Origin of the sequence: Pseudomonas sp. HMWF021 (assembly GCF_003061005.1) — a bacterium.
Lineage (GTDB): Bacteria > Pseudomonadota > Gammaproteobacteria > Pseudomonadales > Pseudomonadaceae > Aquipseudomonas.
Window position 1 is genome coordinate 94714 of sequence record NZ_QAIK01000027.1, and the last position, 57671, is coordinate 152384.

Genomic DNA, 57671 nt, shown 5'->3' on the forward strand with positions numbered 1-57671 from the left:
CCTGCAACTTGCCGAACGCCGCCTCACGGGTCATGCCGCCACCGGACAACACACCCACGCCACGCAAGCGGCTGCCGGCCTCGTAAACATCCAGCTCGACCCCGCCTTCATGGCACTGCGTGACCGCGACCACGACAACACCGTTATCCCGGGCACGGCCGAGGCTCGCGAGGAACTCGGGATTGTCGCTTGGCCCGGTGCCGCTGCCGTAACACTCCAGCACCAGGCCCTGAATGCCACCGTCGAGCAGACCGTCGACAATTTCGGCGCTGATACCGGGGAACAGTGGCAACACCGCGACATTCGCCAGTTGCCTGGACTGTTTGTAGTTCAACGCTGCAGGAATCGACGTGGCTTTCACGCCGCCGCCCTGACGCGCCAGGCGCTTGAACGGATGACGGCCGAAGCTGCGCACTTTCGCGCAACGGGTCGGATCCAGCAGCTCGCCGTGGAAGTACAGGTGCACGCCCGGCGCCAGACCTTGGCCGAGGGCGACCAGCGCACCGCCGAGGTTTTCCCAGGCATCGCTGTCAGTCACGCCGGCCGGCAGCATTGAACCGGTGAAGCACACTCGCGCGCTCAGTCCGAGTAGCTGGAAGCTCATCGCCGCCGCACTGTAGGCCAAGGTGTCGGTGCCGTGCAGGATCAGCACGCTGTCGCAGCCTTGCACGTCCACGGCGTCGACCACTGCTTCACGCAATTGCTGCCAATAGGCCGGGGTCATGTTGGCGCTGTCGATCAGCGGCGCCATTTCCCGGAAGCGCCACTGCGGCACCACCAGCTCGGGCTGGCTGTGCAGGTAGTCGCGCATGCGGACTTCGAAACCGGACGCCGGGGCCAGGCCATTGGCGCTGGCCTGCATGCCGATGGTGCCACCGGTGTAGAGCACCATGACGTGTTGGGCGGCGGGGAAGGAATTGGCAATCATCTGAGGTCTCCACAAGAGATGACATTGTAGGAGTGAGCCTGCTCGCGATGGCGGTTCATCATTCAGCATTGATGTTGGCCGAAAGACAGCTATCGCGAGCAGGCTCGCTCCCACAGGTATTGCATCACAATAACTGACGGGCGCTGGGGATGCGCCCGTCATTCACCTGTCAGCGTTGCGCTGCAGGGACGCCTTGCGGCTCGACTTCAGCCTTGCCAGCGGCAGGCGCCTCGGTCGGCCAGGCCTTCAGGTCCAGATCCAGATCGGCAAATTTGCTGGAGTCGAACACTGGCTGCTTGATGCCGGCGCGGCGCTGCTCGTCGTAGTCGCGCAGCACGCGCATGCCGACCTTGAACAGCATGGCCAGGGCGATCAGGTTGACGAAGGCCAGGCAGGTCATGGTGATGTCGGCGAAGGCGAACACGGTCGAGAGGTCCTGCATCGAGCCCCACACCACTAGCGCCAGAACCAGACCGCGGAAAATCATCAGCACAGCGCGGTTGCGGCTGAGGAACTGCAGGCTGTTTTCGCCCAGGTAGTAGTTGTAGAGGATGCAAGTGAAGACGAACAGCGACAGCGCGACGCTGACGAAGATACGGCCCCAGTCACCGACCACGGCGGCGAGCGAGTTCTGGGTCAGGACGATGCCGTCACCTTCGAAGCCCGGGGTGTAGAAGCCCGACAACAGGATCAGCAGCGCGGTGCAGGTGCAGATCACGAAGGTGTCGAGGAACACGCTGAAGGCCTGAACCACGCCTTGCGCGCCCGGGTGCTTCACGGAAGCCACGGCGGCGACGTTCGGCGCACTGCCCAGGCCCGCTTCGTTGGCGAACACGCCACGCTTCACGCCCATGACGATGGCGCTGCCGAGCAGGCCGCCGAAGGCCGGGTCGAGGCCGAAGGCGCTCTTGAAGATGGTTTCCAGCATCGCTGGTACGTGTTCGATCTGGGTGCCGATCACGTACAGGGTCACGCCGATATAGGCCAGGGTCTTGACCGGAACCAGCAGGTCGGACACAGCCGCAATGCGCTTGATGCCGCCGATGAAGGTGATGGCCAGCAGCACCGCCAGGACGATCCCGGTGTTGCGCGGGTCGAAGGCAAAGGCGTTTTGCAGCGAGTGGGTCACGGTGTAGGACTGCAGGCCGATGAAGGCGAAGCCGTAGGTCACCAGCAGCAGGATCGAAAACACCACGGCCATGCCTTTGAGCTTCAGGCCGTGCTGGATGTAGTAGGCCGGGCCGCCACGGTACAGACCGTCACCGTCGGCGCGCTTGTAGACCTGAGCCAGGGTGCATTCGAAGAAGCTGCTGGACATGCCGACCAGTGCGGTCACCCACATCCAGAACACCGCACCCGGCCCACCGAGGGTCACGGCGATGCCGACACCGGCGATGTTGCCTGCGCCGACACGGCCGGCGAGGCTGAGCATCAGGGCCTGGAACGAGCTGAGTTGCCCGCCGCTGCTTTTCAGGCTGTCGCGGAACACCGCGAACATGTGGAAGAAGTGGCGCAATTGAACGAAACGCGAGCGAATCGTGAAGTAGCTACCGAGCCCGACAATGAGCACGATCAGTACTTTCCCTGAGAGGAAGTCGTTGATGACTTCGAGCATGGATTTTTCCTCGCTGTTTTTTGTGTAAGCAAATGCTGGATGTTCAGAAACATCGCGTTACACCGGTTTGCGCACGGCACAACAGGTGAGGCGAGGGTTTCGTCCCGGTCCATTTCGCGGGTTTGTTATTAGTTCGGGTTTCGCATGGGTTATGGCCTCGTTACCGACGACCGCTCACGCGAAGAGGGGCGGCACTATACCGATCAGTGCGGCGCCCGTCTGCACGCTCGTGGTGCAAGCGACGAAACGAGGGTGCTGCAAGATCAAAAGATCGCAGCCTTCGGCAGCTCCTACAGGTACACGTCGTTCATGCAGGAGCTGCCGAAGGCTGCGATCTTGGCGGTATCAAATACATAAAACATTTAACGTCCTGCCCGCAAAGAAGTTAAAAAAAAGGGCTTGGGGACTGATCCCCAAGCCCTCAAAAGGTGAGAGGTGTCTAGTCCCTCGACCTGGTGAGCGGTGCTGCAAGTAACGCGTCGGCTCAGGCTTTGAGCGGAACCAGACGCGGAGCGATCATGTTTTCCGGGCGCAGGATGTCGGCGAGCATGGCTTCGTCGAGCAGACCTTCTTCGCGCACCAGTTCCAGCACGCCGCGGCCGCTTTCAAGGGCGATACGGGCGATGCGGGTGGCGTTTTTGTAGCCGATGTACGGGTTCAGTGCGGTGACCAGGCCGATCGAGTGTTCGACCAGTTCGCGGCAGCGCGCTTCGTTGGCGGTGATGCCGACGATGCAGTGCTCGCGCAGCATGTCCATGGCGCGTTGCAGCAGACGGATCGAGTCGAGGATCTTGAACGCGATCAGCGGCTCCATCACGTTCAGCTGCAGTTGGCCGCCTTCGGCTGCCATGGTCAGCGCCAGGTCGTTACCGATGACCTGGAAAGCCACCTGGTTAACGGCTTCCGGGATTACCGGGTTGACCTTGCCGGGCATGATCGAGCTGCCTGGCTGACGCGCCGGCAGGTTGATCTCGTTGATGCCGGTGCGTGGGCCGCTGGACAGCAGGCGCAGGTCGTTGCAGATCTTCGACAGCTTGACCGCGGTGCGCTTGAGCATGCCGGAGAACAGCACGAAGGCGCCCATGTCGGAAGTGGCTTCGATCAGGTCGGCGGCTGGCACCAGCGGTTGACCGCTGATCAGCGCCAGACGCTGGACGGCCAGCGCCTGATAACGCGGGTCGGCGTTGATGCCGGTGCCGATCGCGGTGCCGCCCAGGTTCACTTCGGTCAGCAGTTCCGGGGCCAGCGTCTTCAGACGGGCCAGGTCTTCGCCCATGGTGGTGGCGAATGCGCGGAACTCTTGACCCAGGGTCATCGGCACGGCGTCCTGCAGCTGGGTACGACCCATCTTCAGCACGTGGTTGAATTCTTCACCCTTGGCGGCGAATGCCTGAATCAGGCTGTCGAGGCTGGCCAGCAGCGCGTCGTGACCCAGCAGCAGACCCAGGCGGATCGCGGTCGGGTAGGCGTCGTTGGTCGACTGCGCCATGTTGACGTCGTCGTTCGGGTGCAGGTACTGGTACTCGCCTTTCTGGTGACCCATTGCTTCGAGCGCAATGTTGGCGATCACTTCGTTGGCGTTCATGTTGGTGGAAGTACCGGCGCCACCTTGAATCATGTCGACCACGAACTCTTCGTGGAAATCACCGCGGATCAATCGGGCACAGGCTTCGCTGATGGCAGCGTGCTTGGCTTCGCTCAGATGACCCAACTCACGGTTGGCGTCAGCGGCGGCCTGTTTGACCATCGCCAGACCCACAACCAGTTTCGGGTAATGCGAAATCGGAACGCCGGAGAGACGGAAGTTGTTCACCGCTCGCAGGGTCTGGATGCCGTAATACGCTTGAGCCGGTACTTCGAGGGCGCCAAGCAGGTCGTTTTCTGTGCGGAATGATGCAGCGGAGGACATGATAGAAATCATCTCGATATGGACCCGGTCTGTGCCGGAACGCTGCGAATGCTAGGCTTCTGGGATTTTTTGGGCCAATGCTGTTAAACACTGGCCTATGCACATTCGGCATAATGCCCGTGTGACGCCGCGTGCGCGGCAGACGTGTGACCTGTTTTGGTGCGTGTCCGGGAGGACGTGATGAATCTGGAAAGCAAATGGCTCGAGGACTTCAGTGCCCTGGCCGCCACCCGCAGCTTCTCGCAGGCGGCCGAACGGCGCTTCGTGACCCAACCGGCCTTCAGTCGGCGAATCCGCAGCCTGGAAGCGGCGCTGGGCCTTACCTTGGTCAACCGTTCGCGCACGCCGATTGAACTGACGGCAGCCGGGCAACTGTTTCTGGTGACCGCGCGCACCGTGGTCGAACAGCTCGGCGAAGTGCTGCGGCATCTGCATCACCTGGAAGGCGGGCAGGGTGAAGTGATGCAAGTCGCCGCCGCGCACTCGCTGGCGCTGGGTTTCTTCCCGCGCTGGATCGCACAACTGCGCAATGAAGGGCTGAACATCGCCACGCGGCTGGTGGCGACCAACGTCGGCGACGCGGTGCACGCGCTGCGCGAAGGCGGCTGCGACCTGATGCTGGCGTTCTACGATCCGGACGCGGCGATGCAGATGGACCCGGAAATCTTCCCCTCGCTGCACCTGGGTCAGACCGAAATGCTTCCGGTGTGCGCGGCGGATGCCGATGGCAAGCCGTTGTTCGATCTGGAGGGCGAGGCCAGCGTGCCATTGCTGGCCTATAGCGCCGGTGCGTTTCTCGGGCGCTCGGTGAATGGTTTGTTGCGTCAGCGTCAGCTGCGCTTCACCACCATCTATGAAACTGCCATGGCCGACAGCCTTAAAAGCATGGCCCTGGAAGGCCTCGGCATCGCCTGGGTACCGCAACTGAGCGTGCGCGCCGAACTGGCCCGTGGCGAACTGGTGGTCTGCGGCGGCCCGCAATGGCACGTGCCGCTGGAGATTCGCCTGTACCGCTGCGCACTGGTGCGCAAGGCCAACGTGCGGTTGCTGTGGCGCAAGCTTGAAGGTGGCGCTGCACAGGCTTCCTGAGTGACGGGGTCTGTGGGAAAAGATCGCAGCCTTCGGCAGCTCCTACAGGTTGAAATGCGTTGCCCTGTAGGAGCTGCCGAAGGCTGCGATCTTTTGATCTTTTTCGCTGACCTTCAGGTCAATAAAACCGGGCCTTTCGCTGATTTGACAGATGGTCGTTTCGGGGGCTGTTTATTGGCTTCTTTGCGGTATACTGCGCGGCCTTCGGCCGGTACGTCCGGCCATTTTTCGTACAATCAAGCCACGCAATCCTGCGTGGCTTGTTGTTTTTGACGCGCCTGCGGGCGCCCAGAGAGAAGAGGCGCGACGATGAGTGCACTGGTTGGCGTGATCATGGGCTCCAAGTCCGATTGGTCCACCCTTAGCCACACCGCCGATATGCTGGAAAAGCTCGGCATCCCGTACGAGGTCAAGGTGGTTTCTGCCCACCGCACCCCGGATTTGCTGTTCCAGTACGCCGAAGAGGCTGAGGGCCGTGGCATCGAGGTGATCATCGCCGGTGCCGGTGGCGCAGCCCACCTGCCAGGCATGTGTGCGGCCAAGACCCACCTGCCGGTACTGGGCGTTCCGGTGCAGTCGTCGATGCTCTCGGGCGTCGATTCGCTGCTGTCGATCGTGCAGATGCCGGCGGGCATCCCGGTTGCCACCCTGGCCATCGGCAAGGCCGGCGCGATCAACGCCGCGCTGCTCTCGGCGAGCATCCTTGGCGCCAAGCATCCACAGTTCCACGCGGTACTGAAAACCTTCCGTGCCGAGCAGACAGACAGCGTCCTGGACAATCCAGACCCACGTATTGCCTGAGGTTGTTGAGATGAAGATCGGTGTAATCGGTGGCGGCCAGTTGGGCCGCATGTTGGCGCTGGCGGGCACTCCGCTGGGCATGAACTTCGCTTTCCTCGACCCTGCCCCGGACGCTTGCGCCGCTGCGCTGGGCGAACACCTGCGGGCCGATTACGGCGATCAGGATCACCTGCGGCAACTGGCCGATGAAGTCGATCTGGTGACCTTCGAGTTCGAAAGCGTCCCGGCCGAAACCGTGGCGTTTCTCTCGCAATTCGTCCCGGTGTATCCGAGCGCCGAAGCCCTGCGCATCGCTCGCGATCGCTGGTTCGAGAAGAGCATGTTCAAGGACCTGGGCATCCCGACCCCGGCCTTCGCCGACATTCAGTCGCAAGCCGACCTGGATGCCGCTGTGGCTGCCATCGGTCTGCCGGCCGTGCTGAAAACCCGCACCCTGGGTTACGACGGCAAGGGCCAGAAAGTCCTGCGCAAACCGGAAGACGTGGTCGGTACGTTCGCCGAGCTGGGCAGCGTTGCCTGCCTGCTGGAAGGCTTCGTGCCGTTCACCGGCGAAGTTTCGCTGATCGCCGTGCGTGCCCGCGATGGCGAAACGAAGTTCTATCCGCTGGTGCACAACACCCACGACAGCGGCATCCTCAAGCTGTCGGTTGCCAGCACTGATCACCCGCTGCAGGCGTTGGCTGAAGACTACTCCAGCCGCGTGCTCAAGCAGCTCGACTATGTCGGCGTGATGGCGTTCGAGTTCTTTGAAGTCGACGGTGGCCTCAAGGCCAACGAGATCGCCCCGCGCGTGCACAACTCCGGGCACTGGACCACCGAAGGCGCCGAGTGCAGCCAGTTCGAAAACCATCTGCGCGCCGTTGCCGGCCTGCCGCTGGGTTCGACCGCCAAGGTCGGCGAGAGCGCGATGCTCAACTTCATCGGCGCAGTTCCGCCGGTAGAGAAAGTCATCGCCATCGAAGATTGCCATCTGCACCACTACGGCAAAGCCTTCAAGGCCGGACGCAAGGTCGGTCACGCCAACCTGCGCTGCGCCGACATGGCTACGCTTCAGGCGCAGATCGTCAAGGTCGAAGCGCTGATCGCCGAGTAAACAGTTTCATCTGGCAACGGCGGAACCTTCGGGAGTCGTCGTTCTCTCATGGCAGGATGCCAAAGTCTGACTAGGCTTTGGCATATCTACTATTGAGCGTCAGAGGAAAATGCCATGGGAATTATCGGAACCATCTTTATCGGCTTGATCGTCGGCCTGCTGGCACGCTTCCTCAAACCGGGCGATGACAGCATGGGCTGGATCATGACCATCCTGCTCGGTATCGGCGGTTCGCTGGCGGCCACTTATGGCGGCCAGGCCCTGGGTATCTATCAGGCGGGTCAGGGTGCGGGCTTCATCGGTGCACTGGTCGGCGCGATCGTGCTGCTGGTGATCTACGGCCTGATCAAAAAGAACTGATCCAGGCGACCAGGCCCTCTCTGCCATTGCGGCGGGGAGGGCTAGAATGCTCGGCGATTCAAACTCCTTCCTTCATCCGAGCACCTTTTACCGAGCACCTTCATGCGCCGTCTTTTGTTGACTCTCCTTTTGCTGGGCAGCGGTCTGGCTCACGCCGGCGAACTGCCGGAAACCGACTGGCTCGAGCTGATGCCCAAGTCGGACCAGAAAGCCCTCGAGGCCATGCCCGAAATCGACCACAACTCCCCGGAAGCCACCGGCACTTTCACCGAGAAGGGCGGGATGAAACAGGCCAAGGGCCTGCCGGCGGTGATGTATTCGACCAAGACCGTGGCGTCGATGAACGACAAGCACATCCGCATCGGTGGCTATCCGGTGCCGCTGGAGTCCGATGCCAAGGGCCGCAGCACGCTGTTCTTCCTGGTGCCGTACCCTGGCGCGTGCATCCACGTACCGCCACCGCCACCGAACCAACTGGTGCTGGTGCGTTATCCAAAGGGCTTGAAGCTGGATGACATCTACACGCCGCTGTGGGTGACCGGCACGCTGAAGATCGAGAAGGTCAGCAATGACCTGGCCGATGCGGCGTATGCGCTGGACGCGGACATGGTGCGGGTGGTGCAGGAGTCCGATCTCTAAACACCTGGCGCAGAACCCAATGTGGGAGCGGGCTTGCTCGCGAATGCGGTGTATCAGACAGATTAATGTATCTGACACACCGCATTCGCGAGCAAGCCCGCTCCCACAGTTTGTTTTGCGCCAGGGTTTAAAGCGGTTTGCTGCCGACGCTGACACCCATCGTATGGCTCGCCCCCGAGGCCAGCGTGACCACATCACCCATCACATTCGCCGTCTCGATGCACAGCATGCGCTGCCAGCCATCGTTGTCCATGTCGCTGAACGCGGCGGCGCGGTCGATCCACGGGTTCCAGATCACGGCGGTGCGTGAACCGCTGGCGCTCAGCACGATACGCCGTTCCCAGGTCGGATCGACGATGCTCAGTTGCGGCGGAGCGTCAAGGTAGATACGGTCGGTTTCCCCCGCAAATCGCAGTTCACCTTGCTGGCGGTGGGTGTTCCAGTTGTCCAGGGTCTCGATGTAATCCAGCCCTTCAACACCCTCGACGTGCACGTTGCGCACATCGCTGACCGCGTAATAGGTGTGCAGCGCCTGACTGAGGCTGACGGTTTCGGCACCCCGGTTATGGCTGGTCAGGCTGATGTTCAGCTGATCATTCAGGTGCAGGGTCAGGGTCAGGTCGACCTGATGCGGCCAGCCCGGGAATCCGCCTTCGGGATACGGCAGCCTGAATTCCACCTTGACCCCATGGTCTTCGGCTTCGATACCGCCCAGCTCCCAATCCATCGCCCGGACAAAGCCGTGGGCCTGTGCCGGCTCATCGCTGACGCGCATCGCTTTGACGCTTTGCGGGTTGCGATCAAAGATGCCAAACCAGGGCCAGCACACCGGTACACCGGCGCGGATGCTCTTACCGGTCTTGAACACAGCCTTGTCGTTGAGCCAGATGATCGGCGGCTGACCGTCGATCTGATAACTGAGGATGTGCGCGCCTTGCTGGGCCACCAGCACTTCGGCCTGACCGTGGCGGATGCGCCAGCAGTTCAGTTCATCCAGTTTCACGGCTTCAACGTTGGGCGTGTTCATGGGACAGCTCTCGATCAGACACTTGGGACGACTATCGACCGCAAAACCGCGGCAATGTTTAACGCGCGCGTGGCGGCACCGAGCGAGTACGACCGCTGCCGTCGATGGCGACGAAGACGAATACCGCTTCGGTCACTTTACGCCACTCGCTGGACAGCGGGTCGTCGCTCCACACCTCGACCATCATCTGGATCGAGCTGCGGCCGATTTCCAGGGTCTGGGTATAGAAGGACAATTGCGCGCCGACCGCGACCGGCACCAGAAAGGCCATGCGGTCGATGGCGACAGTGGCTACGCGACCACCGGCCACGCGGCTGGCCATCGCGGTGCCCGCCAAGTCCATCTGCGCCACCAGCCAGCCGCCGAAAATATCGCCAAAGCCGTTGGTTTCGCGGGGGAGTGCGGTAATTTGCAGGGCCAGGTCGCCTTGCGGGATCGGATCTTCTTGTTCGAGCTCTATCATGCCGGGGGGGCCTCTGACCCGTGACTCTTCGTTTGGTATTGCTGGTGGTAGCCGTCTTCAGGAAAAACGATTCAGCACCGAACATACTACGTTCGTCACGTTTTCCATAAGGCGCCTGAAGGGAAACTCTGCGAAACCGGCTGATCCCGTTCAAAGGCCGGGCCAACGACGTTTTCGCACAGCAACCCCCTACAAACCGGAGCAAGGTTGCGAGTATATCGGTCGGTAGACTCCGCGACGACCATCGGGTTCTGATTTTGACCGTCAAATACGCGCCTCTATGTGCTTTTTCGAACAATTTGCTATGGTGCCGAACCTGTCCGAGCCACAGCCAGCGTTGTTGTGGCGGCAGATCCGACTATAAGAGAAGCCCTTGCCATGACCACAGCGCCTTCGAGCCTCGCGCAGCCCGAGCAACCTGCACGACCCCTGACCCGCAATGACTACAAGACTCTGTCGCTATCGGCCCTGGGCGGTGCGCTGGAGTTCTACGATTTCATCATCTTCGTGTTCTTCGCCACCGTGGTCGGCAAGCTGTTCTTCCCGGCCGACATGCCCGAGTGGCTGCGCCTGATGCAGACCTTCGGCATCTTCGCTGCCGGTTACCTGGCGCGGCCGCTGGGCGGCATTGTCATGGCGCACTTCGGCGACCTGCTGGGACGCAAGAAGATGTTCACCCTGAGCATTTTCATGATGGCCGTGCCGACCCTGATCATGGGCCTGCTGCCGACCTACGCGCAGATTGGCATGTGGGCGCCGATCCTGCTGTTGCTGATGCGGGTGATCCAGGGCGCGGCGATTGGTGGTGAGGTGCCGGGGGCGTGGGTCTTCGTTTCCGAACACGTGCCGCAAAAGCACATCGGCTATGCCTGCGGCACCCTGACCAGCGGCCTGACGGCGGGCATCCTGCTTGGCTCGCTGGTCGCCACGGCGATCAACAGCATTTATACGCCGGTGGAAGTCGCGGATTACGCCTGGCGGATCCCGTTCCTGCTCGGCGGCGTGTTCGGTCTGTTCTCGGTCTATCTGCGCCGCTGGCTGCACGAAACTCCGGTGTTCGCCGAACTGCAACTGCGCAAGGCGCTGGCCGAAGAAGTGCCGCTGCGCGCCGTACTGCGTGACCATCGCGGGGCGATCGCGATCTCGATGCTGCTGACCTGGCTGCTGTCCGCCGGGATCGTCGTGGTGATCCTGATGACCCCGACCGTGCTGCAGACGGTCTATCACTTCACGCCGACCGAGTCGCTGCAATCAAACAGCCTGGCGATCGTGTTTCTGAGCATCGGCTGCATTATCTCCGGTGCGCTGGCCGACCGTTTCGGCGCCGGCCGGGTATTTGTCTTCGGTTCGCTGGGTTTGCTGATCAGCTCCTGGGCCTTCTACCACAGCCTCGGCGATCACCCGAACTGGCTGTTCCCGCTATATGCGCTGACCGGTCTGCTGGTCGGCACCATCGGTGCGGTGCCGTACGTGATGGTCAAGGCGTTCCCGCCGGTGGTGCGCTTCAGCGGGTTGTCGTTCTCGTACAACGTGGCTTACGCGATCTTCGGTGGCCTGACGCCGATGGTGGTCAGCCTGCTGCTTAAAGAGAGTGCGATGGGCCCGGCCTACTATGTGGCGGTGCTGTGCACGATGGGGATTCTGGTCGGGGCGTGGCTGTGGAAGAAGGGGCGCTGATTCAGGTTCCGCATCGGCTGTTCTGACGCCATCGCGAGCAGGCTCACTCCTACAGTTGGAATGTATTTTCAATTGTAGGAGTGAGCCTGCTCGCGATTGGGGCGGCTCGAATTATCCAGTAAAAACTCCGATGCTGGCCTTTCATCCAATTGTCATATTTCAGCCATAGAGTGTTCACACGGCCTGCTGATACTTGGCCCCGAATTAACACACCCTATCTGCTAGGAGTAAGGCATGAAACTGAAGCGTTTGATGGCGGCAATGACTTTTGTCGCTGCTGGCGTTGCGACTGCCCACGCGGTAGCCGCTGGCGTTGACCCGGCAATTCCGGCTTACACCAAGGTCACCGGTGTATCGGGCAACTTGTCCAGCGTTGGTTCCGACACTCTGGCCAACCTCATGACCCTGTGGGCTGAGAACTACAAGAAAGAATACCCGAACGTAAACATCCAGATTCAGGCCGCTGGCTCCGCCACCGCGCCACCTGCGCTGACTGAAGGCACCTCCAACCTGGGCCCGATGAGCCGCAAGATGAAGGACACCGAACTGGCGGCCTTCGAACAGAAATACGGCTACAAGCCAACCGCTATCCCGGTGGCCGTGGACGCCCTGGCCGTGTTCGTGCACAAGGACAACCCGATCCAGCACCTGACCATGGAACAGGTTGACGCGATCTTCTCGTCCACCCGTCTGTGCGGCGCCAAAGCCGACGTGAAAACCTGGGGCGATCTGGGCGTGACCGGTGACCTGGCCAACAAGCCAGTGCAACTGTTCGGTCGTAACTCGGTATCCGGCACTTACGGCTACTTCAAGGAAGAAGCCCTGTGCAAAGGCGACTACAAGCCGAACGTCAACGAACAGCCAGGTTCGGCGTCGGTTGTGCAGTCGATCAGCTCCTCGCTGAACGGCATCGGTTACTCGGGCATCGGCTACAAGACTGCCAGCGTGAAGACCGTTGCCCTGTCGAAGAAAGGCAGCACTGACTTCATCGAAGACACCGAAGAAAACGCCCTGAACGGCAAGTACCCGCTGTCGCGCTTCCTCTACGTTTACGTGAACAAGGCCCCGAACAAGCCTCTGGCCCCGCTGGAAGCCGAGTTCGTGAAACTGGTTCTGTCCAAACAGGGTCAGGAAGTGGTGGTGAAAGACGGCTACATCCCACTGCCGGCCAAAGTTGCTGCAAAAGCACTGGCTGATCTGGGCCTGCAGGAAGGCGGCGCTGAAGTCGCAAAAAAGTAACACCCTAGATCCGGGCTGACCCCCGGATCTGCAGAAACCCCTGTAGGAGCTGTCGAGTGAAACGAGGCTGCGATCTTTTGATCTGGCCTCTGATCGCAAGATCAAAAGATCGCAGCCTCGGTTCCCTCGGCAGCTCCTGCACAGGTTTCAGGCAGTTCCAAAAAAGGTCCAACGACCTACCGAATTTTCAATCCTCCACCAGTACCCGCTGGCGGTGGATTTGTTGCGTCACTGCACTGTCATCTTTCTGTCATACAGGATCGCTAGGGTGAGCGCATGAATGATCTGGCCAATTCCCCAATGACTACGACTTCTCCTCCCAAGCGCATTGATTTCAATACGCCTGAGCTGCAACGCAAGCGCCGCATTCGCGCGCTCAAGGATCGCTTCACCCGTTGGTACGTCCTCGTTGGCGGGCTGGCGGTGCTGGCAGCCATCACCCTGATCTTCTTCTTTCTCGCCTACGTCGTTGCACCGTTGTTCCACGGTGCCAGCCTGACCGCGAAAGATGCCATTACCCCAGCCTGGATGCAGGACGCCGGCAAGCCGCTGATGATTTCGCTCGAAGAGCAGAATCAGGTGGCGATGCGCGTTTCCGACAAGGGCCAGGCGCTGTTCTTCGACATCGACAGTGGCGCTGAATTGAAGCGCGTCGATCTGCCGGTGCCTGCCGGCGCAACCGTCACTTCCATCGGTGAAGACCAGCCGGGTCATCCACTGGTCGCCGTGGGCCTGTCCAACGGCCAGGCGCTGGTGTTCCGTCACACCTATAAAGTCAGCTACCCCGATGGCAAGAAAACCATCACCCCGGCCATCGAATACCCTTACGGCAACACGCCGATTGCGGTGAACGAAAGCGGCGGGGCGCTTGAGCACGTCAGCCTCAACGCCACCGATTCGACCCTGATGCTGGTGGGCTCAACCGGTTCGCAACTCAATGTGCTGTCGCTGACCAGCGAAGAAAACATGATGACCGGCGAAGTCACCAACGAGCAGAAGCGTATCGAGCTGCCGCAGATGACTGAACCGGTGAAAAACATCTTCGTCGACCCGCGCCAGCAATGGCTGTATGTGGTCAACGGGCGTGCCCAGGCCGACGTGTTCAGCCTGCGCGACAAGAGCCTCAACGGTCGATACAAACTGCTGGAAAACGCTGACGCCGAAGTTACCGCGAGCACGCAACTGGTGGGCGGCATCTCGCTGATCATCGGTGACTCCAAGGGTGGTCTGGCCCAGTGGTTCATGGCCCGCGACACCGATGGTGAACTGCGCCTGAAGCAGATCCGTACCTTCCAGATGGGCACCACGCCGATTGTTGAAATCACCGCCGAAGAGCGTCGCAAGGGCTTCGTGGCCCTCGATGCCAGCGGCAAGCTCGGCGTGTTTCACAGCACCGCGCACCGCACCCTGCTGGTCGAGCCGGTAGCCGAAGGCCAGGGCCTGTTCGGTCTGTCGCCGCGCGCCAACCGGGTGATCGTCGAGGCCGGCGGCAAGCTGCAACCGCTGCTGCTCGACAACCCGCACCCGGAAGTGTCGTGGAGCGCGTTGTGGAGCAAGGTCTGGTACGAGAACTACGACGAGCCTAAATACGTCTGGCAATCGACCGCCGCCAACACCGATTTCGAACCGAAACTGAGCCTCTCGCCACTGACCTTCGGCACCCTGAAAGCCGCGTTCTACGCGATGCTGCTGGCCGCGCCGCTGGCGGTTGCCGCGGCAATCTACACCGCCTACTTTATGGCCCCGGGCATGCGCCGCAAGGTCAAACCGGTGATCGAGCTGATGGAAGCGATGCCGACGGTGATCCTCGGGTTCTTCGCCGGTCTGTTCCTCGCGCCGTATGTGGAAGGGCATCTGCCGGGCATCTTCAGTCTGCTGATGCTGTTGCCGATCGGCATTCTGGTGGCCGGTTTCACCTTCAGCCGCCTGCCTGAGTCGATCCGCCTGAAAGTCCCGGACGGCTGGGAAAGTGCGCTGCTGATTCCGGTGATCCTGTTCGTGGGCTGGCTGTCGCTGTACATGAGCCCGTACATGGAGAACTGGTTCTTCGGCGGTGACATGCGCATGTGGATCTCCCACGACCTGGGCATCACCTACGACCAGCGCAACGCTCTGGTGGTCGGCCTGGCGATGGGTTTTGCGGTGATCCCGAACATCTACTCGATTGCCGAAGACGCCGTGTTCAGCGTGCCGCGTGGCCTGACCCTCGGTTCCCTGGCGCTCGGTGCCACGCCATGGCAGACCATGACCCGCGTGGTGATCCTCACCGCCAGCCCGGGCATCTTCTCGGCGCTGATGATCGGCATGGGCCGTGCAGTCGGCGAAACCATGATCGTGCTGATGGCCACGGGTAACACCCCGGTCATGGAAATGAACCTGTTCGAAGGCCTGCGCACCCTGGCCGCCAACGTCGCGGTGGAAATGCCCGAGTCGGAAGTCGGCGGCAGCCACTACCGCGTGCTGTTCCTCTCGGCGCTGGTGCTGCTGTTGTTCACCTTCGTCATGAACACCCTGGCAGAACTGATTCGTCAGCGTCTGCGCAAGAAATACTCGTCGCTTTAAGAAAGGTAGAAGTCTGTGAAACAGAACTCCCTGAATGGATGGTTCAAGAGCGGCGCCCCGGGCGTCTGGATCAGCGGTGGCGCGGTGTCCATCGCGGTCATCATGACCATTGGCCTGCTGGCGGTGATTGCCGTGCGCGGTCTGGGTCACTTCTGGCCGGCGGACCTGATCCGCGCCAGCTACGACGTACCGGGCCAGGCCAATCACCTGGTCATCGGCGAAGTGGTACAGAAAGAAGAAGTGCCCCGTGCACGCCTGAAAAGCGCCGGCCTGCCGGTGCCTGATCAGGGCCCGGAATTCATGACCCGCGAGCTGATCAAGGTCGGCAACCGTGACCTGAACGGCAACGACTTCACCTGGGTCGTCGGCGAATGGCTGACCAACCAGACCACGCCGCCGGAACTGATGGCGATCGAGCGTCGCGAGTGGGGCAACTTCTACGGCTACCTGGTCAACGTCAAACAGGACGGCAAGGTGATCGCCGAGGGCGAGGCCGCATGGCCTGAGCTGCAAGCGCGGATCAACCGTGTGAACGGCTTGGCAGCGCAACTCAAATCGCTGGAAAAGACTGACATCGGAGCGATCAACGCAGGGCTGGAACGCATCCGCCTGCACGGCCGCAAACTGGAACTGGACGGCAAGCTCGACGCCACCGCGCAAGCGGACATGGACGCCGAGCGTGCCGAGCTGAACGCGCGCTATCAGGACATCGAAGCCCGTCTGAGCGATCTGCATGCACAGTTCAACCGCGACGCACTGACCGCCCGCGATGCCAACGGCAAAGAGATCGAAATCAGCCTGGGCAAAGTGGTTCACGCTTACCAGCCGAACGCCATGGGCACGATGACCAAGATCGGTTTCTACTTCAGCAAGGTCTGGGAATTCCTGTCCGACGACCCGCGTGAAGCGAACACCGAAGGCGGGATCTTCCCGGCGATTTTCGGCACCGTGATGATGACCCTGATCATGGCGATGATCGTGACCCCGTTCGGCGTGCTGGCGGCGGTGTACCTGCGTGAATACGCCAAGCAGAACGCCCTGACCCGGATCATCCGCATCGCGGTGAACAACCTCGCCGGTGTTCCGGCGATCGTTTACGGCGTGTTCGGTCTGGGCTTCTTCGTCTACGTGCTGGGTGGTTCGGTCGACCGGCTGTTCTTCCCCGAAGCACTGCCGGCGCCGACGTTCGGTACACCGGGCCTGCTCTGGGCCTCGTTGACTCTGGCGTTGCTGGCGGTGCCGGTGGTGATCGTGGCGACCGAGGAAGGTCTGGCGCGTATCCCGCGTACCGTGCGTGAAGGCTCGCTGGCACTGGGCGCGACCAAGGCCGAGACGCTTTGGAAGATCGTCCTGCCGATGGCCAGCCCGGCGATGATGACCGGGATGATCCTCGCCGTGGCCCGCGCCGCCGGTGAAGTGGCGCCGCTGATGCTGGTGGGTGTGGTGAAACTGGCGCCGTCGCTGCCGGTGGATGGCAACTACCCGTATCTGCACCTGGACCAGAAGATCATGCACCTGGGCTTCCACATCTATGACGTCGGCTTCCAGAGCCCGAACGTCGAAGCCGCACGGCCGCTGGTGTACGCCACGGCGCTGCTGCTGGTGCTGGTGATCGCCACGTTGAACCTGTCGGCGGTGTGGATTCGTAACCATCTGCGCGAAAAATACAAAGCTTTGGACAGTTAACACAGACCCTGTGGGAGCTGGCTTGCCAGCGATGCAGGCGACTCGGTCTGCCAGTAACACCGCGGTGATGCCATCGCTGGCAAGCCAGCTCCCACAGGAGTCGCGACAGACACAGAATTTGAGTAACCCGCTGGCATTGTCCGGCGGTTCAACGAACCGAATTTGTTAGCACAGGGAGCCTCCCATGCAGCACGAAACACATACCCACGGCATCAACATGTCGGCCCTGGGTCGCGACAAGCAGAGCCTGAGCCTCGAACAGGAAACCGTGGCCATCGAAGTCCCGGGCCTGAGCCTGTTCTACGGCGAGAAGCAGGCGCTGTTCGACGTCAGCATGAACATCCCGAAACAGCGCGTGACCGCTTTCATCGGCCCGTCCGGCTGCGGCAAGTCCACGCTGCTGCGCACCTTCAACCGCATGAACGATCTGGTTGACGGCTGCCGTGTCGAAGGCGCGATCAACCTGTACGGCAACAACATCTATCGCAAGGGCGAAGACGTTGCCGAGCTGCGTCGTCGCGTCGGCATGGTGTTCCAGAAGCCCAACCCGTTCCCCAAGACCATCTACGAAAACGTGGTCTACGGTTTGCGCATTCAAGGCATCAACAAAAAGCGCATCCTCGATGAAGCGGTCGAGTGGGCGTTGAAAGGTGCGGCGCTGTGGGATGAAGTGAAGGATCGCCTGCACGACTCGGCACTCGGCCTGTCCGGTGGTCAGCAGCAGCGTCTGGTGATCGCGCGCACCATCGCGGTTGAGCCGGAAGTGCTGCTGCTCGATGAACCGTGCTCGGCTCTCGACCCGATCTCGACCCTGAAAGTCGAAGAACTGATCTACGAGCTGAAGTCCAAGTTCACCATCGTCATCGTGACCCACAACATGCAGCAGGCCGCGCGGGTTTCCGACTACACGGCGTTCATGTACATGGGCAAACTGGTGGAATTCGGCGACACCGACACCCTGTTCACCAATCCGGCGAAAAAGCAGACCGAAGACTACATCACCGGTCGTTACGGCTAGCAGATGACGGTTGCCCACAGAAATTGACGCTGCGGCCCGCCGCACCATACCGGACGCTCCAAGGACGCCAACATGATTAGTAAAGAAGGCCTTACCCACCACATTTCCGCGCAGTTCAACGCTGAACTGGAAGAAGTGCGCAGCCACCTGCTGGCCATGGGCGGGCTGGTCGAGAAACAGGTCAACGACGCGGTCACTGCGCTGATCGAGGCCGACTCGGGCCTGGCCCAGCAGGTGCGCGAGATCGACGACCAGATCAATCAGATGGAACGCAACATCGACGAAGAATGCCTGCGCATTCTCGCTCGTCGACAGCCGGCGGCGTCCGACCTGCGTTTGATCATCAGCATCTCCAAGTCGGTGATTGACCTGGAGCGCATCGGTGACGAAGCGACCAAGATCGCCCGCCGCGCCATTCAACTGTGTGAAGAAGGCGAAGCGCCGCGCGGTTACGTCGAAGTGCGTCACATCGGCGACCAGGTGCGCAACATGGTGCGCGATGCGCTGGACGCGTTTGCCCGCTTCGATGCCGATCTGGCGCTGTCGGTGGCGCAATACGACAAGGTCATTGACCGCGAATACAAGACCGCGCTGCGTGAGCTGGCGACCTACATGATGGAAGACCCGCGCTCTATCTCGCGGGTTCTGAGCATTATCTGGGTGTTGCGCTCGCTGGAGCGGATCGGCGACCACGCGCGTAACATCTCGGAGCTGGTGATCTACCTGGTGCGCGGCACCGATGTGCGCCACCTGGGCCTCAAGCGCATGAAAGAAGAAGTTCAAGGCACAAGCGGCGAAACCGCTAATGTTCCGGGCGATGCTGACGATAAGTAAGATTGCCTGAGAAAAGCGCCCGGCCCTTTGGCCGGGCGTTTTTGTTTATGGCGCTTGAACAGAAAACTGAATTGAAAAGCAGCACCCGCGAACGAAAAGTCCCGGCGTGACTGAAGATTGTTGGCAATGTGCCATCAGCAAAGCGGTATGCTTGCCGGGATTTTTATAGGGGTGTTGGATGAGCAAGATCAGTGTGTTGGTCGTGGACGATGCTTCGTTCATTCGCGACCTGGTGAAAAAATGCCTGCGTAACTACTTCCCGGGGATCCGCACCGAGGATGCCATCAACGGCAAAAAGGCCCAGGCCATGCTGGCCAAAGAAGCGTTCGACCTGGTCCTGTGCGATTGGGAAATGCCGGAAATGTCCGGTCTTGAACTGCTGACCTGGTGCCGTCAGCAAGACAATCTCAAGTCGATGCCATTCATCATGGTCACCAGCCGTGGCGATAAAGAGAACGTGGTGCAGGCGATTCAGGCCGGCGTTTCCGGCTATGTCAGCAAGCCGTTCACCAACGAGCAACTGCTGACCAAGGTCAAGCAGGCGCTGAACAAGGTCGGCAAGCTCGACGCCCTGATGAACAGCGCGCCAACCAAGATGAACTCGGCGTTCGGCAACGATTCCCTGAGCGCATTGACCGGTGGCAAGGCTGCCGTGGTCGGTGCTGCGCCAGCGGCGGCTGCGGTCAACCCGTTCGCTAAGCCTGCTGCAGCTGCTGCGGCGCCTGCTGCTGCACCGTCCCGTGGCTTGCTCAACAGTCCGCCGGTGCAGGCACCGGCTGCCTCGAAAGCGCCGGTCGGCGGTCGTGGTCAGGGTCAGTTGCGCCTGCCAAGTGGCACCCAGCAATGCGTGATCAAGGCCCTGAGCATCAAGGAAGCGCTGCTGGTGGTGAAACGCACCGAGACGCTGCCGCAGATCCTCGACAGTGCCGTGCTCGATCTGGAGCAGGGCGACAACGCGGAAATCGCTCGCCTCAATGGCTACCTGCACGCCGTGGTCGCCCACGAGCCGAAGCCGGACAGCGAATGGCTGCAATTGACCTTCCGCTTCGTCGATCAGGACGCGCAGAAGCTCGACTACATCTCCCGCCTGATCGCCCGTGGCACGGCGCAGAAGCATTTCGTTCCGGGCGCGTAAGCGGCGCATCGAAAAAGATCGCAGCCTGCGGCAGCTCCTACAGGATCGCATTCCAATGTAGGAGCTGCCGCAGGCTGCGATCTTTTGCTTTGTGCGCTGCCCAATTTGAAACATCTGTCGACTAGCCTGGTCTGTCTCAGCTGCTAGGCTCATTTCCAGGCCTTCCTTCGACAGACTCTTGCCCATGCTCGCGCGCCTGCTGTTTTTCTGTGGTCTTTTCCTGGCCTCCACCTCGACTGTGGCCATGACCATCTACAAATCCACCGATGCCAACGGCGTGGTCTCGTACAGCGACCGGCCGAGCAAGGGCTCCAAGGTGTTCGTGTTTCAGGATCGCATGGTCGAGCACCTCGAACGTCAGGTTTACCTCGACATCAAGAAACAGAAGGGCACCGACGTGGTGTTCGTGCGCAACGATCTGTATGCGCCGGTCGAGATTGCACTGGCGTTCACCGGCCTGAGCAATGTGCGTGGTGTTCCGGCGCAGACGATCCGTCGGGTGTTGCCGGCGCGCAGCAACACGCGGTTGGCGCTGCTCACGGCGATTACCCGTGGTCAGCCGCTGGTGTACTCACCGCAATTCCAGTATTCGCTGGGCGACCCCGCAGGCGCCGCGCAGAGCTATCGCTATCCGCTGCCGTGGCGGGGCGGGCCGTTCCGTCTCAGCCAGGGTGCCAACGGCCAATACAGCCACTTCGGACCGAAGAACCGGTATGCGATGGACATCGCCATGCCGGTGGGGACGCCGATCATTGCCGCACGGGCCGGGGTGGTGGTGAAAACCGAAAACTCGCAGAACGGGCGCGGCAATGATGCGTCCGGCAATTTCGTCCGAGTACTGCACGATGACGGCACGATGGGCGTGTACCTGCATCTCAAGCAGGGCTCGGTGAGCGTACGCGAAGGGCAGCGGGTGGTGGTCGGCAGCCCGCTGGCGCTGTCGGGCAATACCGGCAACAGCAGCGGCCCGCACCTGCACTTTGTGGTGCAGCGCAATACGGGGCAGGGGCTGGTGTCGATTCCGTATCAGTTCAACCAGCCACTGGGGGCGTTGCCCAACTTTGCGTTGGGCAAACAGTAGAACCGATCAATCAAGTGAGGGGCTTCTGTGGCGAGGGGATTTATCCCCGATGGGCTGCGAAGCAGCCCCAAATCCCCCAACCGGGTCATACCTGACAAATCGCATTTGCTGGCTTTGGGAGGGCTGCGCCCTCCATCGGGGATAAATCCCCTCGCCACAAAAGCCCCCCATCAGACGCGCATCAATCCAGCATCAACACCTTCGCCAGCACAATCTTCGGCCCTTTCATCTTCTTGATGATGATCCGCAGGCCTTCGACTTCAAGCACTTCTTCCTCTTCCGGCACGCGTTTGAGCGTCTCGTAGACCAAACCGGCGAGGGTTTCGGCTTCGATGTGATCCAGGTCGATACCGAGCAGGCGCTCAACCTTGAACAGCGGCGTGTCGCCACGCACCAACAGCTTGCCCGGCTGGTACGCGAGGATCCCGCGCTCGGCCTTGCGGTGTTCGTCCTGGATGTCGCCGACCAGCACTTCCAGCACGTCTTCCATGGTCAGATAGCCGATGATGTTGCCGTCGGCCTCTTCAACCACGGCGAAGTGCGAGCCGCCCTTGCGGAACTGCTCCAGCAGCTGCGACAGCGGCATGTGCCGCGACACGCGCTCCAGCGGGCGGGTCAGCTCGGCCAGGTTGAACGACTCCGGGATATGGTCCAGCGCCGCCAGTTCCAGCAGCAGGTCCTTGATGTGCAGCAGGCCGACGAACTCCTGGCGCTCGCTGTCATACACCGGATACCGGCTGAACTTGTGGCGACGGAACATCGCGAGGATTTCTTTCAGCGGCGCGTTGAATTCCAGGGTGATCAGGTCTTCGCGGGAGTTGGCCCAGTCGACCACCTCCAGTTCGCCCATCTCCACCGCCGAGGCCAGCACGCGCATGCCCTGGTCGCTCGGGTCCTGACCACGGCTGGAGTGCAGGATCAGTTTCAGTTCTTCGCGGCTGTAATGGTGTTCGTGGTGCGGGCCGGGTTCGCCCTGGCCAGCGATGCGCAGAATCGCGTTGGCGCTGGCGTTGAGCAGGTAGATCGCCGGGTACATCGCCCAGTAGAACAGGTACAGCGGCACCGCGGTCCACAGCGACAGCAGCTCGGGTTTGCGGATCGCCCACGACTTGGGCGCCAGCTCACCGACCACGATGTGCAGGTAGGAAATGATGAAGAACGCGGTAAAGAACGAAATGCCTTTGACCACTTCCGGCGACTGCACGCCGACCGCGCTCAGCAGCGGCTCGAGAATGTGCGCGAACGCCGGCTCACCGACCCAGCCCAGACCGAGGGAGGCGAGGGTGATACCGAGCTGGCACGCCGAGAGGTACGCATCGAGCTGACTGTGTACGGTGCGCAGGATGTGCCCGCGCCAGCCGTTCTTGTCGGCGATGGCCTCGACCCGGGTCGAGCGCAGTTTGACCATGGCGAATTCCGCCGCAACGAAGAAGCCGTTGAGCAAAACCAGGATCAGAGCGAAAAGAATCATGCCGAAATCGGCGAATATCGTAGCGAGGGACAAGCCAGGGGAAGGGTCCATGATGGAGTTTTGCAGGTTCCGTGTAATTCGTAAGAGAGAAAAAATCGCGCCTGAAAGGCAGACGCAAGTCAGCCAATGTAGCGGCTGACTTGGCGATTGCCTAGTGGCGCGTGCTGGCCGGTATCACTCGGCAGCGCTGATCGCCCGCGCCTGAGCGACCTGAGCCGGGGCGAAATGGCAGGTGAACGTGCTGCCATGACCGGGCACGCTGCTGATCTCCATCCGCGCGCGGTGGCGCAGCAACACGTGTTTGACGATCGCCAGGCCCAACCCGGTGCCGCCGGTGTTGGAGTTGCGACTGGAGTCGACGCGGTAGAAACGTTCGGTCAGGCGCGGCAGGTGCTTGCTGTCGATGCCGATCCCCGAATCCTGCACGCTCAGGTGTGCGCCCTGGTCGTCGCCCCACCAGCGGATGCGGATATTGCCCTCGGCCGGGGTGTATTTCACCGCGTTGAACACCAGGTTGGAAAACGCACTGCGCAGCTCCGCCTCGCTGCCCTTGAGCAGGATTTTGCCGTCGGCTTCGAGGGTGATGTGCTGGTTTTTCTGCCCGGACAACTGCTGGGCGTCGCTCTTGATCGATTGCAGCAGGGTATCGATCTGCACCGGCTGGTTGTCCGACGGATAGTCGGTGGCTTCCAGTTTCGCCAGCAACAGCAGGTCGTTGAGCAGCGTCTGCATGCGCCCGCCCTGTTGTTGCATCTGCTGCAGCGCGCGGCTCCAGCGCGGGTTCACTTCCTCGACATTATCGAGCAGGGTTTCCAGGTAGCCGCAGATCACTGTCAGCGGCGTGCGCAACTCGTGGGAGACGTTGGCGATGAAGTCTTTGCGCATCTGTTCCAGCTGATGGATGCGCGTGACGTCGCGCACCAGCATCAGATGCTCGTTATTGCCGTAGCGGGTGAGGTACAGCTGAATGCGCACCCGATCATTGGTCGGCGAGGGGATTTCCAGCGGTTCGGCGTAGCTTTCCTGCTCGAAATATTCCTTGAAGCGCGGATGGCGCACCAGGTTGGTCACCGGCTGGCCGCTGTCTTGCGGGGTCTTGAGGCCGAGCAGGGTTTCGGCGGCGCGGTTCCACCATTCCAGGTTGCCGTCGCTGTCGAGCATGATCACCGCATCTTTCAGCGCGGCGGTGGATTCCTGCACCCGGTCGATCACCGCTTGCAGGCGCCCCCGCACCCGTTGGTCGCGGCGCTGCAGGTGGTAGATGCTGTCGAACACCTCGCCCCACAGGCCATAGCCGTCGGGCGGTGCTTCATCGGGTTGGTGCAGTCGCAGCCATTCGTGCAGGCGCAGCAGTTGCTTGAGCGTCCAGGCCAGGTAAATACCCAGACCTGCTGCGAGGCTCCAGCCGTAATAGCCGCTGATCAGTCCGATCACCAGACAGGCGGTGACCAGCAACAGCATGTGGCGAATCAGGGTGCCATGCCAGTTTTGATTCACGGAAAATACGGTCCTTGTCAGCGAGTCTGGCGGTCGGATCAGGCCTTGGTGGAAAACCGGTAGCCGGTGCCGCGCACGGTTTGTACCAGATTTTCGTAGGCGTCGCCGAGGGCCTTGCGCAGGCGCCGGATGTGCACGTCGACGGTGCGTTCTTCAACATAGACGTTGCCGCCCCAGACCTGATCCAGCAATTGTCCGCGCGTATAGGCGCGTTCCTGGTGGGTCATGAAGAATTGCAGCAGACGGTATTCGGTCGGGCCCATTTCGGCTGGACGGCCGTCGATGGTCACGCGGTGGCTGATCGGGTCGAGCAGCAGGCCGCCGACTTCGATCGGCGCTTCGCCATCGGTCGGGCCGGCGCGACGCAGCACAGCCTTGAGGCGGGCCACCAGTTCCCGTGGGGAAAACGGTTTGGTGATGTAGTCGTCGGCGCCGACTTCAAGACCCTGGATCTTGTTGTCCTCTTCGCCCTTGGCGGTGAGCATGATGATCGGGATGTCCCCGGTCAACTCGTCGCGCTTGAGACGGCGGGCCAGTTCGATGCCGGAGGTGCCGGGCAGCATCCAGTCAAGCAGGATCAGGTCCGGTTTGCGGTCAACGATGATGGCGTGAGCCTGCTGCGAGTTCTCCGCCTCGAGGCAGTCATAGCCGGCCATTTCCAACGCAACGGCGATCATTTCGCGAATGGGCGCTTCGTCGTCGACGATCAGAATGCTCCTGCCAACCATGCCTTAATCCTCTTGTCATTTAACTGTCTTGCGCCGCATTAGATAACGGAATTATTGCAGTCGTGTGACAGTATTTTAGTCGCCCGGCGATTGTCCGGATCCTGGACTAAGCTCTAAGTCCGAATCCTGACAACCACAAAAGAAGGTTTCCATGACTCAAATGACTGCTTCTTTCAAAGCTCTGCTGCTGGCTGCTGCCGTTGCTTTACCGACCATGGCGTTTGCTGCTGAGCCAGCGATGGAGAAGGACGGCATGTTTACCGATCACAAGGGCATGACCCTGTATACCTTTGCCAAAGATTCTGCGGGCAAGTCCATGTGCAACGACAAGTGCGCGGCAAACTGGCCACCGCTGATGGCTGCGGCGGGTGACAAGTCCATGGGCGACTGGACGGTAATCAAACGTGATGACGGCAAGATGCAATGGGCCTACGAGGGCAAACCGCTGTATACGTTCGTGATGGACAAGAAGGCCGGTGACATGACCGGTGAAGGCAAAATGGACGGCGCCTGGCACGTCGCCAAGGCCAAGTAACGCAAAAGATCGCAGCCTTCGGCAGTTCCTACACTGGAATGTGTACACCCTGTAGGAGCTGCCGCAGGCTGCGATCTTTTCAATCAGCGCAACGCGTAATCCAGCACAATCCCGACAAAAATTGCCAACCCGGCCCAGTGGTTGTGCAGAAATGCCTTGAAGCAACGCATCCGGTCGCGATCGCGGGTGTACCAGAACTCCCACGCGTAACAGCCAGCGGCCACCAGCAAGCCGAGATGGAACCACACGCCCAGCTCGAACTTCGAGCCTGCCAGCAACAGGCAGCCAAGCGACAGCGCCTGCAGGGTGAGGATGATTATCCGATCGGCATCACCGAACAGAATCGCCGTGGATTTCACGCCGATCTTCAGATCGTCGTCACGGTCAGTCATCGCGTAATAGGTGTCGTACCCCACCGTCCACAGCAGATTGGCGATCCACAGCAGCCACGCCGCTGCCGGCAGCTCACCGGTCTCGGCGGTGAATGCCATCGGCATGCCCCACGAGAACGCCGCGCCGAGCACCACTTGCGGGTAATAGGTGTAGCGCTTCATGAACGGGTAGGTGAACGCCAGCGCCAGGCCGCCCAGCGACAACCAGATGGTCGGCGCATTGGTGCACAGCACCAGCAGGAAACTCACGCCCATCAGCAGCGCGAAGAACACCAGCGCCTCTTTCGAACTGATCTTGCCGCTGGCCAAGGGCCGTTGCGCGGTGCGTTTGACGTGGCCATCGACCTTGCGGTCGGCCCAGTCGTTGATCACGCAGCCGCCGGCGCGGGTCAGCACCACGCCAAGGACGAAAATCACGATGTTGGCCAGCGATGGCGAACCCTTGCCGGCAATCCATAGCGCCCACAGCGTCGGCCACAGTAGCAGGTAAATGCCAATCGGCTTGTCCATGCGGGTCAGCTGAATGAAGTCCCAGGCGCGCGGGTTCAAGCGGTTCAGGGACTTGAGCAGGCTCTGGTACATCAGCAGTTCTCCGGATGGGCGCGGGCGGTGGTCCACAAGGTCGGCAGGAATATCTCCGCCACCAGCACGCTCAAGGCGCCACGGTCGAAGCGCGAGCGGCGGCCCCACAGTTCCGGCGCGCGGCATTCTGAAGGCAGCCAGTCCTGCGGGTAGTGACAGACCTCGATGGCGCGGCGCTGGAAGGCGTGGTCGCAAAACAGCAGTTCACCCAGCGAACGGCTGCCCAGTTCATCCATGTGCAAGCCGTCGCCTTGCAGGGCGGCGCGGGACGCCACGCTGCGGGCGAACACCCAGGCCTCGCCATGCCCGCGCAGATACACCTCGCGCACCCAGCCTTCGCTGCCCTCGGCCAGCGCCAGCGCCGCGCATTCGTCGCTGCGCAGGGTGTCCCAGCCTTCGAACAATGGCGTGACGCTGAAGCCGTCGTTCGACAGTCGCGTCAGGCGGCGGGTCAGCGAGCCTTCGTCGAACAACCAGTCCAGGGTCAATGAATCGGGAAGGGGCGTCAGTCGGCTTTGAGTCAGCCAGAGCGGGGCCGGGCAGGCATTTGAATGGTGCACAATGAGTCATTATTGGCCGCAAATGAGGCGGCGAGCTTAACATGGCGTGCCGCGAATTTGATGGATCCGGGTCGCCGTTGCGCCGAACAGGCTTGCATCTGCCCGGCACCCTCAGTACAAAACGCCCTGAGCCGGATGGCGGCGCATCCCATCGACCCTCCGCGCCGACAATAAGCCTGAACCCTGAGGAAGTACCTGAATGAAAAAGTGGCAATGCATCGTCTGCGGCCTGATCTACAACGAAGCCGATGGCTGGCCGGATGACGGCATCGCGCCGGGCACCCTGTGGCAGGACGTGCCGGAAGACTGGCTGTGCCCCGACTGCGGCGTCGGCAAAATGGACTTTGAAATGATTGAAATCAACTAAGAAAAACAAGGAGTAAGGCATGAACGCACCTGTCGTGATCGTTGGCACCGGACTTGCGGGTTACAACCTGGCTCGCGAGTTTCGCAAACTCGATAGCGAAACCCCGCTGCTGCTGATTACCGCCGATGACGGGCGCTCTTACTCCAAGCCGATGCTCTCCACCGGTTTCGGCAAGAACAAGGATGCCGACGGCCTGAGCATGGCTGAACCGGGCACCATGGCCGAGCAGTTGAAGGCCGAAGTGCGGACCCATACGCGCATCAGCGGCATCGACGCCGGCCACAAGCGTCTGTGGATCGGCGAAGAAGCGGTGTACTACCGCGACCTGATCCTCGCCTGGGGCGCGGAAACGGTGCGCGTGCCGATCGAAGGTGATAGCGCAGATCGGGTGTTCCCGATCAACGATCTCGAAGACTACGCGCGTTTTCGTGCAGCAGCCGAAGGCAAGCGCCGGGTGCTGGTGCTCGGCGCCGGTCTGATCGGCTGCGAATTCGCCAACGACCTGATCCTCGGCGGCTACGAGGTGCAACTGGTTGCACCGTGCGAGCAAGTGATGCCGATGCTGCTGCACCCGGCTGCTGCGGCAGCCGTGCAGGCCGGGCTGGAAAGCCTGGGCGCGCGTTTCCACCTCGGCCCGGTGCTAACCCGCCTGCAAAAAGTCGCAGACGGGCTGGAGGCGCATCTGTCCGACGGTCAGGTGATTGCCTGCGACGTGGTGGTGTCGGCCATCGGCCTGCGTCCGCGTATCGATCTGGCGGCGGCTGCCGGCGTGCAGGTCAACCGTGGCGTGGTCGTCGACCGCCATCTGAAGACTTCCCACGCCAATATCTATGCCCTGGGCGACTGCGCCGAGGTCGATGGGCTGAATCTTTTGTACGTGATGCCCCTCATGAGCTGTGCGCGTGCGCTGGCACAAACCCTGACGGGCAATCCGACGGCCGTGAGCTATGGCGCGATGCCGATCACCGTAAAAACGCCGGTGTGCCCGCTGGTCGTTTCGCCACCGCCACGGGGCCGTGAAGGCGTCTGGACCGTCGAAGGGCAGGGCGCCGACATCAAGGCCCTGTGTCACAGCGCCGATGGCCAGTTGCTCGGCTATGCGCTGACTGGCGCGGCGGTGATGGAGAAACTCGCCCTGAACAAACAGCTTCCGGCCCTGCTGGCGTAAATACCGGTCGTTCTGTCGGAATCACCCCGCTTTTGCCCCTACAAAGGTCGCGGGGAGACTGGCGCAGCCGGTATCGGCGTGCCATTCTCACTCCCGTCTGCCGCAGAGTAGAGCCTGCGGCGCCTTGGGCGCTGTTCCAACGAGAACAGCACGGACATAACAACAAAAAACCGTCAAAGGGGCTTCACTAATGCGTAAACCAGAACTCGCCGCTGCAATCGCTGAAAAAGCAGATCTGACCAAAGAACAGGCCAACCGCGTTCTCAACGCCGTCCTCGAAGAAATCACCGGCGCTCTGCACCGCAAAGACAGCGTCACGCTGGTGGGCTTCGGCACCTTCCTGCAGCGCCACCGCGGCGCCCGTACCGGCAAAAACCCGCAAACCGGCGAGCCGGTCAAAATCAAGGCCAGCAACACTGTTGCATTCAAGCCAGGCAAGTCGTTGAAAGACAGCGTCAATCCTTAAATTGCGGCGAACTCCCTGACAAGCAGGGAGAACTGCAATAAAAAATGGGCACACCGATTGCGGTCGGGTGCCCATTTTTTGTGGCTGCCAATCGACTTACTGACGTCGGAAACAGGCCTTGCCGTTGCCGAAATCCACGGCCAGGCAGTTCGGTTCGATCGCCAATTGCAGATCCTGAAACAGGGCCGATAAATCGCTGTTGGACGCCGCTTTGGTCTCGCTCTTCAGCGTCACGGTGTTGTTCTCCACCTGCCAGGTGCCTTTGGCAAAACCATCTGCACTGCCATACGCCACGCCCGCATCAAACGTGCCGTCCTTGCGCAGCAGCAATTCGGCGCCCATTTCCATTGCACCGGTCAGATAGTAATGACCGTCCAGTGGCAGGGTGTCTGCAGACGCTTGGGTGACGGGTAGCGACATCAGTGCTGCGAAAAGCAGGGGTTTCAATTCCATGAGGTAAAGCTCCTTACCAGCTCCCGAAGGGGATGCCGAATTTTTCGATGTAGGTTTTTGATTCAGGTGATAGAGGCAACGCGTACCGCCCCCCGTTTTTTCCTTGATAGGGGCCTTGTTTCACTACACTTCCTTCGACCCGAGCAATCTCTAGAGACTTGAGGCAAGGCCCTCCAAGCCAGACCTTCACAATGCCGCCGGGAGCCAAGCCGATTCCGACGCCGTCGCGGTAATCGGTAATCCATTTGCCATCAGCCCTGCAAAAAGCTTTCTCCGGCTTGCGCATGATCTCCCGGGCTGATTCGGGGATGACGATATAGGCTTCATAGGTCTGAGGTTCGGCCAGTGACTGCCAGCGCACGTAGATCAAGCGGGGCAGGTCAGCGCCGGTGACATCACGCCCTGCGCCACTTCCGGGGTTTTTGGGCCAACCTGCCGGTGTGCCTTTGTTATCGGCCGGAACTCTTACCGAAGCAATTCCGGCTCCGGCGCGTCGGAACACTCGCTCCCGGATATCCACCACGTCGGCCGTTTCAATCCAGACCTCCATGTAATCCGGTGCTCCAAAGCCAAGGAACCAGGGCAGTTTGTCTTTCGCTTGCGCATGAATTTGAGTGCAAACCGCCAGCAGAAGGCCTGTAAACAGGCTTGTGAGTTTCTTGATTCGAAGGGTCGAGCTTCTCGGCGTGATCACCGGGCTGTCCTTACCAAGAGCCATAAGGAATTCCAAATTTTTCCACGTAGGCTCTGGACTCCGGCTCAAGAGGCAGAGCATAGCGGCCTTCATTTTTTCCTTGGTATGGACCCTTTTTATTCACGGTGCCTACGATCCGGGCAATCTCGATTGCCTTGAGGCATGTTCCAGTGAGCCATACTTTGGCAATGCCGCCGGGTGCCAGCCCAATTACCAGGTTTTTGCGCGATTCAGTAACCCACTTCGAGTCAAAGTTGCAGAACGCTTTTTCGGGTTTGCGCATGATCTCCCGGGCTGATTCAGGGATGACGATATAGGCTTCATAAGTCTGAGGTTCGGCCAGAGATTGCCAGCGTACGTAGATCAAGCGGGGCAGGTCGGCGCCGATGACATCACGCCCTGCGCCACTTCCGGGGTTTTCTGGCCAACCTGCGGGGTTGCCTTTGTGCTCCACGGGATTCTGTACTGATGCAATACCCGATCCGGCGCGCTGAAACACTCGCTCCCGGATATCCACCACGTCGGCTGTTTCTATCCAGACCTCCATATAGTCTGGTGCTCCAAAGCCAAGGAACCAAGGTGGTTTGTCTTTCGCTTGAGCATGGATTTGAGTGAAAGCTGCGAGCAGAAATCCGAAAACCAGGCATAAGTATTTGCCTATGTTATGGCTTGGGTTCCCCGGTGAGATAAGCGGATTGTGATTACCACGAGCCATAGGGAATGCCGAATTTTTCGATGTAGGCTTTGGATTCTTCCTGTAGAGCAGAGTATTTACCGTCTCTGAGTCTGCTATTCGATCCCTTTGAGTGGACGATGCCTTTTACGCGTGTAACTTCGACTCCCGGAAGGCATGGTCCGCGAACCCATACCTTGGCAATACCGCCCGGGGCCAGTCCCACTACCAGCCATTTTCGGAATTGCGTTTTGACCTTTCCATCAAACGCACAAAAGATTTCCTCGCGTTCAAGCATCAGTTTTCGAGTGGCCTCTGGAATCCTGATGACGACCTCGTAGGTTTGGGGTTCAGCGAGAGACTGCCAACGGACATAGATACGTTCGGGCAGGTTTGCGCCTGAAGTCGGTCTACCTTTCCCCCAAGGATCTTCGGGCCACCCGGCAGGATGGCCTTTGAATTCGCTCGGTATGCCTTTTCTGTACGGGTTCGGATAGCGTTGTGCTGCGACGCTGCTGCCGACGTTACTGAATAGCCGGTTATCTATATCTACTGCCGCTGTAGATTCAATCACTACATCCATGTAGTCAGGAGAGAAAAACTGTGCTGCCCATGCGTCGTAGGGCAAAGAGCGGTCAGAAGTTGAGGTACACCCGCTCAAAAGCAGTGCAAGCGACAATCTGCAAAAAGCGCTGCAGGAGAAATATTTCTCAAACATTAGGATGCACCACACGTATAAGGTTTTCGGCGGGGTGATTGATTCACCAACATCCACATCTTCGATGCGCCCGTGAATCCCCTCGTTGCTGAACCCGAACTGCAAAAACGCTGGCTGACTCAGCAGACCTTCCAGATCGATATCCGCTCGTTCGCTGACCAGCTCGACGCGGATCGCGTACAGGCTGCTGATGCGTTCAGTGCCATCGAATGCGAGCACCTTGAAGTCGTGACGAACTCCGGGAATCTGCAGAGAAAAAGGCGCGCAACTGCCCGTACTGAACATACGCTTGTCCTTAAGCCGGTAAGTCGATGCGCGGTGTTCGATCCTCCCTGATCGCCACGCGAAAAGAATTTGCCAAGGCAAGCTAGCAACGCAGGAAATAAATTGATGTAAGAAGTATCTCTGTGATTTGTCAGAGCATTCCGGGCTGAAAGTGTTGTGCAGATTGAAGGAGATGGCTGTAGGAAAGTGCTTCGATAATTATTGAGTTAGCACTGAAGTGCAGCATTTACGAGGTGCTGCAAGTTTCAGAAAAATGAAATGCCATCAGTTTGATGGCACTTTTGTTGTTGAATGTTGTCGCCCCTAATTCGTTTGTGAAATCCACTGTATTTTCGGAAGAGTCCTACTTCTATTTTTTTCGAGAGTTGTCATGCTTGCCGCCGCGTAATGCAGCGGACGTTCGGGCCGGTGCGCTCAGGCTGGATCGGGCCGCTCTGGATCAAGGGTTCTGCGGGGGTAGGGCAAATGTATGCAATATAAGTCGCTATCAGGGATCCCCCTGCAACATATAGGGCGATCTCCTACACACCCCACTGAACACTTCGTCTTGTTGTTTAATCAGATGCTTGCTAGTGGCCATCATAGTGATTACGATGCGCCCACTTGAAAGAGCACATCTCAATTGGATGAGTCGCTGTACTGCTCTTCGATACTGTCCCGCGCCGCTGCAACTCCAATAGGCGCATGACCGTAATCCTGAATAAAGGCCATGGATGTCCTACTCAAGCAAACTTTCAGCCCATTACCTCGAACTCGCAAAAGTCTCTGTTTCCAAAGAGAATTTCGCGGGCGAAGACGTTCGTTTCTCGAGCGAATTCGAGGCGCTGGAAAGCGAGCTGGCCAAAGCCTCGTCGATGCACGAAAGCGGGCAGATCGACTGGCTGAAAATCCGCGAAAACAGTGAAAACCTGCTGCGTACCCAATCCAAGGATCTGCGTGTCGGCGCCTGGCTGACCTGGTCGCTGTACCAGCGCGAATCCTTCCCCGGGCTGCTGGCCGGCCTCGGTCTGCTGCACCATCTGTCGGAAAATCACTGGGCCGACGTTCATCCGCTCAAACCGCGCACCCGGGCTGCCGCCATCGGCTGGCTGGTGCCGCGTCTGGAGCAGGTACTCACCGAAAACATTGCGATCAAGGAACAGCTGCCGATGTTCCGGCAGTTGTCGGAGCACCTGGCCGGCCTCGATGCCGCCTGCACCGAGCACCTGGGCGACGACGCGCCGCTGCTGTTGCCGCTCTCGCGTCGCCTGAAAACCATGATCCAGCGTGCGGCCGACAATCAGCCGGCCCCTGGCGTGGTGGGCGCGGCGGTGGCGCAGGTCAAGCAGGCTGCGAGCCAGTTGCTCACCCCCGGCGCACCCATCGACAACGAAAAAGACGCCTACAAGGCCCTGCGCGCGCAGCAGGAAAGCGCGCGTCCGTTGTGCGCCTGGTGGCTCAAGCAAAAGGCCACCGACCTGCGCGCCCTGCGTCTGAACCGCACCTTGCTGTGGCTGCCGATCGACGCGGTGCCCGAGCGCAACGCCGAGCAGATCACCGTGTTGCGCGGTCTGCCGGTGGACAAACTCAAGCAGTACCAGGATCGCTTCGATCAGGGCAAATACGCCGACCTGCTGGTGGAACTGGAGGCGAGCCTGGCGAAGGCGCCGTTCTGGTTCGATGGCCAGAGGATGGTCTGGGAATGTCTCCAGAACCTCAACGCCGAGATGGCAATGCGCGAAGTGGAAATCCACTTCGCGCTTTTGGTTCAGCGCCTGCCCGGCATCATCGAATGTCGTTTCCATGACGGCGCGCCGTTTGCCGATCCGTCCACCCGGGCGTGGATCGCCGGCAATGTCATGCCGCATCTGCAAAGCGCCAGCGCGCCGCGCAAGGTTGAAACCGAAGACGCCGAGACCCAGCCCGCCTGGGAGAAGGCCCTGCAGGAAGTGCTGCCGCTGCTGCGCAAGGAAGGCCTGAAACCTGCTGTGCAAATCCTCAAGCAAGGGCTGCAAACGGCCCACGGTGGCCGCGAGCGGTTCTTTTGGCAGTTCGCCCTGGCCCGGCTGTGCTTCATGGCCAAGAAGTACGAACTGGCCAAGAACCAGCTCGAAACCCTCGATCAGACATTACAGGACTCAGGCCTGCACGCCTGGGAGCCCGATCTTGCATTGGAAGTGCTGCACCTGCTGCACAGTTGCTGCGAGCTGTTGCCGCAGAACCATGCAGTGCGTGAACGCAAGGAAGAGATTTATCGCAGGCTGTGCCACCTCGATCTCGAAGTGGTACTCGAATAGGCCCCAGGGCCACAACCGCAAGGAGAAAAGCCATGGCCAAAGAAGGCTCGGTAGCCCCCAAGGAACGCATCAACGTCACCTTCAAACCCGCCACCGGCGGTGCTCAGGAAGAGATTGAACTGCCGCTGAAGCTGCTGGCAATCGGTGACTACACCCACCGCAAGGACGATCGCAAAATCGAAGATCGCAAGCCGATCAGCATCGACAAGGTGACCTTCGACGAAGTGTTGGCCAAGCAGGAACTGGGTCTGACGCTGAGCGTGCCGAACCGTCTGCAGGAAGATGGCGAGGCCGACGAGCTGGCTGTGCAACTGCGCGTCAATTCGATGAAGGACTTCAACCCGGCCAGCCTGGTCGAGCAAGTGCCTGAGCTGAAAAAACTGATGGAACTGCGCGATGCGCTGGTGGCCCTCAAAGGCCCGCTGGGTAACGCACCTGCGTTCCGTAAAGCGATCGAAGGCGTGCTCGCCGACGACGAATCCCGCGGTCGCGTACTCGGTGAGCTGGGCCTGAACGCCGCAGCCCCGGACGCCTGAGACTCCAGCCAAGGAAGCCAACACAATGAGCACTAGCGCAGCACAAGAGAAGAGCGCCGAAAGCGGCGAATACAGCATTCTCGACAGCATCATCGCCGAAACCCGTCTGACGCCGGACGACGAAGCCTACGACATCGCCAAGCGTGGCGTGTCGGCGTTCATCGAAGAACTGCTCAAGCCGCAGAACAACGGTGAGCCGGTCAAGAAGGCCATGGTTGACCGCATGATCGCCGAGATCGATGCCAAGCTCAGCCGCCAGATGGACGAAATCCTGCACCACCCGGATTTCCAGGCGCTGGAATCGTCGTGGCGTGGCCTGCAGTTGCTGGTCGACCGCACCAACTTCCGCGAAAACATCAAGATCGAAATCCTCAACGTCTCCAAAGAAGACCTGCTGGACGATTTCGAAGACTCGCCGGAAGTCATGCAGTCGGGCCTGTACAAGCACATTTACACCGCTGAATACGGCCAGTTCGGTGGTCAGCCGGTGGGCGCGATCATCGCCAACTACTTCATGTCCCCAAGCTCGCCGGACGTGAAACTGATGCAGTACGTGGCCAGCGTATCCTGCATGTCCCACGCGCCGTTCATCGCCGCCGCCGGCCCGAAATTCTTCGGTCTGGAAAGCTTCACCGGCCTGCCGGATCTGAAAGATCTGAAAGACCACTTCGAAGGCCCGCAATTCGCCAAATGGCAGAGCTTCCGTACTTCGGAAGACTCCCGTTACGTTGGCCTGACCGTGCCGCGTTTCCTGCTGCGCAACCCGTACGATCCGGAAGAAAACCCGGTCAAGTCGTTCGTGTACAAGGAAACCGTTGCCAACAGCCACGAGCACTACCTGTGGGGCAACACCGCTTTCGCGTTCGGCACCAAACTGACCGACAGCTTCGCCAAATTCCGCTGGTGCCCGAACATCATCGGCCCACAGAGCGGTGGCGCGGTTGAAGACCTGCCGCTGCACCACTTCGAAAGCATGGGCGAAATCGAAACCAAGATTCCTACGGAAGTTCTGGTTTCCGACCGTCGTGAATACGAACTGGCAGAGGAAGGCTTCATTTCCCTGACCATGCGCAAAGGCTCCGACAACGCGGCGTTCTTCTCCGCCAGCTCGGTGCAGAAACCGAAGTTCTTCGGCATCAGCGCAGAAGGCAAGGCGGCAGAGCTGAACTACAAGCTCGGCACCCAACTGCCGTACATGATGATCGTCAACCGCCTGGCTCACTACTTGAAAGTGCTGCAGCGCGAGCAACTCGGTTCGTGGAAAGAGCGTACCGACCTCGAGCTGGAACTGAACAAGTGGATTCGCCAGTACGTCGCCGACCAGGAAAACCCGAGCGCCGAAGTGCGTGGCCGTCGTCCGCTGCGCGCTGCGCAAGTGATCGTCAGCGACGTTGAAGGCGAGCCGGGCTGGTACCGCGTCAGCTTGAACGTGCGTCCGCACTTCAAGTACATGGGTGCCGATTTCACCCTGTCGCTGGTTGGCAAGCTGGACAAAGAGTAAGAGCGACTCATGGACGGATACGGCAGCCTGTTCGAGCGCCTCAACGGCGACGCGCAACTACGCAAGGGCAACAGCCTCGAGGCTTGTGCCATGGCGTCAGTGGCTGCCCATCTGGCCAAAATGCTCAGCACCCGGGCCGGCAGCGTGCAAACGCTGGCCGACTACGGGTTGCCCGATCTCAATGACATGCGCCTGAGCCTTCACGACTCCCTGAGTCAGGCCCGTCTGGCCATCGAAAACTTCATCGAAGCCTACGAGCCGCGCCTGAGCAACGTGCGTGTCATTTCCCTGCCGCGTGACCACGACCAGTTACGGCTGGCCTTCAGCATCGAAGGCCTGCTGGAAGTCGAGGGTTTCAAGCGTCAGGTCAGTTTTTCCGCGCGCCTGGATGGCAGCGGTCAAGTGAAGGTCACCTAAGGAGATTCCCGATGTCTGGCAAACCCGCAGCACGCGTATCCGACCCCACCGCTTGCCCACTACCAGGCCACGGCACCAACCCGATCGCCGCCGGTTCCGGCGACGTGTTCTTCGACGGCCTCGCGGCCGCCCGCCAAGGCGATGCCTCGGCGTGTGGTGGTGCGATGGTTGGCGATCTGGCGACCACGGTTCTGATCAATGGCAAACCGGCTGCGACCGTAGGCTCGGTTGGTGCTCACGGCAACAAGGTCACGGCAGGTTCCGGGACGGTGATTATCGGTAATTCGCACTCGCCGGCGCCGTTTGTGCCGCCGTTGCCATTAATGCTTTTCTCCCACACGCAGCATGTAGTGATGGAAGATCAGGATGGAAATCCTCTTCAAGATATTCCCTATCAAATTACAACAGCTAAGGGGAAAGTTATTACTGGACAGAGCGACGCAATGGGTAGAACCCAGTTGGTCGGAGGAGAGGCAGGAGAAACCTTCGACTTTCATGCGGCTACTGATGGGGCAGTGGTATGAGTGCAGAAGTGTTGTCGATGTTAATGGCTCGTTCAGTAGCATTAACGCCTAAGGCGGATAAAACTCCAAAAAAAGTTACGTATAAGGTTTTTTGGAAAACAACAGATTTCTGGACGGAAGCGCATATTGCGGATTACCACAAAGAAGCCCCTGAAATTGCAGAGCGCTTAATCGTGGAGAAGTACTGGACGAAAGATGGAGGTATTAAAGGAAATAAATTCACATGCGAGGACTTTGCTCTAAGGTTGCTCTGTGAGTTTGCTTCTAAGCGAGGGTTGCCGGTTAAACTTAAAACTGGTGTAAGAACGTACCGGAATATGGAGAACTATGCCGCTGCGGAGCATGATCGCTACGTTTCGCATATGTATGGTTTTTGCGAGATGGTTATGTTGACTTATGGTGCACCAGATATGCAGCGTGTCGGCGTTAACACAACATCGATCGAAACGGCTGAAGCTTTGCTGCCTGGGGACATCCTCGCACAAGCCTTAGATCGGCCAAAAGATATAGCGCACCATATTCAAATTGCCATAGCTGTCAGCGATTCGAAAATCGAAATCAGACAGGGAAACACTGGTGGCATAAGCGTTCGTCCTTTCACCACGGTTCAAAAGTGGTTGGGCTCGAATATGGCTGACCCTCAAAACTCTGGTTACGCAGGGATGCCTATCGAAAAGGGCAACTACACGAAGTCAGGTATAGGGTGGACGTACCGAAATGAGAGTACAGGCTCAATGGCTGAAGACTTCTTGAAAAAATTCCTGTTCTATCGCTGGAATTTTTTGGAGTTTAATAAATGACCATCCAAGACTATTTTGCAAGTGTCGCAGATAGTGATCTATTTGGTCTTTTGGCAATCGTTTGTCTTTTGGTTGCTTTCCTTGGTTGCTTTTCAAAGTTGCGTCGGTCACGTTTTCATAAAATCATGATGTATGTTTGTGTGTTGATAGTACCTGTTATGCATTTGCTGGGTACTTATTTTTTGAATCAAGCGCCGGCATGAGAAGGCTTAGCCTTGGCTTTGGTCGGAGTTGCGGCGCTGGAAGTTTCGCACGCTTGGCTATTGGTCAGTTGATCATCAGTCGTAGTTGTTCACGTACTGCGGCAAATACACTTAAATTCATGATCAGGCAGTTAGTCCATGTCCTTTAACCACTACTACCAAAGCGAACTCACCGCACTGCGCCAGTTGGGCCGCCGTTTCGCCGAGCGTAGTCCGGCGCTGGCGCCGTATCTGGGGCAGGCTGGGCGGGATCCGGATGTGGAGCGGTTGCTGGAAGGCTTTGCGTTCCTTACCGGGCGTCTGCGGCAGAAGCTCGACGACGAGTTGCCGGAGCTCAGCCATTCGCTGATGCAACTGCTGTGGCCGAACTACATGCGCCCGCTGCCGGCGTTCAGCATTCTGCAATTCGATCCGCTGAAGCGTTCCGGGCCGGCGCTGGTGGTCGAGCGCGATACGCCGATCGAAAGCAAACCGATCGAAGACGTGCGTTGCCGCTTCCGCACCTGCTATCCGACTGAAGTCTTGCCGCTGGATTTGGCGGCGCTGAACTACTCGGTGAAGGGCGACGGTTCGCTGCTCAGCCTGCGTCTGGAGATGAGCGCCGACGGTCACCTCGGTGAGCTGGAACTGAGCAAACTGCGCCTGCACTTTGCCGGCGAACGCTACATCAGCCAGATGCTGTACCTGAGTCTGCTGCGCAACCTGGAAGGCATCGAACTGATCCCACTCGACGGTGCGGGCAAGCCAATCGATGGCGTGTCCGGCAAGCCGATGGCGTTCAAGATTCCCGGTGACCGGGTCAAGCCGGTGGGCTTTGCCGAAGAAGAAGCGTTGATCCCGTATCCGCTGAACACTTTCCGTGGCTATCGCTACCTGCAGGAATACTTCGCCTTCCAGGACAAGTTCCTGTTCGTCGACGTCAACGGTCTGGACATCCTCAAGGCGCTGCCGGAAGACACGCTCAAGCAGATGCGCGGCCTGGAACTGCGTTTCGACATTCGCAAGAGCGGCATCATGCGCATGCGGCCGACCCTGGATAACGTGAAGCTGTTCTGCACGCCGATTGCCAACCTGTTCGCCCACGATGCGCTGCCGATCCGCCTCGACGGCAAGCAGGATGAATACCTGCTGCTGCCGGCGAAATACGATCTGGAAAACTGCGGCGTGTTTTCGGTGGAAACCGTCACCGGCTGGAAGCCCGGCGGCCTCGGTTATCAGGAGTACGTGCCGTTCGAATCGTTCGAGCACGACCCGAGTTTCGACGTGCCCAACAGCCGTCCGCATTACAGCATCCGCCAGCGTTCATCCTTGCTGCACGACGGCCTCGACACTTATCTGAGCTTCGGCATTCGCCACACCGAAGCCCACGAAACCCTGTCGATCGAGCTGATGTGCACCAACCAGAACCTGCCGCGCAAGCTCAAGCTCGGCGACATCTGCATGGCCTGCGAAGAGACCCCGGAGTTCCTCAGTTTCCGCAACATCACCCCGGCCACGTCGAGTTTTGCGCCGCCGCTGAACCGTGACTTCCTGTGGAAGCTGATCAGCAACATGTCGCTCAACTATCTGTCGCTGGCCGACGTCAACGCGTTGAAGGTGATTCTCGAAACCTACGACCTGCCGCGTTACTACGACCAGCACGCGGAGAAGGTCAGCAAACGCCTGCTCGGCGGCCTCAAGCACATCAAGCACCACCACGTCGACCGGCTGCACCGTGGCTTGCCGGTACGCGGTCTGCGCACCGAACTGACCATCGATCCGGAAGGGTATATCGGCGAAGGCGACCTGTTCGTTTTCGCCTCGGTTCTCAACGAGTTTTTCGCGCTTTACGCCAGTCTCAATTCGTACCACGAGCTGCGGGTAAAAAGCACACAGGGAGAGGTGTACCAATGGACACCACGTATGGGCCTGCAGCCCCTGCTTTAAGCGGGCTGACCAAGGTAATACGCGAGTACTCGCTGTTTCAGGCCGTGCTGCTGGTGATCGACCGGCTGCGCGAGGCGCACCCGTATCTGAGCGAAGACGATCTGTACGATCAGGTGGAGTTTCAGGCCAACCCGAGCCTGGGCTTTCCGCGCAGCGACGTCGATCGCGTGGAATTTTTCGAAGAACACGGGCAGATGCGCGCGCGCATGCGTTTCAACCTGATCGGCCTGGTCGGCTCCGGTTCGCCGCTGCCGGCGTTCTACGGCGAGCAGGCCCTGGGCGACAGCGAGGACGGCAACCCGACGCGCAATTTCCTCGACCTGTTCCACCATCGCCTGCAACGGCTGATGCTGCCGATCTGGCGCAAGTACCGCTATCGCGCCAGTTTCCAGAGCGGAGCGATCGACCCGTTCTCCTCGCAGCTGTTTGCCCTGATCGGTCTGGGTGGCGACGAGATCCGCAAGGCCAAGGAACTGAACTGGAAGCGCCTGCTGCCGTACCTCGGTCTGCTCAGCTTGCGGGCGCACTCGGCGGCGCTGATCGAAGCGGTGCTGCGTTACTACTTCAAGCACGAAGACCTGGTCATCGAGCAGTGCATCGAACGCCGCGTGGAGATTCTCGACGAGCAGCGCAACCGCCTCGGTCGCGCCAACAGCCTGCTCGGTGAAGACCTGGTGCTGGGCGAACAGGTGCGCGACCGCAGCGGCAAATTCCGCATTCACATCACCGAACTCGACTGGGAGCGATTCCACGAATTCCTGCCAATCGGTTTCGGTTACCAGCCGCTGTGCGCGCTGGTGCGGTTCACCCTGCGTGACCCGCTCGATTACGACATTCGCCTGGTGCTGCGCCCGGAAGAAATCCGCGAGCTGCGCATTGGTGAGAAGAACGACTGTCGCCTGGGTTGGACCAGTTGGCTGGGCTGCGAAAAAGCAGACGGCGTGGTCACCCTGGGCAGCAAAATTCATTAAGGACGTGAGCCATGATCAACGTAGACCTGCAACAACTCATCCAGGCGCTGGACGCCGAAACCCGTCGCGATCTGGAGCGTTCGGCTGAACGTTGCGTGGCCCGTGGCGGCAGCAAGATCCTCGTCGAAGACCTGCTGCTGGGGCTGCTGGAACGTCAGAATGGCTTGCTGTCGCGTGCGTTGCAGGATGCCGATGTCGACGCCGGTGAACTGAGTGCCGCGCTGCAATCTCGGGTTGAACACAGCGCCTCGCGCAACCCGGTGTTCGCCCCGGAGCTGGTGCAGTGGCTGCAAGATGCGCTGCTGGTGGCCAACCTCGAACTGGGCCAGACCTCGGTGGAAGATGCCGCGCTGATCCTCGCCCTGCTGCGTAATCCGATGCGCTACGCCGGCAGCCGTTATCAGCCGTTGCTCGCCAAGTTGAACATTGATCGCCTGAAGGAATTTGCCCTGTCGCAACAGGAGCAACCGGCCGCCAACGGCAAGCCGGCGGCGCAGGGTGAATCGCTGCTGCAGCGTTTCACTCACAACCTGACCCAACAGGCGCGCGACGGCAAACTCGACCCGGTGCTGTGCCGCGATGGCGCGATCCGGCAGATGGTCGACATTCTCGCCCGTCGCCGCAAGAACAATCCTATCGTGGTTGGTGAAGCCGGCGTCGGTAAAACCGCCATCGTCGAAGGCCTGGCCTCGCGCATCGCTGCCGGTGAAGTGCCGCAGGTGCTCAAGGGTGTTGAGCTGCTGTCGCTGGACATGGGCCTGCTGCAGGCCGGCGCCAGCGTCAAAGGTGAATTCGAGCGCCGTCTCAAAGGCGTGATCGATGAGGTCAAAGCCTCGCCGAAACCGATCATCCTGTTCATCGACGAAGCCCACACCTTGATCGGCGCGGGCGGCAATGCCGGCGGTTCCGACGCGGCCAACCTGCTGAAACCGGCGCTGGCCCGTGGCGAGCTGCGCACCATCGCCGCCACCACCTGGGCCGAGTACAAGAAATACTTCGAGAAAGACCCGGCGCTGGCCCGTCGTTTCCAACCGGTGCAGTTGCACGAGCCGACCGTCAGTGAAGCGGTGACCATCCTGCGTGGTCTGGCGCAGGTCTACGAGAAGAGCCACGGCATCTACCTGCGCGATGACGCGGTGGTCTCGGCGGCGGAATTGTCGGCGCGTTATCTGGCCGGTCGCCAGCTGCCGGACAAAGCCGTCGACGTCCTCGACACTGCGTGTGCCCGCGTACGCATCAGCCTCGCCGCTGCCCCGGAAAGCCTTGAGCGCCTGCGTGGCGAGCTGGCCGAAGGTGGTCGTCAGCGTCAGGCCCTGCGTCGCGATGCCGAGGCCGGTCTGCTGATCGACCACGAAGCGCTGGACGCACTGGAAGCGCGGCTGGACGAAGCGGAAAGCGAAATGGTCGCGCTGGAAACCCTGTGGACCGAACAGAAGCAGTTGGCAGAGCGCCTGCTGGAACTGCGTCAGCAACTGGCCAAGGCCCGCGAAGCCGCCGCCGTCGAGCCGACCGTCAGTGTTGAAGAAGACGCCGAAGGCACCGTGATCGAAACCATCGCCGCCGAGGTCGAGGAAGGTCAGAGCGTCGAAGCGCTGGAAGCCGAACTGCACCAGACCCACAGCGCCCTGACCGCTGCTCAAGTCAAAGAACGTCTGGTCAGCTTCGAAGTCTGCCCGCGTCTGGTGGCCGAAGTGATCAGCGCCTGGACCGGCGTGCCGCTGGCGCAACTGGCGCGCGAGCACAACGCCAAGGTCGCGAGTTTTGCCACTGACCTGCGCACGCGCATCCGTGGTCAGGAGCAAGCCGTGCACGCGCTGGATCGCTCGATGCGCGCCACTGCTGCGGGCCTGAACAAACCGGATGCACCGGTCGGCGTGTTCCTGCTGGTCGGCCCGAGCGGCGTCGGCAAGACCGAAACCGCACTGGCCCTGGCTGACCTGCTGTACGGCGGCGACCGTTTCATCACCACCATCAACATGTCCGAATTCCAGGAGAAGCACACCGTCTCGCGCCTGATCGGTGCGCCACCGGGCTACGTCGGTTACGGCGAGGGCGGCATGCTCACCGAAGCGGTACGGCAGAAGCCGTATTCGGTGGTGCTGCTCGATGAAGTCGAAAAGGCTGATCCGGACGTGCTCAACCTGTTCTACCAGATCTTCGACAAGGGCGTAGCCAACGACGGCGAAGGTCGCGAAATCGACTTCCGCAACACCTTGATCCTGATGACCTCGAACCTCGGTAGCGACAAGATCAGCGACCTCTGCGAAAACGGCGCCCGCCCGACCGCCGAGCTGCTGGAAGAAACCATTCGCCCGGTGCTGAGCAAGCACTTCAAACCGGCGCTGCTGGCGCGGATGAAAGTGGTGCCGTACTACCCGGTGGGCGGCCCGGTGCTGCGCGAGCTGATCGAGATCAAACTCGGTCGTCTCGGCGAGCGCCTCAATCGCCGTCAGCTGGATTTCAGCTGGTGCCAGAACCTCGTCGATCACCTGTCCGAGCGTTGCACGCAAAGCGAAAGCGGCGCGCGCCTGATCGACCATCTGCTCGATCAGCACGTGCTGCCGCTGGTGGCTGACCGCCTGCTCGATGCGATGGCCACCGGTGAAAGCCTCAAGCGTGTGCATGCCACGCTCGATGGCAACGCCAGCGTGACGTGCGAGTTCGCCTGAGGTGGGTGTGATGTTCACTCAAGTGCCGCAGCCACTGGTCTATGCCGAAGCGTTGCTGGCGCAGTTCGCCAGTCTGTCGCGCGCGGCGGACGGTGCTGCGCTGCTGAGTGACTTCGTGCGTGGCCTGGCCGAGCTGAGCGGTTGCGAACTGGCGCAGTTGTACCTGCTCGACGCCACCCATACCTGCCTGGGGATGAACGCCGAATGCCTCGACGGCGCGCTGCAACCGCGCGCCGCCACCAGCCTGCCGGCGGACTACAACGGTGAGCAGCTGCTGCAGTTTGCCCTGTGCCAGAACCGCGTGGTGTGCCTGGACGACCTGAGCGGCAGCCTGCACGAGACCAGTTTCCTGCCGGCCGTGACCACACCGTGGCAATCGCTGCTGTGCGTGCCGCTGGTCAATCAGCACAAAGCGGTCGAAGGCTTGTTGCTGTGCGCCAGTCGGCGTCGCGTGGACCTGCAAGGCTTTGCCGATTCGCTCGGTCAGCTCGGTTCGTTCGTGCTCGGTCAATTGCACTTGCTGCAGCGTCTGCGCCAGCCGCTGGCCGAGTCGGCCACGGTGGCGCGCAGCGTGCCGAGCATCAGTGGTTATGGCTTGATCGGCAAAAGCGCCGCCATGCGCCAGACCCATTCGCTGATCAGCAAAGTCCTGCACAGCCCATACACCGTGCTGTTGCGCGGCGAAACCGGGACCGGCAAGGAAGTCGTGGCCCGGGCGATTCACGATTGCGGCCCGCGTCGCTCTCAGGCGTTCATTGTGCAGAACTGCGCGGCAGTCCCGGAAAACCTGCTGGAAAGCGAGCTGTTCGGCTATCGCAAAGGTGCGTTCACCGGCGCCGACCGCGACCGTGCGGGGCTGTTCGATGCGGCCAATGGCGGCACGCTGTTGCTCGACGAGATCGGCGACATGCCGCTGTCACTGCAAGCGAAGATATTGCGCGTGTTGCAGGAAGGCGAGATTCGCCCATTGGGCTCCAACGACACCCACAAGATCGACGTGCGGATCATCGCCGCGACGCACCGCGATCTGTCGACGCTGGTCAGCGAAGGCAAATTCCGCGAGGACCTGTATTACCGCCTCGCGCAATTTCCGATCGAACTGCCGGCCCTGCGCCAGCGCGAAGGAGACATTCTGGAACTGGCTCTGCACTTCGCCGAGAAGACCTGCGCGTATTTGCAGCGCGACCCGGTGCGCTGGTCGAGCGCGGCGCTGGAACATCTGGCCGGCTACACCTTCCCCGGCAACGTGCGCGAACTCAAGGCGCTGGTCGAACGCGCGGTGCTGTTGTGCGAGGGCGGCGAGTTGCTCGCCGAGCATTTCTCCCTGCGCATGGAGCCGATCCCCGAAGACCACAGCGGCCTGAACCTGCGCGAACGCCTGGAAAAGGTCGAACGCACGTTGTTGCTCGACTGCCTGCGCAAGAACGACGGCAACCAGACCCTCGCCGCCCGCGAACTGGGCCTGCCACGCCGCACCCTGCTGTACCGCCTCGGGCGGTTGAATATCAACCTGGGTGACTTCGATGGTTGATCTGAACCTGGCTCTTGCAGTGTGCACAACTTCTGTCTTGAAGGGCTTCTCTGTGGCGAGGGGATTCATCCCCGATCGGCTGCGCAGCAGTCGTAATCCAGCAAACGCGGTTCTCCTGAAAGAACCGGTAATCAGGTTTTGGGGCTGCTTCGCAACCCATCGGGGACAAGTCCCCTCACCACAGATTGCTCACTGGCCACAGGAGGTGCGTACGCCTCGGTGGTCTGGCTCAAGGCCCCGATGCAGAGCCTTCGAGACCACCCAAAGAATTGATTTCAGCGCCGCCCGCAAGGGTCGGCGCTTTGTGCTTTGTCTACCCCTGGAGACCCTCTGATGTCTGTTCGTCACTGGCACGCTGCCCTGCTGACCCTCGTCGTTCTATGCGGCCTTGGCGGCTGCAGCGGCAATTACAAATTCAACGACAACGACTATCGCCCGTTGGGTGATCCGCAAGCGGTCAATCGCGGCAAGTGACCGCAAGGAGCATCAAACATGGAATTGGTTTTCGAAATGCTGAACACCAAGCAGTTCGTGCCCACCGAGTTGTGCCAGAAGACCTTCAAACAGGCTGGTGGCGTGATCGGACGGGGCGAGGACTGCGACTGGATCATTCCTGACCGCAAGCGTCACCTGTCCAATCACCACGCGATTGTCAGTTACCGCGAAGGCACGTTTTTCCTCACCGACACCAGCAGCAACGGCGTCCAGGACGGCGGCAGCGGCGCTCGCCTGCACAAGGGCGAACCGGTGCGCATCGAGCACGGCAGCACCTACGTGCTCGGCGACTTCGAGATTCGTGCACGGCTGGTGCGTGACCCGGCGACCTTCGACGGCGAAGTCGGCCGTCCGCGTGCCGCCGGCAGCATCATCCCGGACGACGCGTTCCTCGATCTTGATCCGTTGAATGCCATCGAACAGCAAGAGCGCGTCTATTCGGAAATCGACGAACTGTTGGCCCCGACCGCCAAGCCCGAAGACTCCCGTCAGCGTGCCGACTACGCGCGCATCGACATGGAAAGCCTGATGGTGCCCGAGCTGGTCGCCCCGGTTGAACCCGAGCCAGCTCCGGCCCCGAAGGTCGTCGAGCGTCAGAGCGAAGGCTTCTGGGAGCATTTCGGCGCGGCACTGGGCGTGGATGTCAAAGGCCTCGATCACGACGCCCGCGAAGCGCTGGCGCTGAACGCCGCGCGGCTGCTGCGCCAGAGCATCGGCGGTTTGCAGCAGAGCCTGCGTACCCGTTCGGAGCTGAAAAACGAACTGCGTCTGGCCCAGACCACCGTGCAAGGCACCAACAAGAACCCGCTGAAATTCGCCGTCGATCCGAGCGAAGCGCTGGAGATTCTGTTACAGCCGCACAAGCCCGGTCATCTGCCGGCCGAGCAGGCAATCTCTCGGGCGTTCCGTGATCTGCAGGCGCATCAGGTGGCTTTGCTCACCGCCAGCCGCGCCGCCGTGCGCGGCACCCTGGAGCACTTCTCGCCAGAACAGTTGACCCTGCGTTTCGAACGCGACAACAAGCCGTTGATCGCCACCTCGGGCGGACGCTGGAGAGCCTTCGGCCGGTACCACCAGGCCCTGCGTCAGGACGATGACTGGAGCGAGCGTCTGCTGGCCCGCGATTTCGCCCAGGCCTACGAAGAACAGATCCGCCTGATCTCCACCCTACACACCGACCACCAAGGATGATGCGCATGTCTCGCCGCTCGACCGCTTTTTTCAAGACGCTGACTGCGCTCACCGTGCTGGTGCTGCTCGCCGGCTGCTCGTCGCTGTCGCCGTACTCGAAAGTGACCAAGATCAACCTGAAGCTGACCGGCAGCGATCAGCTCAACCCGGACCTCAACGGCCGTCCTTCGCCGATCGTCGTGCGCCTGTTCGAACTCAAGCACCCGGTGACCTTCGAGAACGCTGATTTCTTCAGCCTCTACGAACGCGCCAAGGAATCCCTCAACCCGGATCTGGTGGCCAGCGAAGAACTTGAACTGCGCCCCGGTGAAACCGTGGAAATGAAGCTCAGCGTGGAGGAGGGCAGCCGCTACGTCGGCGTTCTCGCTGCGTACCGCGACCTGCCGGAAACCAAGTGGCGCTACACCGTGCAGGTCACCCCGCTGGAGTTGACCGAGGCCGATCTGACCCTGGATCAGGCCGGTATCCGCAACACCCATGAAGCGCTCGCCAAGGCGGATGACTGAACATGAATACCCATAAAGTCATTTGGCAGGAAGGCATGCTGCTGCGCCCGCAGCACTTCCAGCACAACGATCGCTATTACGATCACCAGATGAAAACTCGCACCCAGTTGTTGGGTGGCTACACCTGGGGTTTCCTTAATCTGGAGATCGACCTGCAGTTCCTCAACATGGGCAAACTGGTAATCAGTGCCGCCTCGGGGATCCTGCCGGACGGCAGCCTGTTCGAACTCGGCGGCAACACCGAGCCGCTGGCGCTGGACGTGCCGCCGAACACCGGCAACACGCCGATTTACCTGGCGCTGCCGCTGGTCACCGGCAACCACATCGAAGCGCGCCGTCCGGAGCAGTCCGACGTGCTCGCGCGTTACACCGCGTACGACGCCGAAGTGGCCGACTCCAACGCCGGCGACGATTCCGCCAGCCAGGTCAGCTGCGGTCGCCCGGACTTCAAACTGTTGCTCGGCGAGCAGCAGAGCGATCAGGCCTACGTGAAGCTGAAGATCTGCGACGTGCTCGACACCACGCCGGACGGCGTGATCAGCCTCGACCCCGATTTCGTGCCGACCTACATCCAGGCCCACGCGTCCAGCTATCTGCTGTCATGCCTGAAAGAAGTCATCAGCATGCTCAACCACCGGGGCGACACGATCGCCGAGCGGATACGCTCCAACGGCAAGGTCGGTGGCGCGGAAGTCGGCGACTTCATGATGCTGCAACTGATCAACCGTACCGAACTGCTGCTGCGCCACTACCTCGGTCTGGAGCAGGTGCATCCGGAAGAGTTGTATCGCACGCTGCTGACCATGCTCGGTGATCTGGCGACCTTCTCCAGCGACAGCAAACGCCCGCGTCTGGACAGCCGCTATTCCCACGCCGATCAGGGCGCAAGCTTTCGCAAACTGATGGAAGCGATTCGTCAGGTGCTGTCGATGGTGCTGGAACAGCACGCCATCGAACTGATCCTGCAGGCGCGTCAGTACGGGATCATCGTGTCGCCGCTGCACGACCACAAACTGCTCGGCTCGGCGTCGTTCGTGCTGGCGGCGAGTGCCAACTGCGACTCCGAAGAACTGCGCCACCGCTTGCCGGCGCACCTCAAGGTCGGCCCGGTGGAGCGTATCCGCCAACTGGTCAACCTGCACCTGCCGGGGATCAAGGTCAAACCGTTGCCGGTGGCCCCGCGGCAGATCGCGTTCCACTCGAACAAAACCTACTTCATCCTCGAACTCAGTTCCGAAGACCTGGCGCAACTCGAGCGCTCCGGCGGCTTCGCGTTCCACGTGTCCGGCGAATTCGCCGAGCTTGAACTGAAATTCTGGGCCATCAGGAACTGACCGACATGATCAAGGAAACGGATTACAACCAGGACGACAAAACCGTCCTGCTCGATCGTCAGGGCCACGGACCGGCAGCCAGTCCGCTGACCGACTTCGCCGCGCCGCCGCGCTTCGAGCAACTGGAAGAACGGATGATCTACGCCGCGCGCCTGCGCCCGGCGGAAGCCTTCAACATCAGCCTCAATTCGCTGGTGGCGGCGTCGTCCGAGCTGCTCTCGGAAGTGGTGCGCCTCAAGCACAGCGAAACCCGCGAAGACCTCTACGCGCTCAACGAGCGCCTGACCGCCGGGCTCAAGCTGTTTGAAGTGCGCGCGCTGCACAACGGCGCCGAAAGCAGCCAGGTGATGGCCGCCCGTTACGTGCTCTGCACCGTGGTCGACGAAGCTGTGGTGACCACGCCGTGGGGCAACGAAAGCGAGTGGTCGCAGATGAGCCTGCTCAGCAGCTTCCACAACGAGACCTTCGGTGGCGAGAAGTTCTTCCAACTGCTTGATCGCCTGTCGAAAAACCCGGTCAAACACCTGCCGATGCTCGAGCTGATGTACCTGTGCCTGTCCCTCGGTTTCGAGGGCAAGTACCGCGTGCAGGCCCGCGGCATGCTCGAACTCGAAGGCATCCGCGACGCCCTGTACCGGCAGATCCGTCAGTTGCGGGGCGACGTGCCGCGCGAGCTGTCGCCGCACTGGGAAGGCCTCAATGATCAGCGCCGCAACCTGGTGCGCATCGTGCCGGCGTGGATGGTGGTGCTGTTCACGTTGGTCTGTCTGGTGGTGATGTATTCGGGCTTCGCCTGGGTTTTGGGCGAGCAGCGCGACACCGTTCTGCAACCTTATCAGCCGCTTGATCCGGCCGCGGTGCAACCGCAGTCGCAGCCGTAAACAGGGACGTGTGATGAAAAAGTTTTTCAAGAAAGTCGGCGCCTTCCTGCGCCAGACCTGGGTCTGGACCTTGCTGCTGGTGCTGTTCGTGGCGCTGCTGGTGTGGTTCGTCGGCCCGTTGCTGGCGGTCGATGACTACAAGTTCTGGGAAGGTTCGACTTCCCGCTTGCTGACCATCGCCGTGCTGTTCCTGATCTGGGGCCTGACCATGGTCTTCGTCAGCTGGCGCGCCGGTATCCGCAAGAAAGCCGTCGAGGAAACCGAAGACGGCCAGGATCGCATCCGCCGTGACGAACTGATCGAAGATGAGCAGAAAGAGTTGAAGGCGCGTTTCAAGGACGCGCTGAAAACCCTGAAGACTTCGAGCCTGTATCGCGGCCGTAGCGAGCGCTGGCGCAGCGACTTGCCGTGGTATCTGCTGATCGGTCCGCAGGCCTCGGGCAAAACCAGCCTGCTGGACTTCTCCGGGCTGGAATTCCCGATCAACAAGATCGAGCGCAAGCTGACCCGCGACACCCTCGGCACCCGTCATTGCGACTGGTATTTTGCCGATCACGGTGTGCTGATCGACACCGCCGGGCGCTACACCACGCAGCCGGATGCGGAAGTCGACGGCAGTGCCTGGAACACCTTGCTCGAACTGCTGCGCAAGCGTCGTCGCGGGCGTCCGTTGAACGGTGTGCTGGTGACCATTCCAGTGGAATCGCTCACCGGGGTCAGCGAACAGGAAGTCGACACCCTGGCGCGCCAGGTGCGGGGTCGTCTGCAAGACATCTATCAGAAACTGCACGTCGATGTGCCGGTGTATCTGGTGCTGAGCAAGGCTGACAAGCTGCTCGGTTTCGACGAGTTCTTCGATCAACTGACCCGCGAAGAAAGCGATCAGGTGCTGGGTACCAGTTTCCGCAAGGATCAGGTCGGCACCGACGTCGCGGTACTGCGCGGCGAATTCGAAGAGCTGCTGCGGCGCCTGAACAATCAGGTGATCATGCGCATGCACTCCGAGCGCGATACCCAGCGCCGTGGCCGCATCCTCGACTTCCCGCATCAACTGGGGCAGATCGGCGAGCGCCTGTGCCTGTTCGTCGACATGGCGTTCACTGGCAACCGGTATCAGCGCGCGTCGCTGCTGCGGGGTTTCTACCTGACCAGCGCTCCGCACCTGACGCAGGAAATGGACGCGACCACCGCCGGCATCGGCGCCAACCTCGGCTTGAATGCCGGTGTGCTGCCGACCCTGCGCAGTGGCCGTTCGCGTTTCATCCATCATCTGTTCAGCCGGGTGATTTTCCCGGAGTCGGATCTGGCCGGCCTCGACAAGCGTGAGCGCAGCCGCATCCATTGGGGTCAGCGTGCGTTGTACGTTGGCGCACTGGCGGCATTGGCGCTGTTCGGCATGCTCTGGGCCGGTGGTTTCTCGGCCAACTATGAGCGTCTGGAAAACCTGCGCACGCTGGCGCAGAACTGGACTCAGCAGCGTTCGGCGCTGACCCCGCGTGATGACGCGATGGGCGTGCTGAAAACCCTCGACACCAGCTACGCCGCGACTCAGGTGTTCCCGAAAAAAGGCGACGTTTCGTACCACGAGCGTGGCGGCTTGTATCAGGGCGAAGACGTCAATCCGGTGGTCAAGCAAGCCTACGAACATGAGCTCGAAGCGCAATTGCTGCCACGGGTCGCGACGATGCTCGAAGGGCAGATCCGCGCCAACATGAAGGACCGCGACAAGCTGCTCAACAGCCTGCGTGCGTACCTGATGCTGAACATGAAAGACCGTCGTGACGCCGTGTGGCTCAAGGACTGGGTCGCCACTGACTGGTCGCAGCGCTACACCGGCAACACCGCGGTGCAGAATGGTCTGAACACCCACCTTGAGCGCCTGCTGAGGCAGCCGTTCATCTACCCGCTGAACGATCAACTGGTGACTCAGGCACGCCAAGTGCTGCGCGCCGAATCGCTGGCCACCGTGGTCTACCGCATGCTCCGCGAGCAGGCGCGCAACCTGCCGGAATACCGTTTCAGCCAACACCTCGGCCCGCAGGGCTCGCTGTTCATCGGCACCGAATACGTGATCCCGGGCTTCTACACCCAGCAGGGTTATCAGCAGTATTTCTCGGTACAGGGTTCGGCGCTGGTCACCGACATCCTGCGTGACAACTGGGTGCTGGGCGAAGGTGCGGGCATCAGCGACATGGACTTGCGTCGCCTGATGGTCGAACTGGAGCAACTGTACTTCCGCGATTACGCCAACTACTGGAGCGAGGCCGTTGGCCAGGTGGCCTTGCCGCCGATCAGCGACGCCGGTGAAGGCGCCGAGCAACTGGCGGGCCTGACTTCGGCCAACTCGCCGGTGCTGGCATTGCTCACGGAAGTGCGCGAGAACACGCGCTTCCCGGCCGCCGCCGATCCGGTGGATGAAGCCGGTGATGCTGCCGATGCACTGGCCGGGCAGAAGGGCAAACTGGGCAAGGTCGGCAAACTGGCGTCTGCCGTGGCGGACAAGGCTTCGGCGATGGCCGTGGCGAAAAGCCTGCCGGACACCGCGAAGAAGTCGCTGCAACGGCGCTTCGAGCCGCTGCATCGCTTGCTCGATGACAACAACGGCCCGGCCGCTGACCTGACCCCGGCCATCAGCGCGCTCAACGACCTGCAACTGCAACTGTCCGGTCTGGCCCGTTCCAGCACGCCGGAACAAGCCGCGTTCGAAATGGCGAAAACCCGCATGAGCGGCCAGCGTGATGCGCTGACCAACCTGCGTGCGGCCTCGGGTCGCCTGCCGCGTCCGCTGAGCGTGTGGTTCAACGTGTTGGCCGAAGACTCGTGGCGCCTGGTGCTCAACGATGCTTACCAATACCTGAACGGCCGTTATCAGAACGAGCTGTACAGCGTGTATGGCAAAACCATCAGCAAGCGTTATCCGTTCAGCGCCAGCAGCACCAGCGACGTAGCGATCAGCGATTTCCGCGAGTTCTTCCGGGCTCAAGGCACCGTCGACCGCTTCTTCGACAGCTACATGCGTCCGTTCGTCAGCGGTGATCCGGGCAACTACCGGATGCGCAGCGTCGACGGTCACAGCCTGCCGGTGTCGAAGATGTACCTCGACCAGATGGCAGCAGCCCTGACCATTCGCCAGAGCTTCTTCTCGATCAACCCGGCCGAGCCGACCGTGCAGTTCAAACTGGAGCCGTACACCCTCGATCCGGCGGTGAGCCGTTCCGAGTTCAAGTTCGGCGACAAGACCATGGAGTACCGCCACGGTCCGATCCTGCCGATGACGTTCAAGTGGCCGACCGACGCTGAAGACGGTCGCACCAGCCTAGTGATGGACAAGATGGCCGGGCGTCCGATCGGTATCGAGAAGAACTCCGGCCCATGGTCGCTGTTCCGTCTGTTCGACCTGATGCAGACCGAGTACCTGACCGGTCGCGACGTGCTGGTGCTGAAAGCCGACGTGGGTGGCCTGCGTGCCAACTACCTGCTGACCAGCCAGCGCACGCCGAACCCGTTCGACATGGGCGTGCTGCGTACCTTCCGTATGCCGGTGCAGCTCTGATGCTGGTGGCCAGTCCCTGGCGCAGCGCGGCGCGTACCGACCCGGGCAAGGTGCGGGCGCGCAACGAAGATGCCTTCCTCGACTCGCCACAGCAGGGGCTGTGGGTGGTCGCGGACGGCATGGGCGGTCATCAGGGTGGCGACATCGCCAGCCAGTTGATCGTCGCCAGCCTGGCTGAACTGCCGCAACACGAGGACTTCGACGAGCGCCTCAAAGCCATCCGCCAGTGCCTGCACTGGCTGAACCGGCGTTTGGGGCAGGAGTTGACGGTCACCGCCGGGCGCCACGACAGCATCATGGGCAGCACCGTTGTGGCGCTGCTGGTGGAAGGCAACCGCGCGGCCTGCATCTGGGCCGGCGACAGCCGTTGTTACATGTGGCGTGGGCAGCGGCTGTATCAGCTGTCCAAAGACCATTCGCTGCAACAGCAACTGATCGACGAGCAACAGATGAGCGTCGAACAGGCGGCAGCGCACCCGGCGGCTCAGGCGTTGACCCGAGCCGTCGGTGCGGCCGAACAGCTGACCCTGGATGTCCTCGAACTCGAGGTCTATCCGGGCGATGCGTTTTTGCTGTGCAGCGATGGTTTGTATCAGGGCCTGAGCAGCGATGTCCTGGGCAACGCCCTCAGCCTCAGCGCGCCGCATGTGGCGCTGGAACGTCTGTTCGACGGCGCCCTGCGTGGCGCCGCCCGGGACAACCTGACTGCCGTGGTGATCCGCCAATGACTGAAATCGAATCCTCAGTCGATGACTTGCTGATGAGCGAAGAGCAGGCCAGCAACCTGACCTACTTCGCCTTCGCCAAGGCAAACAACGCCGAGCCGTTGCTGGCGCCGACCAAGGCCAGCATCGGTGCATTGCCGGACGTACTCGCCGGCCGCTACCACCTCGAGCGTCTGCTCGGGGCGGGCGGTATGGGTGCGGTCTACCGGGCCCGAGATCTGCTGCACGAGCAGTTCGGCGATCCCGATCCTTACATTGCGCTGAAAATTCTCAGCGAAGAATTTGCCGAATCGCCGGACGCCAGTGCCTTGCTCTACAGCGAGTTCGCCCTGACCCGACGCCTGCGCCACGACAACGTCGTGCGTGCACACACCTTTGAAGTCGACACCGATTGCCAGCGGGCCTTCATCACCATGGAATACATGCGTGGCCTGACCCTGGACAAATTGCTCTGCGAGCGGCCTCTGGGCCTGCCGTGGAAAGAAACGCGCGACATCGCGCTGCCGCTGCTCGATACGCTGGCCTACGCCCACCGTCGCGGCGTGCTGCACGGTGACATGAAGCCGAGCAATGTCATGCTCAGCGAAGACGGCTTGCGCCTGTTCGACTTCGGTCTCGGCCAGGCAGACGAGGGCGTGTTGCCCGGCCTGCCACACCTGAGCCGCGAGCGTTTCAACGCCTGGACCCCGGGCTACGCCGCCCCCGAACTGCTTGAGGGCCAACCGTTGTCGGCCAGCGCGGACGTGTACGGCGTGGCCTGCGTGATCTATGAACTGGCGAGCGGCAAACACCCGTTCCGCCGCTTGCCCTCGACCCAGGCCCGCGATGAGCACCTGGAGCGCGAGCTGCAAGCCCCGGCGAACTTACCGAAACACGGCTGGCCAGCGCTGCGAACCGCGCTGAGCTTCAATGCGGCAGAACGCACCATCACTGCCGATCAATTGCGTGACGCCTTGGGCGCCACTTCGTCCTGGCTGCAACGGTTGCGACTTCGGGCGTAACGGACGACATTCGAACAGGGAGCGCTTTATGTTCAACCCAGCTAACGAAACCCACTTCAGCCTCAAGGTCGAAGACTACGTGGGCGACCTGCAAGTGCTGTCGTTCACCGGCACCGAAGGCATCAGCCAGCCGTTTCGCTTCGACCTCGAACTGGTCAGCGAAAACCCCGATCTGGACCTGGAAAAGCTCCTGCACAAGCAGGCGTTCCTCGCATTCGATCCGCAGGGCTCGGGCATTCACGGCCAGATTTACCGCGTCGCCCAAGGCGATGCCGGCAAGCGCCTGACCCGCTACAAGGTCTCGCTGGTGCCGCAACTGCAATACCTGCATCACCGCACCAACCAGCGCATCTACCAGCAGATGTCGGCGCCGAAAATCATCGCGCTGATCCTCGACGAACACGGGATCAAGGGCAACGCCTACAGCTTCCAGCTGAGCCAGCCGTGCCCGGATCGCGACTACTGCGTGCAGTACGACGAAACCGATTTGCACTTCGTCCAGCGCCTGTGCGAAGAGGAGGGTATTCACTACCACTTCCAGCACAGCGACAAGGGCCATCTGCTGGTGTTCGGTGATGACCAGACCGTGTTCCCCGACCTCGGCCAGCCGACTGCTTACATACAGGGCAGCGGCATGGTCGCCGAAGAGCCGGTGATCAAAGGCTTCAAACTGCGTCTGGAAACCCGCACCAGCCGCACCACGCGCCGCGACTACGACTTCGAAAAACCGCGCCTGCAGATGGAAGCGGCTTACAAGCCGGATGGCGAGAGCACTGAACCGGATCTCGAAGACTACGACTACCCGGGCCGCTTCATCGACCGCGCACGCGGCAAGTTCCTCAGCCAGCGCGCCCTCGAACGCCACCGCGCCGACTACCGCCAAGCCGAGGGTCGCGGCGACCAGACCAAACTGGTCAGCGGCCACTTCATGGCCCTGTCCGACCACCCGCGTAGCGAGTGGAACGACCTGTGGCTGCTCACCGAAATCTTCCACGAAGGCAAACAGCCGCAAGTCCTCGAAGAAGGCGTGACCAGCGACACCACCGACAACAAGGACGACTTCCACCAGGGCTACCGCAACACCTTCCTCGCCACCCCGTGGGACGTGTTCTACCGCCCGGCCCTCGAACACCCGAAACCGCGCGTGCTCGGCAGCCAGACCGCCATGGTCACCGGCCCCAAAGGCGAAGAAATCCACTGCGACCAATACGGCCGCATCAAAGTCCAGTTCCACTGGGACCGCGAAGGCCTGGCCGACGACAAAACCAGTTGCTGGCTGCGCGTCTCCAGCTCCTGGGCCGGCGACCGCTACGGCGCGATCAGCATTCCGCGCATCGGCATGGAAGTCCTCGTCACCTTCCTCGAAGGCGACCCCGACCAACCCCTCGTCACCGGCTGCCTGTACCACAAGGAAAACCCGGTGCCGTACGCCCTGCCGGCGAACAAAACCCGCAGCGTGTTCAAGACCCTTAGCTCCCCGGGGGGCGGCGGGTACAACGAACTGCGCATTGAAGACAAAAAAGGCGCCGAGCAGATCTACATCCACGCCCAGCGCGACTGGGATGAAAACATCGAGCACGACCAGAAAATCCGCGTCGGGAATGAACGTCACGACACCGTGGTGAAGAACACCTACACCGAGCTCAAGGCCGAAGAGCACCGCACCACGATCTCCGACCGCAAGGTTGAAGCGAAGCTGGATGATCACCTCACGGTTGGGCAGAACCAGCATGTGAAGCTGGGCACGGCACAACTGACCAGCGTGGGGAAAGAGATTCACCTAAAGGCTGGGGACAAGATTGTTATTGAGGCGGGGACGGAGCTGACGATTCTCGGCGGCGGCAGTTTCATCAAGCTCGATGGTGGTGGTGTGACCGTGGTTGGGCCGGTGGTGAAGATTAATGCCGGTGGGTCGCCGGGGAGTGGGACTGGCATCGGGATTAAACCGCCGGTGCTGCCGGGGGCGGCAGATAAGGATAAGGCGGGGAGTTTGATGGATCAGGCGTTGGGGAATGCGGTGCCTGAGAAGGTTAAGCCGAAGGCTTTTTTTGTGTTTTCTGAGTGATCACTCATTTGTCTAAAGGGGTTGATACATGAACTGCCAACGTAAATTTTTTATTGCATTGATAATGTCAATGTTTGCATTTCTTTCAAACTGCGCAATGGTAAGCGGAGCTGATTTAAAATCTTGTCCATCGACGACGTTCTCAGAGTTTCTCTCTGTTTATCTGGAAAATCCTTCCGTTCAACAGAAATTTACCCATATTCCGTTAAAAAAAATAATTACTGTAGATGCTGAGCCTGAACCTGAGCAAAAAACAGTCCTGCTGGATAAGAATCAGGTAGTGTTTCCAGTAATTTTCGGAAAAGAGAAACGAGTTGCCGCCGGCGTTGAAGTGACAGTCTTAGAGAATTTCAACGGTGTTGCTAAAATAAAAATAGAGAGGCCGGATACCGATTACCAGGTTTTTTATGTGTTTAAGTTGGAAGGGTGTTGGTTTTTGGACGAAATTCAAGATTATTCACTTTGATAGAAGTTTAATAAGGAAATTATATGTCTTTCAATGAAGTGATGCTCCGTGTTCTGCCGCCAGTTGATGGTCACCAACCTCATATTACAGGAGTTTATGGCGAGCAGCGTGCGAGTGGCCCTCACGGAGGGACCGATTTTAATTATATTGGTGGCCAAAACGGGATAAATCTGGAGAACCCCAAAGTCTATGCGCCAATAGCCGGTACCGTAACATTTACCGGTGGGAATTACGGGACGATAAAAATCAAAGATGCGGATGGCAATAGCCACGAGATTCTGCATACAAGCAGCCACGTTGTAAGTCAGGGATCTACCGTTGCGGCGGGTGATGAAATTGGCACTATGGGGGGGAA

The 57671-nt window shown here is 60.6% G+C and carries 53 protein-coding genes (1 of these 53 running past the window's edge); 39 read left to right on the forward strand and 14 right to left on the reverse strand.

Going from position 1 to position 57671, the window contains the following annotated elements; translation table 11 throughout:
• The 3 genes from DBR18_RS02485 to aspA form a co-directional block, all read right to left on the reverse strand.
• A partial coding sequence (locus DBR18_RS02485) for an asparaginase (RefSeq protein ID WP_108589186.1) occupies positions 1-928 on the reverse strand: 928 nt, incomplete at its 3' end.
• 169 nt (positions 929-1097) lie between these two features.
• Entirely contained in the window at positions 1098-2543 is a 1446-nt protein-coding gene (locus DBR18_RS02490; RefSeq protein ID WP_108589131.1) for a sodium:alanine symporter family protein, read from the reverse strand.
• 484 nt (positions 2544-3027) lie between these two features.
• Positions 3028-4452: an aspartate ammonia-lyase gene (gene aspA / locus DBR18_RS02500; protein WP_003229645.1), complete on the reverse strand. Its 1425-nt coding sequence runs from the start codon at positions 4450-4452 to the stop codon at positions 3028-3030.
• 180 nt (positions 4453-4632) lie between these two features.
• On the opposite strand from aspA, the gene DBR18_RS02505 reads away from it, so the two are divergent.
• The 5 genes from DBR18_RS02505 to DBR18_RS02525 all read left to right on the forward strand — a co-directional run bounded on the left by DBR18_RS02505 (position 4633) and on the right by DBR18_RS02525 (position 8434).
• Positions 4633-5541, forward strand: coding sequence for a LysR substrate-binding domain-containing protein (locus DBR18_RS02505; RefSeq protein ID WP_007962273.1), 909 nt, complete (start codon positions 4633-4635; stop codon positions 5539-5541).
• A 309-nt stretch (positions 5542-5850) separates the two neighbouring features.
• A complete protein-coding gene (purE, locus tag DBR18_RS02510) occupies positions 5851-6342 on the forward strand; it encodes a 5-(carboxyamino)imidazole ribonucleotide mutase (protein ID WP_003229641.1) in 492 nt (163 codons plus the stop codon).
• A gap of 10 nt (positions 6343-6352) precedes the next feature.
• The gene (locus tag DBR18_RS02515; protein ID WP_108589133.1) at positions 6353-7435 is read left to right on the forward strand and encodes a 5-(carboxyamino)imidazole ribonucleotide synthase; all 1083 of its coding nucleotides are present in this window, start codon (positions 6353-6355) and stop codon (positions 7433-7435) included.
• A gap of 114 nt (positions 7436-7549) precedes the next feature.
• Positions 7550-7795, forward strand: a complete 246-nt coding sequence (locus tag DBR18_RS02520; protein ID WP_003229635.1) for a GlsB/YeaQ/YmgE family stress response membrane protein — start codon at positions 7550-7552, stop codon at positions 7793-7795.
• A gap of 102 nt (positions 7796-7897) precedes the next feature.
• A complete protein-coding gene (locus DBR18_RS02525; RefSeq protein WP_108589134.1) occupies positions 7898-8434 on the forward strand; it encodes a DUF3299 domain-containing protein in 537 nt (178 codons plus the stop codon).
• Between the two features lie 127 nt (positions 8435-8561).
• Here DBR18_RS02525 and DBR18_RS02530 read toward each other — a convergent pair whose 3' ends face one another.
• The gene (locus tag DBR18_RS02530; RefSeq protein ID WP_108589135.1) at positions 8562-9461 is read right to left on the reverse strand and encodes a D-hexose-6-phosphate mutarotase; all 900 of its coding nucleotides are present in this window, start codon (positions 9459-9461) and stop codon (positions 8562-8564) included.
• Between the two features lie 58 nt (positions 9462-9519).
• Positions 9520-9924, reverse strand: coding sequence for an acyl-CoA thioesterase (locus DBR18_RS02535; RefSeq protein WP_003229628.1), 405 nt, complete (start codon positions 9922-9924; stop codon positions 9520-9522).
• 378 nt (positions 9925-10302) lie between these two features.
• Here DBR18_RS02535 and DBR18_RS02540 point away from each other — a divergent pair, with 378 nt between their 5' ends.
• The 8 genes from DBR18_RS02540 (at position 10303) to DBR18_RS02575 (ending at position 21156) form a co-directional block, all read left to right on the forward strand.
• A complete protein-coding gene (locus tag DBR18_RS02540) occupies positions 10303-11601 on the forward strand; it encodes an MFS transporter (RefSeq protein ID WP_108589136.1) in 1299 nt (432 codons plus the stop codon).
• 234 nt (positions 11602-11835) lie between these two features.
• Positions 11836-12840 (forward strand): phosphate ABC transporter substrate-binding protein PstS, encoded by a 1005-nt coding sequence (locus tag DBR18_RS02545; RefSeq protein ID WP_086792482.1) that lies wholly within the window; start codon positions 11836-11838, stop codon positions 12838-12840.
• A gap of 528 nt (positions 12841-13368) precedes the next feature.
• Positions 13369-15402, forward strand: coding sequence for an ABC transporter permease subunit (locus tag DBR18_RS02550; protein WP_177482335.1), 2034 nt, complete (start codon positions 13369-13371; stop codon positions 15400-15402).
• Positions 15403-15417: 15 nt separating this feature from the next.
• Entirely contained in the window at positions 15418-17088 is a 1671-nt protein-coding gene (gene pstA, locus DBR18_RS02555; RefSeq protein WP_108589138.1) for a phosphate ABC transporter permease PstA, read from the forward strand.
• Positions 17089-17272: 184 nt separating this feature from the next.
• Positions 17273-18106: a phosphate ABC transporter ATP-binding protein PstB gene (pstB, locus tag DBR18_RS02560; RefSeq protein WP_007962289.1), complete on the forward strand. Its 834-nt coding sequence runs from the start codon at positions 17273-17275 to the stop codon at positions 18104-18106.
• Between the two features lie 72 nt (positions 18107-18178).
• On the forward strand, positions 18179-18940 hold the full coding sequence (gene phoU / locus DBR18_RS02565) for a phosphate signaling complex protein PhoU (RefSeq protein WP_007962290.1): 762 nt from the start codon (positions 18179-18181) through the stop codon (positions 18938-18940).
• A 178-nt stretch (positions 18941-19118) separates the two neighbouring features.
• On the forward strand, positions 19119-20075 hold the full coding sequence (locus tag DBR18_RS02570) for a response regulator (protein WP_108589139.1): 957 nt from the start codon (positions 19119-19121) through the stop codon (positions 20073-20075).
• Positions 20076-20259: 184 nt separating this feature from the next.
• Positions 20260-21156, forward strand: coding sequence for a M23 family metallopeptidase (locus DBR18_RS02575; protein ID WP_108589140.1), 897 nt, complete (start codon positions 20260-20262; stop codon positions 21154-21156).
• A 181-nt stretch (positions 21157-21337) separates the two neighbouring features.
• Here the strand turns inward: DBR18_RS02575 and DBR18_RS02580 are convergent, their stop codons facing one another.
• From DBR18_RS02580 to phoB, 3 genes are all read right to left on the reverse strand, one after another.
• Positions 21338-22678 carry a hemolysin family protein gene (locus DBR18_RS02580; RefSeq protein ID WP_003229612.1) on the reverse strand — a complete coding sequence of 447 codons (1341 nt, stop codon included), beginning with the start codon at positions 22676-22678 and terminating at the stop codon, positions 21338-21340.
• Between the two features lie 123 nt (positions 22679-22801).
• Positions 22802-24088 (reverse strand): phosphate regulon sensor histidine kinase PhoR, encoded by a 1287-nt coding sequence (gene phoR / locus DBR18_RS02585; RefSeq protein WP_256588501.1) that lies wholly within the window; start codon positions 24086-24088, stop codon positions 22802-22804.
• A 74-nt stretch (positions 24089-24162) separates the two neighbouring features.
• A complete protein-coding gene (phoB, locus tag DBR18_RS02590; protein ID WP_003229608.1) occupies positions 24163-24852 on the reverse strand; it encodes a phosphate regulon transcriptional regulator PhoB in 690 nt (229 codons plus the stop codon).
• A gap of 151 nt (positions 24853-25003) precedes the next feature.
• Between phoB and DBR18_RS02595 the strand changes: the two genes are divergently transcribed.
• Positions 25004-25387, forward strand: a complete 384-nt coding sequence (locus DBR18_RS02595) for a hypothetical protein (protein WP_108589142.1) — start codon at positions 25004-25006, stop codon at positions 25385-25387.
• 83 nt (positions 25388-25470) lie between these two features.
• On the opposite strand, the gene ubiA is transcribed toward DBR18_RS02595, so the two are convergent.
• Positions 25471-26361, reverse strand: a complete 891-nt coding sequence (ubiA, locus tag DBR18_RS02600; protein ID WP_007962302.1) for a 4-hydroxybenzoate octaprenyltransferase — start codon at positions 26359-26361, stop codon at positions 25471-25473.
• Positions 26361-26921, reverse strand: coding sequence for a chorismate lyase (locus DBR18_RS02605; protein WP_108589143.1), 561 nt, complete (start codon positions 26919-26921; stop codon positions 26361-26363). Before DBR18_RS02605 ends, ubiA begins: the two co-directional genes overlap by 1 nt.
• Positions 26922-27120: 199 nt before the next feature.
• Between DBR18_RS02605 and DBR18_RS02610 the strand changes: the two genes are divergently transcribed.
• The 3 genes from DBR18_RS02610 to DBR18_RS02620 all read left to right on the forward strand — a co-directional run bounded on the left by DBR18_RS02610 (position 27121) and on the right by DBR18_RS02620 (position 28922).
• The gene (locus DBR18_RS02610; protein ID WP_003437744.1) at positions 27121-27288 is read left to right on the forward strand and encodes a rubredoxin; all 168 of its coding nucleotides are present in this window, start codon (positions 27121-27123) and stop codon (positions 27286-27288) included.
• A gap of 19 nt (positions 27289-27307) precedes the next feature.
• Positions 27308-28456 carry an NAD(P)/FAD-dependent oxidoreductase gene (locus DBR18_RS02615; protein ID WP_108589144.1) on the forward strand — a complete coding sequence of 383 codons (1149 nt, stop codon included), beginning with the start codon at positions 27308-27310 and terminating at the stop codon, positions 28454-28456.
• 190 nt (positions 28457-28646) lie between these two features.
• Positions 28647-28922, forward strand: a complete 276-nt coding sequence (locus tag DBR18_RS02620; protein ID WP_003213368.1) for an HU family DNA-binding protein — start codon at positions 28647-28649, stop codon at positions 28920-28922.
• Between the two features lie 96 nt (positions 28923-29018).
• On the opposite strand, the gene DBR18_RS02625 is transcribed toward DBR18_RS02620, so the two are convergent.
• The 4 genes from DBR18_RS02625 to DBR18_RS02640 are packed head-to-tail and all read right to left on the reverse strand — an operon-like array spanning position 29019 to position 31745.
• On the reverse strand, positions 29019-29375 hold the full coding sequence (locus DBR18_RS02625) for a hypothetical protein (RefSeq protein WP_108589145.1): 357 nt from the start codon (positions 29373-29375) through the stop codon (positions 29019-29021).
• 13 nt (positions 29376-29388) lie between these two features.
• Complete coding sequence (locus DBR18_RS02630) at positions 29389-30093, reverse strand: DUF2931 family protein (RefSeq protein ID WP_108589146.1); 705 nt, start codon at positions 30091-30093, stop codon at positions 29389-29391.
• On the reverse strand, positions 30080-30784 hold the full coding sequence (locus tag DBR18_RS02635; RefSeq protein WP_108589147.1) for a DUF2931 family protein: 705 nt from the start codon (positions 30782-30784) through the stop codon (positions 30080-30082). The genes DBR18_RS02630 and DBR18_RS02635 overlap by 14 nt, the downstream gene beginning before the upstream one ends.
• On the reverse strand, positions 30771-31745 hold the full coding sequence (locus DBR18_RS02640; RefSeq protein WP_371921061.1) for a DUF2931 family protein: 975 nt from the start codon (positions 31743-31745) through the stop codon (positions 30771-30773). Before DBR18_RS02640 ends, DBR18_RS02635 begins: the two co-directional genes overlap by 14 nt.
• Positions 31746-32458: 713 nt before the next feature.
• Here DBR18_RS02640 and tssA point away from each other — a divergent pair.
• The 22 genes from tssA to DBR18_RS02755 all read left to right on the forward strand — a co-directional run.
• A complete protein-coding gene (gene tssA, locus DBR18_RS02645; RefSeq protein ID WP_108589148.1) occupies positions 32459-34021 on the forward strand; it encodes a type VI secretion system protein TssA in 1563 nt (520 codons plus the stop codon).
• A 32-nt stretch (positions 34022-34053) separates the two neighbouring features.
• Complete coding sequence (gene tssB / locus DBR18_RS02650) at positions 34054-34557, forward strand: type VI secretion system contractile sheath small subunit (RefSeq protein ID WP_108589149.1); 504 nt, start codon at positions 34054-34056, stop codon at positions 34555-34557.
• A gap of 25 nt (positions 34558-34582) precedes the next feature.
• Entirely contained in the window at positions 34583-36058 is a 1476-nt protein-coding gene (gene tssC, locus DBR18_RS02655) for a type VI secretion system contractile sheath large subunit (RefSeq protein WP_003229584.1), read from the forward strand.
• 9 nt (positions 36059-36067) lie between these two features.
• Complete coding sequence (gene tssE, locus DBR18_RS02660; RefSeq protein WP_007920274.1) at positions 36068-36475, forward strand: type VI secretion system baseplate subunit TssE; 408 nt, start codon at positions 36068-36070, stop codon at positions 36473-36475.
• A gap of 11 nt (positions 36476-36486) precedes the next feature.
• The gene (locus DBR18_RS02665; RefSeq protein ID WP_108589150.1) at positions 36487-36999 is read left to right on the forward strand and encodes a PAAR domain-containing protein; all 513 of its coding nucleotides are present in this window, start codon (positions 36487-36489) and stop codon (positions 36997-36999) included.
• Positions 36996-37799 carry a hypothetical protein gene (locus DBR18_RS02670; RefSeq protein WP_108589151.1) on the forward strand — a complete coding sequence of 268 codons (804 nt, stop codon included), beginning with the start codon at positions 36996-36998 and terminating at the stop codon, positions 37797-37799. Before DBR18_RS02665 ends, DBR18_RS02670 begins: the two co-directional genes overlap by 4 nt.
• A complete protein-coding gene (locus DBR18_RS02675) occupies positions 37796-38002 on the forward strand; it encodes a hypothetical protein (protein ID WP_108589152.1) in 207 nt (68 codons plus the stop codon). Before DBR18_RS02670 ends, DBR18_RS02675 begins: the two co-directional genes overlap by 4 nt.
• Positions 38003-38140: 138 nt before the next feature.
• Complete coding sequence (gene tssF / locus DBR18_RS02680) at positions 38141-39928, forward strand: type VI secretion system baseplate subunit TssF (protein WP_108589153.1); 1788 nt, start codon at positions 38141-38143, stop codon at positions 39926-39928.
• The gene (gene tssG, locus DBR18_RS02685; RefSeq protein ID WP_003229570.1) at positions 39892-40899 is read left to right on the forward strand and encodes a type VI secretion system baseplate subunit TssG; all 1008 of its coding nucleotides are present in this window, start codon (positions 39892-39894) and stop codon (positions 40897-40899) included. Before tssF ends, tssG begins: the two co-directional genes overlap by 37 nt.
• Before the next feature lie 11 nt (positions 40900-40910).
• Positions 40911-43568 carry a type VI secretion system ATPase TssH gene (gene tssH / locus DBR18_RS02690; RefSeq protein ID WP_108589154.1) on the forward strand — a complete coding sequence of 886 codons (2658 nt, stop codon included), beginning with the start codon at positions 40911-40913 and terminating at the stop codon, positions 43566-43568.
• A gap of 10 nt (positions 43569-43578) precedes the next feature.
• Positions 43579-45099 carry a sigma-54-dependent Fis family transcriptional regulator gene (locus tag DBR18_RS02695; protein WP_108589155.1) on the forward strand — a complete coding sequence of 507 codons (1521 nt, stop codon included), beginning with the start codon at positions 43579-43581 and terminating at the stop codon, positions 45097-45099.
• A gap of 333 nt (positions 45100-45432) precedes the next feature.
• On the forward strand, positions 45433-45573 hold the full coding sequence (locus DBR18_RS02705; protein WP_108589157.1) for a type VI secretion protein: 141 nt from the start codon (positions 45433-45435) through the stop codon (positions 45571-45573).
• Positions 45574-45591: 18 nt separating this feature from the next.
• The gene (gene tagH, locus DBR18_RS02710; RefSeq protein ID WP_108589158.1) at positions 45592-46785 is read left to right on the forward strand and encodes a type VI secretion system-associated FHA domain protein TagH; all 1194 of its coding nucleotides are present in this window, start codon (positions 45592-45594) and stop codon (positions 46783-46785) included.
• Between the two features lie 5 nt (positions 46786-46790).
• Positions 46791-47291 carry a type VI secretion system lipoprotein TssJ gene (gene tssJ, locus DBR18_RS02715; RefSeq protein ID WP_007962325.1) on the forward strand — a complete coding sequence of 167 codons (501 nt, stop codon included), beginning with the start codon at positions 46791-46793 and terminating at the stop codon, positions 47289-47291.
• 2 nt (positions 47292-47293) lie between these two features.
• Positions 47294-48625 (forward strand): type VI secretion system baseplate subunit TssK, encoded by a 1332-nt coding sequence (tssK, locus tag DBR18_RS02720; protein ID WP_007962327.1) that lies wholly within the window; start codon positions 47294-47296, stop codon positions 48623-48625.
• Positions 48626-48630: 5 nt separating this feature from the next.
• Positions 48631-49506, forward strand: a complete 876-nt coding sequence (icmH, locus tag DBR18_RS02725) for a type IVB secretion system protein IcmH/DotU (protein ID WP_003229559.1) — start codon at positions 48631-48633, stop codon at positions 49504-49506.
• Between the two features lie 13 nt (positions 49507-49519).
• Complete coding sequence (gene tssM / locus DBR18_RS02730) at positions 49520-53059, forward strand: type VI secretion system membrane subunit TssM (RefSeq protein ID WP_108589159.1); 3540 nt, start codon at positions 49520-49522, stop codon at positions 53057-53059.
• Positions 53059-53787, forward strand: coding sequence for a PP2C family serine/threonine-protein phosphatase (locus DBR18_RS02735; RefSeq protein WP_108589160.1), 729 nt, complete (start codon positions 53059-53061; stop codon positions 53785-53787). The genes tssM and DBR18_RS02735 overlap by 1 nt, the downstream gene beginning before the upstream one ends.
• Entirely contained in the window at positions 53784-54785 is a 1002-nt protein-coding gene (locus tag DBR18_RS02740) for a serine/threonine-protein kinase (RefSeq protein WP_027610390.1), read from the forward strand. The genes DBR18_RS02735 and DBR18_RS02740 overlap by 4 nt, the downstream gene beginning before the upstream one ends.
• Positions 54786-54813: 28 nt before the next feature.
• A complete protein-coding gene (locus DBR18_RS02745) occupies positions 54814-56850 on the forward strand; it encodes a type VI secretion system tip protein VgrG (protein ID WP_108589161.1) in 2037 nt (678 codons plus the stop codon).
• A gap of 28 nt (positions 56851-56878) precedes the next feature.
• A complete protein-coding gene (locus DBR18_RS02750; protein WP_146188725.1) occupies positions 56879-57316 on the forward strand; it encodes a hypothetical protein in 438 nt (145 codons plus the stop codon).
• 23 nt (positions 57317-57339) lie between these two features.
• Positions 57340-57671 carry the 5' end (the start) of a peptidoglycan DD-metalloendopeptidase family protein gene (locus tag DBR18_RS02755; protein ID WP_108589163.1) on the forward strand. 2353 nt of this gene lie beyond the right edge of the window, so 332 of the gene's 2685 nt are visible here — the first part of the coding sequence; the start codon lies at positions 57340-57342; its stop codon lies off the right edge, out of view.

Coding starts and splice junctions, on each gene's coding strand:
- DBR18_RS02540 (WP_108589136.1), top strand. CDS start 10,303: ATGACCACAGCGCCTTCGAGCCTCGCGCAGCCCGAGCAACCTGCACGA.
- aspA (WP_003229645.1), bottom strand. CDS start 4,452: ATGTCCTCCGCTGCATCATTCCGCACAGAAAACGACCTGCTTGGCGCC.
- DBR18_RS02595 (WP_108589142.1), top strand. CDS start 25,004: ATGACTCAAATGACTGCTTCTTTCAAAGCTCTGCTGCTGGCTGCTGCC.
- tssH (WP_108589154.1), top strand. CDS start 40,911: ATGATCAACGTAGACCTGCAACAACTCATCCAGGCGCTGGACGCCGAA.
- tssJ (WP_007962325.1), top strand. CDS start 46,791: ATGTCTCGCCGCTCGACCGCTTTTTTCAAGACGCTGACTGCGCTCACC.
- DBR18_RS02670 (WP_108589151.1), top strand. CDS start 36,996: ATGAGTGCAGAAGTGTTGTCGATGTTAATGGCTCGTTCAGTAGCATTA.
- DBR18_RS02610 (WP_003437744.1), top strand. CDS start 27,121: ATGAAAAAGTGGCAATGCATCGTCTGCGGCCTGATCTACAACGAAGCC.
- DBR18_RS02740 (WP_027610390.1), top strand. CDS start 53,784: ATGACTGAAATCGAATCCTCAGTCGATGACTTGCTGATGAGCGAAGAG.
- DBR18_RS02625 (WP_108589145.1), bottom strand. CDS start 29,375: ATGGAATTGAAACCCCTGCTTTTCGCAGCACTGATGTCGCTACCCGTC.
- DBR18_RS02705 (WP_108589157.1), top strand. CDS start 45,433: ATGTCTGTTCGTCACTGGCACGCTGCCCTGCTGACCCTCGTCGTTCTA.
- DBR18_RS02620 (WP_003213368.1), top strand. CDS start 28,647: ATGCGTAAACCAGAACTCGCCGCTGCAATCGCTGAAAAAGCAGATCTG.
- DBR18_RS02640 (WP_371921061.1), bottom strand. CDS start 31,745: ATGTTCAGTACGGGCAGTTGCGCGCCTTTTTCTCTGCAGATTCCCGGA.
- DBR18_RS02535 (WP_003229628.1), bottom strand. CDS start 9,924: ATGATAGAGCTCGAACAAGAAGATCCGATCCCGCAAGGCGACCTGGCC.
- DBR18_RS02635 (WP_108589147.1), bottom strand. CDS start 30,784: ATGGCTCGTGGTAATCACAATCCGCTTATCTCACCGGGGAACCCAAGC.
- DBR18_RS02580 (WP_003229612.1), bottom strand. CDS start 22,678: ATGGACCCTTCCCCTGGCTTGTCCCTCGCTACGATATTCGCCGATTTC.
- tssC (WP_003229584.1), top strand. CDS start 34,583: ATGAGCACTAGCGCAGCACAAGAGAAGAGCGCCGAAAGCGGCGAATAC.
- icmH (WP_003229559.1), top strand. CDS start 48,631: ATGATCAAGGAAACGGATTACAACCAGGACGACAAAACCGTCCTGCTC.
- DBR18_RS02695 (WP_108589155.1), top strand. CDS start 43,579: ATGTTCACTCAAGTGCCGCAGCCACTGGTCTATGCCGAAGCGTTGCTG.
- tssM (WP_108589159.1), top strand. CDS start 49,520: ATGAAAAAGTTTTTCAAGAAAGTCGGCGCCTTCCTGCGCCAGACCTGG.
- DBR18_RS02615 (WP_108589144.1), top strand. CDS start 27,308: ATGAACGCACCTGTCGTGATCGTTGGCACCGGACTTGCGGGTTACAAC.
- DBR18_RS02550 (WP_177482335.1), top strand. CDS start 13,369: ATGCAGGACGCCGGCAAGCCGCTGATGATTTCGCTCGAAGAGCAGAAT.
- DBR18_RS02675 (WP_108589152.1), top strand. CDS start 37,796: ATGACCATCCAAGACTATTTTGCAAGTGTCGCAGATAGTGATCTATTT.
- DBR18_RS02630 (WP_108589146.1), bottom strand. CDS start 30,093: ATGGCTCTTGGTAAGGACAGCCCGGTGATCACGCCGAGAAGCTCGACC.
- tagH (WP_108589158.1), top strand. CDS start 45,592: ATGGAATTGGTTTTCGAAATGCTGAACACCAAGCAGTTCGTGCCCACC.
- DBR18_RS02745 (WP_108589161.1), top strand. CDS start 54,814: ATGTTCAACCCAGCTAACGAAACCCACTTCAGCCTCAAGGTCGAAGAC.
- phoB (WP_003229608.1), bottom strand. CDS start 24,852: ATGGTTGGCAGGAGCATTCTGATCGTCGACGACGAAGCGCCCATTCGC.
- DBR18_RS02530 (WP_108589135.1), bottom strand. CDS start 9,461: ATGAACACGCCCAACGTTGAAGCCGTGAAACTGGATGAACTGAACTGC.
- DBR18_RS02570 (WP_108589139.1), top strand. CDS start 19,119: ATGAGCAAGATCAGTGTGTTGGTCGTGGACGATGCTTCGTTCATTCGC.
- DBR18_RS02520 (WP_003229635.1), top strand. CDS start 7,550: ATGGGAATTATCGGAACCATCTTTATCGGCTTGATCGTCGGCCTGCTG.
- tssG (WP_003229570.1), top strand. CDS start 39,892: ATGGACACCACGTATGGGCCTGCAGCCCCTGCTTTAAGCGGGCTGACC.
- phoU (WP_007962290.1), top strand. CDS start 18,179: ATGATTAGTAAAGAAGGCCTTACCCACCACATTTCCGCGCAGTTCAAC.
- DBR18_RS02750 (WP_146188725.1), top strand. CDS start 56,879: ATGAACTGCCAACGTAAATTTTTTATTGCATTGATAATGTCAATGTTT.
- pstB (WP_007962289.1), top strand. CDS start 17,273: ATGCAGCACGAAACACATACCCACGGCATCAACATGTCGGCCCTGGGT.
- DBR18_RS02545 (WP_086792482.1), top strand. CDS start 11,836: ATGAAACTGAAGCGTTTGATGGCGGCAATGACTTTTGTCGCTGCTGGC.
- purE (WP_003229641.1), top strand. CDS start 5,851: ATGAGTGCACTGGTTGGCGTGATCATGGGCTCCAAGTCCGATTGGTCC.
- DBR18_RS02575 (WP_108589140.1), top strand. CDS start 20,260: ATGCTCGCGCGCCTGCTGTTTTTCTGTGGTCTTTTCCTGGCCTCCACC.
- DBR18_RS02505 (WP_007962273.1), top strand. CDS start 4,633: ATGAATCTGGAAAGCAAATGGCTCGAGGACTTCAGTGCCCTGGCCGCC.
- tssA (WP_108589148.1), top strand. CDS start 32,459: ATGTCCTACTCAAGCAAACTTTCAGCCCATTACCTCGAACTCGCAAAA.
- DBR18_RS02665 (WP_108589150.1), top strand. CDS start 36,487: ATGTCTGGCAAACCCGCAGCACGCGTATCCGACCCCACCGCTTGCCCA.
- ubiA (WP_007962302.1), bottom strand. CDS start 26,361: ATGTACCAGAGCCTGCTCAAGTCCCTGAACCGCTTGAACCCGCGCGCC.
- DBR18_RS02735 (WP_108589160.1), top strand. CDS start 53,059: ATGCTGGTGGCCAGTCCCTGGCGCAGCGCGGCGCGTACCGACCCGGGC.
- DBR18_RS02525 (WP_108589134.1), top strand. CDS start 7,898: ATGCGCCGTCTTTTGTTGACTCTCCTTTTGCTGGGCAGCGGTCTGGCT.
- tssF (WP_108589153.1), top strand. CDS start 38,141: ATGTCCTTTAACCACTACTACCAAAGCGAACTCACCGCACTGCGCCAG.
- tssK (WP_007962327.1), top strand. CDS start 47,294: ATGAATACCCATAAAGTCATTTGGCAGGAAGGCATGCTGCTGCGCCCG.
- tssB (WP_108589149.1), top strand. CDS start 34,054: ATGGCCAAAGAAGGCTCGGTAGCCCCCAAGGAACGCATCAACGTCACC.
- DBR18_RS02515 (WP_108589133.1), top strand. CDS start 6,353: ATGAAGATCGGTGTAATCGGTGGCGGCCAGTTGGGCCGCATGTTGGCG.
- tssE (WP_007920274.1), top strand. CDS start 36,068: ATGGACGGATACGGCAGCCTGTTCGAGCGCCTCAACGGCGACGCGCAA.
- DBR18_RS02490 (WP_108589131.1), bottom strand. CDS start 2,543: ATGCTCGAAGTCATCAACGACTTCCTCTCAGGGAAAGTACTGATCGTG.
- phoR (WP_256588501.1), bottom strand. CDS start 24,088: ATGCTGTTGCTGGTCACCGCCTGTCTGGTGATCGGACTGATCAGCGGC.